The organism is Faecalibacterium sp. An192, assembly GCF_002160175.1.
Classification (GTDB): Bacteria; Bacillota; Clostridia; order Oscillospirales; family Ruminococcaceae; genus Faecalibacterium.
The window spans coordinates 1-56,920 of sequence record NZ_NFKB01000008.1; the positions used below are offsets into that span (position 1 = coordinate 1).

A 56,920-nucleotide genomic window follows, 5' to 3' on the forward strand; every position below is an offset into this window, starting at 1 on the left:
AGCGCGAGAGGATTCGACAGTTGGAAAACGTCCTGACAGAAAACGGTATTCCTGTTCCTGAAGAAAGTTGACCTGGGCTCTGCTGGCCGGTTTGGCTGGCAGAGCTTTTATATGTGCCACAGGGGTGTCGCTTTAGGGCGGTGAGGTGTCGCTGGCTCTCCGGCAGGGTGTCGCTAAAACTCCGTGCAGGTGTCGCTCAGCGTCCGATTTTTGCATTTAGGGGCAAAAACTGAAATGAGCAAGTTCCTGATGTGCTTGCAGGAATTCACTGTGCAGGCGGTAATAGTGAGTCATATCGTATCCCATGTGATAAAGTGCGAGGAGCTTGACAAGAATCGTATGAAGATGGCGTTTGGTCATCGCAGCAATTTGCTGCACATTGTATCCAAGTTTCGTGAGATGGTAAACTTCTTCGCTGTCAAGCATCAGATGAGAAGAAAACGCATTGGCCTCGTATTCAACCAAATGTGCCGGCGAAATGAAATTCATCGAATGGGAAACTCTATCAGGGAAAAGATAGGCTTCAGCAAAACGGCTCAGTGCATAACCGCATACCATCTGTTTGGTCTGCCGATCCAGCGCAACATTGATAACAACTTGGTACAAATCCCATTTGAACGTGAAGAAGCCCGAAATCGTGTTAAAGGGCATCTCCGTCACGTCCATTCCCACGGTCTTTGCAATGGTGCGCAGGTCTCTCGATCCAGCACGCTGAACCAGTTCATTTGCCTTTTGGTGGATAAAGGTAGAATCCATAAATAAACCTCATCGCTGTATGACAGCAGCTAAGAGAAACTAGCAGGTTTCCAGGGAAAGCCTTTCCTGTTCACGCTTTTGTTCACGGTATTGAAAATAAGCACGGTGCATCACATACATGATGTTATCCATATCTTCAGCAGACAGTTCTCCTGTGGCGAAAATTTCAGAGAGTTCCATGGCAAGCTGTTTTGCTTCTTTTCTGCCGCTTTCACCATAGGTGGAAGCAGCATCGTTCTCAAAAGACTCATCGTCATAAAAGTATTGGACGGGTACATGAAAAGTGTCGGCCAGCTTCTTGTAAGCGTTGTTATCCTTGGGATAACGTCCATCCCGCTCATATCCGATTACGGTACGGGGATGGACGCCAAGAATTTTGGCAAGCTCAGCCTGAGTTAACCCTGCTTGTTTCCGTAAGTTATGTAATTTTTCGCCAAATTTCATCCTCATTAACCTCGCAGTCGCCTGATCGCATCATTAAACAAACATGAAGCCTGATGTGCCTTGAAATTTAGATCAATAAAGTTGAAAAAACTCTTGACATATGCTAACGTGTTGCATATAATGTTGCTACAACTTTCACTTTCCTCCATTATACTGGATTGATACAAAGTATGCAAGGTTGAAATTCATTGATTGCATAGGGTCGAAATAAATTTTAAACCCAGTATACCATAGTGGCAAAGAACAATTTGTCGAAATATGGGGTGAGAAAAAATATTTTTTTACAGGAGGCGTAGTTGAAAGATGGATAAAAAAATTTGGACAGCATTTCCGTTCTATTGTCCGAACTGCGGCAGAGAGTCGCAAGCACATCTGTCGGAGAATGGAACCGTCAAAAACACATGTACAAGATGCCGCGCTGTGGTAGTCAGAAGAAAAATCGGCCGACGTCATACGCAGATTGATCTCTACACCTCCGAAAAGGAGGCGTAACAACAAAACTTGGTACGAAAATTGAATACGGTGTGCCGACGGAATGGTTGAGATGAAACAGGCTGCGTAAATCCATCTTCAGGTCACATACTTTGACAGAACCGGTGTGTTAAACCAGACATTACATGAGAGGCCACCGGCGAGGAAGGGTTTCTGTTGCAGAACAGAGGCTCTGCCTTGCCGGGGCCTTTTGTTTTTCGGCAAGGTAGCGCAGACAGAAAGGAGTCATTATGGGGTTCGATTATGAGCAGTTCGGAGACCGGGTTCGTGCCTTAAGAAAAGAAAGAGACATAACGCAGGCCGAGCTGGCTTCTGTCCTCAATGTAGAAAGCCATTACATAAGCCGAATTGAGCGAGGACTGTCTGGGTGCTCGATTGAGATTATCATTGTGCTGTCAAAAGTGCTGGGGGTCAGTATTGACTACCTGGTGGTTGGAAAAGAGTGCAGCTCGGTCAAAGAAGAACTGGAGCGGGTCATCAACCAGCTTGAAAAAATCAGGATGGATATTGTTTGAAGGATTGCGTTTGGAGAAGGTGTAAAGATGAATGTGAAACATTGGACCATAAAACTAGCACAATTTGTGCTAGAAACTAGCACAAACTGTGTCACGACAAAATGCAAAACATCCTGTACAATATGGGTAGATCAAGAAACCGAACCTTGAGAAGTAAATAGACACTCTTTCAGATACGAACCCTACAGCGGGGAGCCCATCCGCGGGAAATGCGAAGATCACCAGCAAAAGGTAGGAGCAGGAACCGGAGGTAAATGAGGAGACAGCTTCTCCCAAGGCGAAGATCCGGTGCAGGATGATGAGACTTCCGCCTTCGGGCGGCTCGGTGAGAACCACGGAGAGGCGACAACCTATGGCACTGGTAAGCTGCCAGTCATCTGGAAGAGTCCCAAACAGGACAGAGAGCCTGTGTTTCCGGGGGTGTCGTGGACAAGTACGGAAACACATAGAACGGTTTAAATGGAAGAATGTGCTTTTATTTATAACCGTAGGGCGGGTTACGCGAGTAGCTCGCTGTTACATAAAACGGGAAGGGAGTGGATGCTGTGGCAAAAGAGTATAAGGTAAAACCGCTAAGACCGAATTGGCACTACAAGCGTGGAGACATCTATCTTGTAAACCTGAATCCATGCAAAGGATCAGAGCAAGGCGGAATCCGACCTGCTGTAGTGGTACAGAACGACTGTGGAAATTACCATTCTCCCGTGTTGATTGTTGTTCCACTTACCACCAAAATCAAAAAGGAACTGCTGCCAACGCACTATTTGGTCCGAAGCCGGTGTTTGCGGGAAGCATCCATGGCCCTTTGTGAAGCAATGCGGCCAGTGGACAAGCAGAGAATCCTTGGTTATATCGGCAAGCTGTCACAGGCTGATATGAGGAGTATTACGTCGTGTTTGCAGACAGGATTGGGACTGAGAAGCGTCCGAAACGCTTTCAAAGCGGGTGGAGCGTATAGCCCGAGCTGGGCAGAAGAAAAGGAGGACAGCCAGAATGAATGAGAACCACGCCAAGACCGAAGTGATGAGGATCAACGGCTGCACAGTGCGAATTACTTACGCATCAGAAAGCGATCAGATGGAAGGGCTGCGGGATCTGATTCGGGAAACGCTGCGGCAGGAAGCCAAAAGGCAGAGGTAGGGGCGTATCTCGCATCCTTGTCCTTGTGATGGGTAAAAAGTAGAATAAAGGTAAGCCCGTACCTTGAAAATTCAAGATAAACCGTTTACTTCTTCGACTACAAGAGAAGGAGAAAGTTATGCAGAAACGAGTATACGCCCTGTACCGGGTATCAACGAAGGGACAGGTTGAGAAAGATGATATCCCCATGCAGAAGGAAGCCTGCCGTGCATTTGCAAAGGAGCAGGGCTGGGAGATCGTCAAGGAATTCTCCGAGAAAGGCGTCTCCGGCTTTAAGAAGTCCGCCAAAGAGCGGGATCAGCTGCAAAAGATACAGCAGGCGGCGATGGCCAAGGAGTTTGATGTTCTGCTTGTTTTTATGTTCGACAGGCTGGGCCGCCGGGATGACGAAACCCCCTTTGTGGTGGAGTGGTTCGTCAAGCAGGGGATTGAGGTGTGGAGTACCCAGGAAGGGGAGCAGCGGTTTGATACCCATGTGGACAAGCTGATGAACTACATCCGGTACTGGCAGGCATCGGGAGAGAGTATTAAAACCTCTATCCGAACCCGTACCCGGATGGAGCAGCTGACCGAAGAAGGATTGTACACTGGCGGCGTAGTAGCCTACGGCTATCGCCTGGTCAAGCGCGGACGGATCAACAAGCGGAACCATGAAGTATATGATTTGGAAATTGACGAGAAAGAAGCCGAAGTTGTCCGGCTGATTTTTCAGAAGTATGTTTATGAAGGGTATGGTGCAAAACGTCTCTGCAATTATCTGTGCGAACAGAACATCATGGGGAGGAACGGCCAGAATATTCCGAATGTCAGCATTGTTCGGATGATCAAGAACAAGAGCTACACCGGATACCTCATCAATGGAAACGTAGAAACCCATTGCCCGGAGCTGCAGATCATCGAACCGGACCTGTTTGAGCGGGCGCAGGAAGTACGCCAGGCCCGAAAGCGGGAAAAAGGCGCAAATCCCCTCAGCTACAGTTCCCAGGCACTTTTGTGTGGTATTGTCTTCTGCGCTCACTGCGGAAACCGGTTGAGTCTTGCCAGCGGTGTCCGGAAGCGCATCCGCGCCGATGGTACTGTGACGAGGGAAAAGCGCATCCGGTACAGCTGCAACTATAATGTCCGCCATCCTGGCCAGTGCGACGGTCAGTCTGGCTATGGTGTGATCACCGTGGACAACATCGTAGAGAGCGTTGTTCGGATGAAGTTCGCAGAGATTCGGGAGTGTTCCAAGCAAAAGCTCCTGGAAGAAATGCGAAGCAAAGAGCTGAATCGAATCCAAAAGCAGATCCAACAGCTCGAAAGGGAGCTTGAGACAAAGCGGCAGGAACAGGATGTTCTGAAAGAAGAAACCCTTCGCGTGATCCAGGGCAAGAGCGGTCTTGACCGTGATATGCTGGCTGATCTGGTCGCTGAAAACAAGGAAGCAGTCCTCCGGGCTGGAGATGCACTCCAGAAAGCAAAACAGGAACAGAAGGAGGTGGAGGAAGCTGCCAAGAAAATGCAGCGGGAATGCAGCGATCTTTTCACCTGGGCAAATGTTTATGACAATGCGGACTTCAATGAACGGCAGGCGATCCTGCATCAGTTCATCAAAGAAGTCCGGGTGGGGCGAAATTATGAAGTTGATATCGTCCTGAATGTGTCGCTGGAAGAATTCGAGGAATTTAAGGCTCATTCGATGGCCGGAAGCACGAAAAAAACGGGGCAGATGGACCTTAAACCAGCCCCTGAAAATTTGTCCGGTAGCTCGAATGCCAGCATCGTCGTAATGGACGAAAATGCAGACCAACCTTTGAACATTTTGCCGAGGAACCTCGTTCGCGCTTCAGTGACATACAGCAACTAATTTGTTCCTGAAAAACGCAAAAAAATAAGCCGCAGCGCCAAAAAACGCTGCGGCAATTTGGTGGACCTAATCGGGATCGAACCGACGACCTTACGGATGCGAACCGTACGCTCTCCCAGCTGAGCTATAGGCCCATAACAGAAGTCCGATCAATCGGAACTCTGTGACTTCACTACTATACCGCTTTTTGGGAGAGTTGTCAAGTGAATTCTGCCGGGAGGTCGAACTTGACGGTCTCCATGCCGGGGACGCAGTTGAGCTCAAAAACAAGGGCAAACCAGAGGCGGCGCTGGGCGTGCAGAGCGTCCTCCTCGCTGATGGAACGGAGGATGGGGGAGGAGTCGGTGCCGGATTTCGGCGGGATGGTCAGCAGGGCTTCGGTGCCGCTGCCGGAGGCGCGGGGACGCAGCTCCAGTGTCCAGCCGGTGAGTTTGCAGTATTCCTGACACAGCAAAAGGCCGCTCTTGGTGGTGCCAAGGAAGCGGCTGCGATTGTTTTGCTGGCTGCGGAAGCTGCCGTCGGGCAGACCGCAGCCGGTGTCGGAGATGGACAGCACCGCGCCGCCCGAACCGTCGTCACGAAGGGTCAAGGTGATGGTGCCGCCGTCGGGGGTACAGGCCCGCAGGGCATTGGAGAGAAGCTGCAGGCAGATGCAGGTCAGGTATCGGACGTCTGCGTGGACGTAGAGCTCGGTCAGGCCGCCGCAGTCCAGCACCAGACGGGTGCCCAGGGCTTGCTGGATCTGAGCCTGTTCCGAGCAGATGGCCGCGACAAAAGAACACAGTTCCACCGGCTCCCAATAGGGCTTTTCGGTGTGCTGCATGCAGTGGAGCAGGGCCAGCATGTTGCTCAGGTTCCGGTCCAGACGGCCGGTGGCAACAGCAAGGTCCGACAAGGTCTGGCGCATCTCGTGGGAGTCGGGGTCCTCTTTCTCCGAGACAAAATGTGTCATGTACCGCTGGCACAGTTCGATCATTTCCAGCGAGCGCTGGCACTCGCTCTCAAAGGCATGAACAGGCAAGCGCTCCAAAAGCTCTTCTTGGGCGCCGGGCGTTAGCTCATACGGGCTGGAACTCTCGTTCATGGGTCTGCAGATCTCCTTCCGACAGGGGCTGTTCCGCCGGGTCCTGCGGCGGCATAAGCAGCTCATCCCTGACTGCATAGATGAATTTACCGGTGGTGAGGTGCTGGTGCGGAGAACAGTGCCGCCGCTTGAACGACTGCCAGGCGGGTTTGTTCAGCGCATTCAGGGAGCGAATCAGACGGCGGATGCCGCTGTCCACCGCCGTGACCGAGACCTTGTGCCGTTCGCCGACCACCATCAGGACATCCTTCCGTATCGCAAAATGAGGGTCACACCGCAATGCCTGAGCAATGCATTCCCGCAGATACTGGGAGCCCAGCGCTCCCGGCGCTTCGCCCCAGCAGATCAGCAGACGCACCAGGACGGCGTCGCTGTCGGTGGGAGCGGCCTGCGACTGAAGCATGGACTGCAGATCAAACAGCAGGCTGTTCAGGCTGGACAGCTTCATTTTGTGGACGGTATCGGATTCCGGCTGCTGGCCGCCCTCCTCGCGGATGAACCTGCACAGTTCATCCACGTCGCAGGCGGGAACCAGCAACAGCCACGGCCGGCAGTTGGGCGACATCTGCTGCAGCTGGCTGCAGAAGGCTGGCGCATCCATGTCGGACAGAGCGTTGTCCAGCAGGACCGCGCGGTAGGGAAAACCGCGCTCCAGTGCGGCCAACAGCTCTTTTCCCGACTGATAGATGTCGCAGCGAAATGCGTCCCGGTCCAGGCAGGAAATATAGTTCTGGCAGATGCGGAAAAACCGTGCGTCATAGCTGGCAATGGCAATCCGCAAACAGCCTCTGGAAGATTCGTCGTTCACCAAAGTCCCCCGCCCTTTCTGCAAAACTGTACAGCCGCGGGATAGCACTCCGCCACCACATCCCGCCAGATTTCGGGCTGGACACAATTTTCGTACAGGTACTGCAAGATGGAATAGCAGCATTGGGGCGGCGCATCCAGGACCAGACTGTCACTGCAGGCTGTTTCTCCGGTGCGGGACACCGTCAGCCGGCAGGCGCCGTCCGACTCATCCAGCGCATAGGTCAGCAAATAAGGCTGCTGCAGCATCTCGATGGCAGAAAATTTCCTGGTCAATGGTGTATATGGTTTCATGGCTCATATTCTCCTCCTGCAAATACCCATTTTGGATTTACCGCACGATCAGGCGTGGCGAAGCTTTAATCCTATTTTAATGAGACACCCGCCCTGATGCAATGCTAAAAATGCGGCAAAATGTGTCGTCAGGGGACGGATTGCGACGGAGAAGAAAAGATCTTCACAACATCTTAAGAATACCGCGGAAACCATCCGCGCGCAAGAGGATTTTGCAAAAATAGGGAAAACAAGTCTGCATTTGTCCGAATGAAGAGGCCAAAACGGGCGGCGTTCACAGAATGTTTCCTTTTTCGCTATAGATAAACTGTTTTTTTCGTTTAAAATCAAGGTGGCTGATTGCATCCAAGGAGAAAATACGATATAATATTAGTGTATGTAAACAAACAATACTGTTAGCTGTCAAACAAAAAATGAAAGGCCCGTTTTCCCGGGCATTCCATTGCAGGAGGATCAAAACTTGAGAATTGGTCTTGATATAGGCAGCACGACCATCAAGTGTGCCGTGCTGGATGAACAGGAAAACTTGCTGTATTCGACGTATGAGCGTCATTACAGCCACATTCTGGAGAAAGCACAGGAGCTTCTGCGCCGGATTGATGCAGAGCAGCTTCATGGCGCCAAGGCGCTGCTGAGCATTTCGGGCTCGGCGGGCATGGGCCTGGCCGACAGCTGCGGCGTGCCCTTTGTGCAGGAGGTGTTTTCCACCCGGGTGGCGGTCAAGCGCTTTGTCCCTGAGACCGACTGCGTGATCGAGCTGGGCGGCGAGGACGCCAAGATTCTGTTCCTCACCGGCGGCACCGAAGTGCGTATGAACGGCAGCTGTGCCGGCGGCACCGGCGCCTTCATCGACCAGATGGCGACGCTGCTGAAGATGAGCGCCGACGAGATGAACCAGGCCGCCGAAAAGGCCCAGCGCACCTACACCATCGCTTCCCGGTGCGGCGTCTTTGCCAAGAGCGACGTCCAGCCCCTCATCAACCAGGGCGCCCGGGCGGAGGACATTGCCGCCAGCATTTATAAGGCCGTGGTCAGCCAGACCATTGCGGGCCTGGCCCAGGGCCGGCCCATCCAGGGAAATATCCTGTACCTGGGCGGCCCTCTGACCTTCAGCTCGGTGCTGCGCAGCAGCTTTGACGAGGCTCTGGGCGTCACCGGCACCTGCCCCCAAAACAGCCTGCTGTATGTGGCCCTGGGCGCAGCCCTGTACGCCGACAAGGAGTTCAACCTGTCGGAGGTGGCCAGCGAGCTGGACCGCTATGCGGCCACCGCCACCTATGCCAGCGAGCCGCCCCTCTTTGCCAACAAAGAGGAGTATGAGGCCTTCCACGCCCGGCATATGTCCCACAGCGTGCCCTGCGTGCCCTTTGGGGTCCAGTGCGGCCGGGTACATATCGGCATCGACTCGGGCTCCACCACCGTCAAGCTGGTGGTGGTGGACGAGCAGAGCCGGATTCTGTACACCAACTACCAGCCCAACCTGGGCAACCCGCTGCCCCTGATCCAGGAGCAGCTGCTCAAGATTTATCACGCCCACCCCGGCCTGCAGGTGGGCAGCGTCACCACCACCGGCTACGGCGAGGACCTGGTCAAGAACGCCTTCCGCTGCGACTACGGCCTGGTGGAGACGGTGGCCCACTTCACCGCCGCCAAGTACTTTATGCCCGACGTGGATTTCATCATCGACATCGGCGGCCAGGACATGAAGTGCTTCAAGATCGAGGACGGCGCCATCAGCAATATCTTCCTGAACGAGGCCTGTTCTTCGGGCTGCGGCAGCTTCCTGCAGACCTTCGCCCAGGCGCTGGGCTATGACGTCAAGCAGTTTGCCGCGCTGGGCCTCTTTGCAGACCGCCCGGTGGACCTGGGCAGCCGCTGCACCGTGTTCATGAACAGCTCGGTCAAGCAGGCCCAGAAGGACGGCGCCAGCATCGAGAACATCAGCGCCGGCCTGTCCATCAGCGTGGTCAAAAACGCCCTGTACAAGGTTATCCGCGCTTCCAGCCCCGAGGAGCTGGGCCGCAAGATCGTGGTTCAGGGCGGCACCTTCTACAATGAGGCGGTTCTGCGGGCCTTTGAGAAGGAGATGGGGGTGGAGGTCATCCGTCCCGACATTGCCGGCCTGATGGGCGCCTATGGCGCAGCCCTCTACGGCCTGCGCCGCACCGCCAAGTCGGGCCGGGCCCAGTCCTCGGTGATGAGCCAGGAAGAACTGGAAAACTTCACCCAGAAGGTGGCCAACGTCAAGTGCGGCGGCTGCGGCAACAACTGCCAGCTGACCATCAACACCTTCGCCGACGGCCGCAAGTACATTTCGGGCAACCGCTGCGACAAGCCTGTCACCGGCAAAGGGGAGGACAATACCCTCAACCTCTACGCCTACAAGCAGGAGCTGCTGGCCGGCTATAAGCCGGTGCCCGGCAAGCGGGGTTCCATCGGCATTCCTCTGTGCCTGAACTTCTACGAGCTGCTGCCCTTCTGGCATACCTTCTGGACCAAGCTGGGCTTCACCGTCCATGTCAGCCCGGTGTCCAGCCGGGGCCTGTATCTGGCCGGACAGGCCACCATCCCCAGCGACACCGCCTGCTTCCCGGCCAAGCTCAGCCACGGCCATATCAAGGCCCTGTCGGCCATGCAGCTGGACGCCATCTTCTATCCCTGCCTGACCTACAACATCGACGAGGGACTGGGCGACAACCACTACAACTGCCCGGTGGTGGCCTATTACCCCGAAGTTCTGCTGGGCAACTGCCCCGAGCTGGAGGGCAAGAAGTTCATCTGCGACTATGTGGGCATTCATCGTCCCAAGGACTTTGTGCATAAGATGGCCAGGGAGATCCTGCCCAAGTACTTCGGCGGCATCTCCCAGCGGGAGGTCCAGCAGGCCGCCGACGCGGCCTACGCCGAGTACGCCTCCCACATGGCCAAGATTCGCGCCAAGGGCGGCCAGATCATCGACGAGGCCCGCCGCCAGGGCAAGCGGATCATCGTGCTGGCAGGCCGTCCCTACCATGTGGACCCCGAGGTCAACCATGGCATCGACCGTCTGATCGTCCGCCACAATGCGGCGGTGGTCACCGAGGACAGCATTTCGGACCGGGTGGAGAAGTTCCCCACCAGCGTCCTGAACCAGTGGACCTACCACAGCCGCCTGTACGCCGCCGCCAAGTACTGCACCACCCAGCCCGATATGGACCTAGTGCAGCTGGTGTCCTTCGGCTGCGGCGTGGACGCCATCACCACCGACGAAACCCGTGAGATCCTGCAGGAGGGCGGCAAGCTGTACACCCAGCTCAAGATCGACGAGATCACCAACCTGGGCGCAGTGAATATCCGGCTGCGGAGCCTGTTTGCCGCTCTGGACGAGCGGGATGAACTGGCTCGGGAAAAGGCCGAGGCCAAGGCGGAACAGCCCGCCGCGGACCGCTGAACATAGGAGGCAACCGTGGAATACAATTATCCCAAATTCACCAAGGAGATGAAGGCCACCCACACCATCCTCATCCCCAATATGGCGGTGACCCAGTTCCGGCTGCTGAAATACGCGCTGGAGCACGAGGGCTATAAGTGTGAGATTCTGGGCAACTGCGGCAGCGCCGTGGCGCAGCTGGGCCTGAAGTACGTGCACAACGACACCTGTTATCCGGCGCTGCTGGTCATCGGCCAGTTCATCGACGCCCTGAACAGCGGCAAGTATGACCTGGACCACACCGCCCTGCTGATTACCCAGACCGGCGGCGGCTGCCGCGCCTCCAACTACATCCACCTGCTGCGCAAGGCCCTGGTCAAGGCAGGCTATCCCCAGATCCCGGTGGCCAGCCTGAACTTCTCCGGCCTGGAGAAGGACAGCGGCTTCCAGATGGACCTGCCCCTGCTGCGTCAGGCGGTGGCCTGCGTGTTCTATGGCGATATGCTGAGCGCCCTGCGCAACCAGGTGGCGCCCTATGAGAATGTGCCGGGCCAGGCTGACCGTCTGGTGGATACCTGGATCGGCCGTCTGGGCCGAGCCCTGCTGGCCGGCAAGAGCTATACCGCCCGGGAGATGAAGCACACCTTCCCCCTGATTGCCAAGGAGTTCGCCGCCATTCCGGTGACCCGGGTGCCCCGGGTCAAGGTGGGCGTCGTGGGCGAGATCTACGTCAAATACAGCCCCCTGGGCAACAATGATTTGCAGAAGTTCCTGGAATCGGAGGGCTGCGAGGTCAACTTCCCGGGCCTGATGGGCTTCTGTCAGTACTGCATCTTCAACATGGGCGAGGACCACGTCCTCTATGGCGGCAAGCTGGCCACCAAGTTCACCACCGACCGTCTGCTGGACTGGCTGGACGGCATCGAGCGGGCCATGCTGAAGGCCATGTCTTCCGCCGGCTTCTACGCCCCCGGCCCCTTCAAGGAGCTGATCGAGAAGCCCGAGGGCGTCATCTCGCTGGGCGCCAAGATGGGCGAGGGCTGGCTGCTGACTGCCGAGATGATCGAGCTGGTCCAGGGCGGCTATCCCAACATCGTCTGCGCCCAGCCCTTCGGCTGCCTGCCCAACCACATTGTGGGCAAGGGCATGGTGAACAAGATCCGGGCCCTGTACCCGGTGGCCAACATCACCCCCATCGACTACGACCCCAGCGCCACCAAGGTCAACCAGGAAAACCGCATCAAGCTGATGCTGGCGGTGGCCAAGGAGCGCCTGGAAAATCCTGCCCCCGCCCAGCCCCTCACCGCAGAGGAGATCGCCGGCGGCGCCCCCACCGTGGGCCGCCACCCTATGACTGTCTGATGAGGCAGGGAACACCCCTATAAACAATCAAAGCCCCGCACAGCTTTTCAGGCTGCGCGGGGCTTTTTGGTTCATGGGTAAAGGGTTACTTCATGTAGATGTGGTGGGGCAGGCCGGCAATGTACAGCGGGGTCAGCTCGGCCTGGATCAGGGGACGTGCGTACTCCAGGAATTCATGGGTCATCTGGGTGTGGTTTTCGTTCATCCAGCTGAGGGGGACCTTCTTCTCCAGGTTGGCCACTTCGCTGATGGGGTGCAGCTCGGTGGTGCACTGGTAGGGATTGTTGGAAATCCGCTTCAGAGCCACCATCTGGCCGGTGACGCCCTCAAAGGCGGCCTTGGCGGCAGCGCCGCCCACCTGGTAGGCCTCGGTGATGTCGGTGCGGCTGGTCAGATGGCCGGCGCAGCGCTGCAGGGTGGACAGCTCGATGCAGCGGGTCTTGGTGTCCAGGGAACGGGCCACCGTGTTGGCCAGGAACCGGGCGGTGCCGGTCAGGGCCTTGTGACCGAAGGCGTCCACCGCATGGACGTCGTCGGCCAGCTCACAGACGTAGCGGCCGTCCTCCAGCTTGACGCCTTCCGAGACGGCGATGACGATGCTGGGCTTCTTCTCCTGCATGGCCCGGACCTTCTCGATGAACCGGTCCACGTGGAAGGGCACTTCGGGCAGGCAGATCATGTCCACGCCCTCGCAGTCGTCGCCCTTGGCCAGGGCGGCGGCAGCGGTCAGCCAGCCGGCGTTGCGGCCCATGATTTCCACGATGGTCACGTACTTGGTGCCGTAGACGGTGGCGTCCCGGATGATTTCCTTCATCACCACGCCGATGTACTTGGCGGCGGAGCCGTAGCCGGGGGTGTGGTCGGTGACCATCAGGTCGTTGTCGATGGTCTTGGGCACGCCCATAAACCGGATGTCGCTGCCGGTCCGTGCGCCGTAGTCAGCCAGCTTGCCGATGGTGTCCATCGAGTCGTTGCCGCCGATGTAGAAGAAATAGCCGATGTCCAGCTTTTCCAGGATGTCGAACAGCTTTTTGTAGACGGCCTCGTCGGCGTGCCAGTCGGGCAGCTTGTAGCGGCAGCTGCCCAGGAAGCTGGACGGAGTCCGCTTGAGCAGCTCGATGTCCAGGTCATCCTTCAGGATGGTGCTCAGGTCCACCACCCGCTCCTCCAGCAGGCCGGCCACACCGTTGCACATTCCATAGACGATTTCCGCGCCGCGGTTTTTGCAGCTCTCAAAGACACCGGCCAAACTCGCGTTGATGACGGACGTGGGACCGCCGGACTGGCCGACGATTGCGTTTTTACCCATGATCTTTTTCTCCTTTACAGTACGTCTTGTGTTGGCTCTATCTTGACTGCACAGGGGAAACCCTGGCAGGGAAGAACGTGGGGGCCGGCCATCCGGGGCGGCGGAAAACAGCGGAAAAATTTACAGGTGGACGTGGCGGGGAGTGCCGTTCACATAGATGGGGGTCAGCTCGTCCAGAATCAGAGGACGGGCGTACTCCTCAAAGCTCTCGGTCACATGCATGCCGTCGGGGGCGATCCAGTCCAGGGGGACCTTCTTTTCCAGGTTGGCCACCTGCTGCACGTCCACCGACTCGGTGACGCACTGGTAGGGATAACCGCTCATCCGCTTGAGAGCGATCATCCGGCCGCTCTCGCCCGCAAAGGCAGCGGCGGCAGCGGCGCCGCCCACGGCATAGGCCTCGGTGACGTCGGTGCGGCTGGCCAGATGGCTGGCGCAGCGCTGCAGGGTCGAGAACTCAATGGCCCGGCTCTTGCAGCCCAGATGGGTGTGGATCAGCTCGGACAGGTAACGGCTGGTGCCGCTCAAAATGGCCTTGTGGCCGAAGGCGTCCAGCTGGCCCGCGGTGGAGACCAGATCGCACAGATAGGTGCCGTCGGCGGTGCGGACGCCCTCGCTGGCGGCGATGATGACGTTGGATTTCCGGCTCTGCAGCTCGTCCACCCGGGCCAGGAACTTCTCCTGGTCAAAGGGAACCTCGGGCAGCAGGATCAGGTCGGGACCTTCGCAGTCCTCGCCGGCGGCCAGGCAGGCCGCACCGGCCAGCCAGCCGGCATGGCGGCCCATGATCTCGGCCACCGTGACGCTGCGGATATCGTACACCGAGGAGTCCCGGATGACTTCCTTCAGAATGGTGGCGATGTACTTGGCGGCGGAGCCGTAGCCGGGGGTGTGATCGGTCAGGCACAGGTCGTTGTCAATGGTCTTGGGCACGCCGATGAACCGCACAGGGCTGCCCACCCGCTGGCCGTAGCGGCTGAGCTTGGCGATGGTGTCCATCGAGTCGTTGCCGCCGATGTAAAAAACGGCGCAGATGTCAAATTTCTCAAAGAGGGTGAACAGCTGCACAAAGGGCACACTGTCTACATCGGGGTCGGGCAGCTTGTAGCGGCAGCTGCCCAGAAAGCTGGACGGGGTCCGCTTGAGCAGCTCAATACTCATCCGGTCCCCCAGAACAATGTCCAGGTCCACGATTTCCTCTTTCAGCAGGCCCTCGATGCCGTACTTCATGCCGTAGACTTTGTCGGCGCCCAGGCTGCGGGCCGTCTTGTAGACACCGGCAAGGCTGGAATTGATGACGGCGGTGGGGCCGCCGGACTGGCCGACGATCACGTTTTTGCTCATAATTCGCTCCTTCTTATCATGGGTGGATGGTTTGACCGGGGCGGGCCCTGCACTGCGCCGCCCTGGGCGGGGACGTTGAAACCAATGAAACCCACACAAAAAACACTTTCACTGTGAAATCACTTGATGCAGGTTGCCGGAATTTCGTCCCAACCCTATTGTAACCGTTTTGCGTGTTGTATGCAAGACCTAAGTTGGTTGCAGAGAGAAAAATTTTATGATAGAATCAGTACATTCCTACTTTGACGCAGGAATTTTCTTTCCGGGCCGTCCTGCCAAGAGGGCAGGGGTGGTCCGAGAACGTTTTTCCGGGGGCGGCGCAGAGCCGCCGGGCCGGAATTTTTGCCGGAAAGGGGGCACAGGAGACAGCCGGTGCAGACGGCCCTCCTGAGAAAACAAATGGGCATTTCGCATGAGTACAACCACGCATACCGCCGGGCGCGGCAGCGGGGCAAATATACCAAGCTGAAGGTGGCGGCCAGCGCGGCGGCCATTCTGGTGCTGTCCCTGGGCATCACCGCCATCCTCGAGACCGCCGAACAGGAGAACAACGCCGCCTCGGAAATCCTGCCCAGCGGCACAGTGGAGGGCATCCTGGCGCCGCTGCCCATGCAGCCCGGCGAAGCCGGGGGCCAGGCAGGGGGACAGATCCTGAACTTTGGCCCGGTGCGCCAGACCGCCGGCGCCTATACCGTCAAGGCCTATGACAGTAGCGTCATCCGCCAGCCGGCGGTGGGCCAGGTGGACCTGAGCTACTTTGCCGATGCGGCTTTCCTGGGTGACAGCCTGACGGTGGGCTTCACCGACTACGACATCAACCTGTCGGGAGCGCTCATCTGCGGCTATATCGGCGCGGGCCCCGATACCATCGTCAACCGCATGACGGTGAATCACATGACCCGCGGGGATGAGGTGGCGCTGGATGTGCTGGCGGCCGCCCAGCCCAAAAAGCTGTATATCCTGCTGGGCACCAACACCCTGACCTCGGTGGGCGCTGAGGAGAAATTCCTGACCTACTACGGGGCCATGCTGGACACCCTGCGGGAGACGCTGGGGGAGGATTGTATCATTTATGTGCAGTCCATCCCGCCGGTGCGGCCCGAGGCGGTGACCGACCGGCCCGGCCTGGCCAGCGACAACCTGCGGGCGGTCAATGAACAGCTGGCGCTGCTGGCTGACAGCAAGGGCTGCGTCTATCTGGACCTGTGGGAGGCTCTGGCCGACGGCGAGGGCAACCTGAAAGAGGTCTGCGCCGCGCCGGACGGTGTGCACCTGTCGGCGGGCAATGGATACGGCGCCTGGGTCAACTACCTGCGCAGCCATACCCTCTATGCCGCGGACAATCCCTGGACCGCCGGCAGCACCTACGCACAGTAACCGGTTTTCTCCGGCTTCACCCACCCGTCCGTTTTGGACCGGGTGGGTTTTGTTGTTTGGGCGGCCGGGCATAAAAACACCGGGTTCCCTCGGTGGGGAACCCGGCGTTGGATAGCGGGATGAAAAAGCCGGAGCTTACTTGTTCTTGCTGCGGGCCTTCATGCGCTGCTCGTGGTTCAGGATCTGCTTGCGGATGCGCAGGCTCTTGGGGGTGACCTCCAGCAGCTCGTCGGGAGCCAGGAACTCCAGGCAGCCCTCCAGGCTCAGGCGGCTGATGGGCACCAGACGCAGGGCGTCGTCCGAGCCGGAAGCACGGGTGTTGGTCAGGTGCTTGGTCTTGCAGACGTTGACGTCCACATCCTCGCCGGTGGGGGTGTAGCCGATGACCATGCCCTCGTAGACCTTCTCGCCGGGTCCGATCAGCAGGGTGCCGCGCTGCTGCGCGTTGAACAGGCCGTAGGTGACCGAGTCGCCGGTCTCAAAGCTGACCAGAGAACCGGTGGAACGGTTGGGGATCATGCCGGCCCACAGATCATAGCCGTCAAAGATCTGGTTGATGACGCCCTCGCCGTGGGTATCGGTGAGGAACTGGTTGCGGTAGCCGAACAGGCCGCGGCTGGGCATACGGAACACCAGACGGACGCGGGTGTCGCCCAGGGGGTCCATCTGCTGCAGGATGGCCTTGCGCTGGCCCAGACCGGTCATGACAGCGCCCTGGTACTGGGTGGGCACGTCGATGACCACCTGCTCCATGGGCTCGTAGGTCTTGCCGTCAATGACCTTGGTCAGAACGTGCGGGGGAGAGACCTGCAGCTCATAGCCTTCGCGGCGCATGGTCTCGATCAGGATGGACAGGTGCATCTCGCCGCGGCCCATGACCCGGAAGGAATCGGTGGTGGCAGAGTCCTCCACCTTCAGAGCCACGTCCTTCAGCAGCTCGCGCTGCAGACGGTCGCGGATCTGGCGGCTGGTGACGTACTTGCCCTCACGGCCGGCCAGGGGGCTGTCGTTGACCGAGAAGGTCATCTCGACGGTGGGGTCGTTGATCTTGACGAAGGGCAGGGGCTCCACCTTGGAGGGAGCGCACAGGGTGTTGCCGATGGTGACATCGGGCAGGCCCGAGAAGGCCACGATGTCGCCGGCGGTGATGTTGTCGCAGGGGACGCGGCCGTTGGCCTGGAAGTCATACAGCTTGGTCAGACGGCCCTTCATGCTGACGGAGGGGTCGTGCCAGTCGCAGACCACCACTTCCTCGCCCACGCGGCAGGTGCCGTTCTGGATGCGGCCGATGCCGATGCGGCCCACGAAGTCGTTGTAGTCAATGGAGGACACCAGCATCTGGAAGGGAGCCTCGGGGTCGCCTTCGGGGGGCTGGATGGTGCTCAGCAGGGTGTCGAACAGGGGGATCAGGTCGGTGCCGGGGACGTTGGGGTCCAGGCTGGCGGTGCCGGCGCGGCCGCAGCAGTACAGGATGGGGCACTCCAGCTGCTCGTCGGAAGCGCCCAGGTCCATCAGCAGGTACAGCACCTCGTCCACAACCTCCTGGATGCGGGCGTCGGGGCGGTCGATCTTGTTGATGGCCACCACCAGGCTCAGGTTCTGCTGCAGAGCCTTCTGAAGAACAAAGCGGGTCTGGGGCATGCAGCCCTCGGCGGCGTCCACCAGCAGCAGAACGCCGTTGACCATCTTCAGAACGCGCTCCACCTCGCCGCCGAAGTCGGCGTGACCCGGGGTGTCGACGATGTTGATCTTGACGCCCTTGTAGCTGCAGGAGCAGTTCTTGGCCAGAATGGTGATGCCGCGCTCACGCTCGATGTCGCCGCTGTCCATGACGCGCTCGGCCACGACCTGGTTGTCGCGGAATGCGCCGCTCTGGCGAAGCATGGCGTCCACCAGGGTGGTCTTGCCATGGTCAACGTGAGCGATGATGGCTACGTTGCGCAAATCGTTACGAATCATAAAATCAAACCTCTCTATTTTGCATCGCGATATGCCGTCAGAATGGATCTGATAAGCCGGCAGCCCGGCGGCCTGTAAATCAGGGAAAAACCTGCTGCGGACTTGTCAGATCCATCCTCTAAAAGGTGATGAAAGGACTTCAACCATATAAGTTTAAAACATAGCGGGGACTTTGTCAAGATTATCTAAAATAAACTTCGTGGTTTCGGCGTTTTGACGGAATGCGGGTCATATTTTGGGCGGAAAAGAAAGACAACCTTGTGGTACAATAATACTAAAATACCACAAAGAAAGCTGTCCCGGTCCTCCGGGGCGGTATGGAGGTACATAACGATGAAGCTCACGTTTTTAGGTGCGAACCATGAGGTGACGGGCAGCTGCACCCTGCTGGAGACGGGTGGGCTGCATTTCCTGATTGACTGCGGCATGGAGCAGGGCAAAGATGTCTATGAGAACCAGCCCCTGCCGCTGGGACCGGGGGAGATCGACGGGGTATTGCTGACCCATGCCCACATTGACCACAGCGGCCACCTGCCGCTGCTGGCCAAACAGGGCTACCGGGGCAAGATTTATGCCACCCGGCCCACCTGCCAGCTCTGTGATATTATGCTGCGCGATTCGGCCCATATCCAGGAGTCGGAAGCGGAGTGGAAGAACCGCAAAAACGCCCGTGCCGGCATTCCGCCGGTGGAGCCGGACTACACCGTCCGGGATGCAGAGGAAGCCATCCGCCTGTTTGAAGGTGTGGACTACAACAAGCGGGTGGAGATTGCGCCGGGGGTGGAGGTGCGGTTCACCGATGTGGGCCATCTGCTGGGCTCGGCCAGCATCGAGATCTGGGTCACCGAAGGGGAACAGACCACCAAACTGGTCTTTTCGGGCGATATCGGCAACCTGCACCAGCCGATTCTGCGGGACCCCACCTACCTGACCGAGGCGGACTATGTCATCATGGAGTCCACCTACGGCAACCGGAACCATCCGCCCCGCCCCGACTACATCGGCCAGCTGGCCGCCATCCTGCAGCGGACTTTTGACCGGGGCGGCAACGTGGTGATTCCCAGCTTTGCTGTGGGCCGCACCCAGGAGCTGCTGTACTTCCTGCGGGAGATCAAGGAGAAAAAGCTGGTGACCGGCCACGGCAATTTCCCGGTGTATGTGGACAGCCCCCTGGCCATCGAGGCCACCCAGATTTTCCGGGACACCGACGCCAGCTGCTTTGACGACGAGACCCGGGCCCTGCTGGCGTCGGGTATCGACCCCATCACCTTTGCGGGACTGCGGGTCAGCGTCACCAGCGACGAGTCCCGGGAGATCAACGCCGACCTGACCCCCAAAGTCATCCTGTCGGCCAGCGGCATGTGCGACGCGGGCCGCATCCGTCATCACCTGAAACACAACCTCTGGCGCAAAGAGTGCACCATCCTGTTTGTGGGCTATCAGGCGGTGGGCACCCTGGGCCGGGCCCTGCTGGAGGGCATCGAAGGGGTCAAGCTGTTCGGCGAGGAGATCGAAGTCCGGGCCGAGATTGCCCAGATCGGAGGCATGTCCGGCCACGCCGACCGGGAAGGCCTGCTGAAATGGGTAAACTCCTTTGAACCCAAGCCCCGGCGGGTCTTTGTCAACCACGGCGACGACGCGGTGGAGGACGAATTCGTCAACACCCTGCAGAGCCTGGGTTATACCGCCTGCGCCCCTTACAACGGGGCCCAGTGGGCTCTGGGCGCCGACGGGGCCGTCTGCCTCAGCGAGGGCAGCCGGGAACGCACCGTCGCCCGGGCCTCGACGCCCACCCTCAGCCGGGCGGCTGCGGTCTATCAGCGACTGGTCAGCGCCGGCCGCCGCCTGATGCGGGTCATCGAACACAACGAGGGCGGCGCCAACAAGGACCTGGCCAAGTTTGCCGACCAGATCAACGCCCTGTGCGACAAGTGGGACCGCTGACCGTACAGCGAGCCCGGCGGGCCTGACCGCCTGCCATGGCAGCAGATAAACCAAAACCGTGCGCTTCCGGAGAACTGGGGGCGCACGGTTTTCTGTTGGGGAGGGACGGGCTCAGCGGATGTGGGTCAGCTCGTCCAGGTTCTGGGTGTAGCAGGGGAGACAGTGCTCCATGAACCAGTCGGCCTCGGGGCAGTGCATCTCTTTCAGGGACTTTTTCTGCTGGGCCAGGGCGGCGTCAAACTCGTGGTTGCCGCTTCGGGTCTCCTCCAGACACTTGATGAGGGCCGACAGCCGGTCGGCCGCCTTGAGCAGTTTCCGCTCGGGGGCGGTGAGCAGGTCCCCGGTGATGTAGGGGGTGATTTCCTCCTCCAGCTCGGGGGGCAGCATGGAGGCCATGGCGGCGGCGCTCTCCCGCTCGATGGCCTTGTAGGCGTCCCGCAGCACGTCGCTGCGGTACTTGACCGGGGTGGGCATGTCTCCGGTGATGATCTCGGAGGCGTCATGGTAGAGGGCCGCCACCGTCACCGTTTTGGGGCGGCAGGGGGTGCCGGTGTACCGCCGGGCAATCAGACAGAGGGTGTGGGCGATGAGGGCGGTGTCGCAGGTGTGCTCGCTGAGGGACTCGGCCCGCACCGAGTGCATCAGGCTCCAGCGGGTAATGTACTTCATGCGGGCCAGCAGCGCATTGAAGGGGTAGATCATAGACAGAAAACCTCCCGGCCGGCGGCGCGGCGCAGTGCCGCCGTTTTTTTGATACCAAAATACCTTTGCCGGGCCCTCTTGTCAAGACAAGGGCCAAACTTCGCCCTTTTCTTGCCCGGGCAAACATGCTATACTATCGTTTGATAACCGCTCCTCCGGGGGCGGGAACCTTCCGGCAGAGAAAAGAGGAAAGCTATGGACTTTGCAAATCTGTCCCGGCGCCCGGTTCTGGGGCGACAGCGGGACCGCTTCTGGCTGACGGTGGGGCTGTGCGCTCTGACGGCCGCGCTGATTTTCCTTCCGTTCCAGATCGTGGACGGCGGCTTTTTCCATTATGCAGGCGACTTCAACGGCCAGCAGATTGGCTTTTACCGCTATATGAACGGCTTTGTCAAGGGCAACGGCTACCCCGACGGCCTGACCTCCGTCAACGGCCAGCAGCTGCCCACCAACACCTTCTCCTGGGCCACCGACCTGGGCAGCGGCGTGATGAATGCCTATTCGTTCTACCTGTACGGTTCGCCCTTCTTCTGGCTGTCCACCCTGTTCCCCCAGAGCTGGCTGCCCTACCTGATGTGCCCGCTGCTGGTGCTCAAGTTTGCGGTGGCGGGCGGCGGCGCCTATCTCTACCTTCGCCGCTACGTGAAAAACCTGGATTACGCGGTGCTGGGCGCCTGCCTGTACACCTTCTCCGGGTTTGGCATCTACAACATCTTTTTCAACCACTTCATTGATGTGCTGGCCCTGTTCCCCTGGATGCTCTGGGCCCTGGATGAGTGCATCTACAACCGCAGACATGGGCTGTTCGCCTTCTTTGTGGCCATCAACCTGCTGAACAACTACTTTTTCTTTGTGGGGCAGGTGGTGTTCCTCATCATCTATTTTGTCTGCAAGGTGACCACCGGGGAAATCAAGCTGACCCCCCGGCTGTTCGCCACCCTGGCCTTTGAGAGCCTGCTGGGCGTGGCCATGGGATGCCTGCTGGTGTGGCCGGCCTTCCTGTCTCTGATGCAGAACCCCCGCACCACCGACGTGTCCTCGGGCTGGGGCTTTTTGACCTATTCCAAGGTGCAGCAGTATTTCGCCATCCTGTTCAGCTGGCTGCTGCCCCCCGACTCGCCCTATATCGTCTCCATCTGGTCGGAGGGAACCATCAAATGGACCAGCATGACCGCCTACCTGCCCCTGTGCAGCCTAGCGGGTGTGCTGGCCTACTGGCGGGCGCGGCAGGGAGACAGCCGGAAGCGGATTGTGGCGGTCTGCGCTATTTTTGCCCTGGTGCCGGTGCTGAACAGCGCTTTCTATGCCTTCAACGCCAGCTACTACGCCCGGTGGTACTATATGCCGGTGCTGATTCTGGCGGCCATGACCATCAACGCCTGGGAGGACCCCGACACCGACCTGGAACGCCCCATCGGGGTCATTGCCTGGCTGATGATGGCCACCCTGGCCTTCGCCCTGGTGCCGGTGAACAACGGGGAAGACGGATGGAGCATCGGCGTACTGGAAAACCCCGACCAGTACCTTGCAGTCCTGGGCTTTGGCCTGGTGGGTCTGGTGATTTACCGCTGGGTGGTGCAGGACCGGGCCCACGAGGGCCGGTTCCGCCAGCGGATGCTGGCCGCCGTGCTGGCCTTCAGCTGCGTGTTCGGGTGCGTCCATATCGGCATCGGCAAGTTTGGCCAGTGGACCTACGACAGCGACCTGGTGGACCAGTATCAGGCCTCTCTAGACCTGCAGGAGGCCTTCCCTGAGGGGGACTGGCGGGTGGACACCTACAACGCCCACGACAATCTGGGCCTTTGGATGGACAAGAGCTGCCTGCAGTTCTTTGACAGTACGGTGGCCCCCAGCATCCTCAGCTTTTACTCCTCCCTGGGCTTCACCCGGGATGTCCGCAGCAACCCCGACGTCTATTACTACGCCCTGCGGGGGCTGCTGAGCGTCCGGTTTACGGTGATGCCGGAGGACCAGCGGGCCAACTTTGAGGAGGCCGTGGGCCAGGGCTGGACCTACTGGGACACCGTCTCGGGCATGGCGGTCTATGAAAACGACAACTATCTGCCCATGGGCTTCACCTACGACTACTACGTCAATCAGGATATTCTGGACGAGATGACTACCCAGGACGCCTGCGGCCTGCTGCTGCGGGCCATCGCCCTGTCGGAGGAGGACATCGAAAAATACGGCCAGTACCTGACCCCGGCCACCGATTACGTTCTGACCGACTTCTCCTATGAGCGGTACGTCCAGGACGTGGCCGAACGGCGGGAGACAGCCTGCAGCGATTTCGTGATGACCAATTCCGGCTTCAGCGCCGAAATCCAGCTGGATCGGGAGAATCTGGTGTTCTTCTCGGTGCCCTACGACGACGGCTTTACTGCCTACGTCAACGGCCAGGAGGCTGAAATCCTTCGGGTGGACAACGGGATGATGGCGGTTCTCTGCCCCGCCGGGTGGAGCAATATCGACTTTGTCTATTCGCCGGCCGGGCTGTCCCTGAGCCGGACGGTGACGCTGATTGCCATTCCCGTCTGGCTGATTTATACCGGCTGGTTCTTCTGGGAGCGGAGAAAGAGCCGCAAGCACTGATTTCCTTTCACAAAACAAACGGGCGGCCCCCTGCGGCAAAATGCAGGAGGCCGCCTGTTTTTATAGGGAGGCAGCGGGTTACCCGGCGGCGCGCCTGGAGCCAACCCGAAGGAGGACGGTGGCCAGCAGGAAGCCGAAGGGTGCGCTGAAGAAAGATGCCATGTAGAAGCCGCTGTACCCCAGCGCCGGCACCAGCAGGACGCAGGCCACCAGGTCGGAGGCGGTGCCGCCGATGTTGGAGGCCAGATACAGACCCATCTGCTGGCGGCCCCGGAGGCTGGCCTCCTGCAGGTGTTTCATGGCGGTGAAGGTATAGACGATGGACTGGCGGCTGAGGAGCAGGGCGCCGTAGCCGATGGCGTCCAGATCGTTGGTGAAGAGCCGCAGCAGCGGCCGGGCCAGCAGGATGCAGCTGACCGAGACCGCCAGGGCATAGACCAGCATCATGCCCCGGGCCTGACGCACGCCGTCCTGAACCCGGTCGTCCTGGTGGGCGGCGGTGTTCTGGGCGATGAAAAAGACCAGGGCCTGGGTGAAGCCAAAGACCGGCATCAGCAGCAGGGTGGACATCTTGCTGGCGCAGGAGAAGCCGGCGATGGCGGCCACGCCGATGCCGCCCAGCAGGCTCTGTTTGACCATGCTGCTGACCGGCCCGCTGGCCTGCTGGATGGCGTTGGGGGCGGACAGGCGGAATACATCCCAGCAGTACTGGCGTTCCAGCATGGAAAAGCGGAAAGGCCCCGTCAGCAGGGTGCGCCGGAGATACCACAGGATGAACACGCAACCCACCACCTGGGAAAAGGCGGTGGCCCCGGCGGCGCCCACCACCCCGAAGGGCCCCACCAGAGCCAGGTCCAGCAGGACGTTCAATACCGAGGTGCCCAGCACCGCAAACAGCGGCGTTTTGGAGTTGCCGCAGCCCATGATGAGCTGTTTGGACAGGTCGTAAATCATCAGGAAGGGCATGCCCGCCATATAAAAGCGGATGTAGGCCGCCGCCTGAGGCAGAATCTCGGCGGGGGTGTGGATCAGCCTCAGAAGCCATTCGGCGCTGCCCAGGCCGGCGGCGGTCAGGAGCAGGCCGATGACCCCGTCAATGAACAGCAGATTGTAGATGATGGCCGACAGCTGGTCGGGGGATGAGGTGGGCCGCCGGGCGGCCAGCAGCAGGCCGCCGCCCAGTTCCATTCCGCCGGAAATAAACATAAAGACCATCAGGGCGGTGGAGGCATTGGAGACGGCGGCCAGGGCGTTGGCGTCCAGACACAGGCCGATGATCATGGTGTCGGCCACCGTGTAGAGCTGGGTGGCCAACATGGTTAGGATCACCGGCCCGGCAAAGCGAAGCAGGGCAGGACGTACCGGCCCGGCCAGAAGATCGCGGTTGGATGCAGCAGACATAATGGATTCCCTCCGGTTGCAAAATGTGGGGATTTCTGATATCCTGAGCCTATCATAAACTATCCAGCAGCTGGACAGTCAAGGGGGAAATATGAAAGAGAGCTATCTGCAGGCGGCGGCTTTTGCCGCCCTGGCCGGGGTCAACAAAAAGACTCTGCACTACTACGATGAAATCGGGCTGTTCTGCCCGGCCTATGTGAACGAAAAAGGCTATCGGTTTTATACGCCCTTCCAGCTGGACCGTCTGGCCCTCATCATCACCCTGCGGGATCTGGGGGTGCCGCTGCAGGTGATCCGGGAGTATCTGGGGGAGGGGGATTTGGAGCGGCTGGACCAGATTTTCACCGCCCAGCGGGAGGAGCTGGACCGGCGAATCGCCCAGCTGGAATCCCGCCGGGCGCTGCTGGAATCCCTCCAGACCACCAACCGGGATTTTCTCGCGTGGTGCGACAAGGGCCCCCAGCGCCTTTACCGGCCGGAGGAGCGGATGGCCGTCCTGATGACCCATGAGGAGATGGAGCGGGGAAGCAATATCATCGTCAATTACCTGACCGACGGCCCTGGCACCGGGATGTGTGCCGAGGAAGAGAGGCGCTTTCTCTATCAGAAACAGAAAGACGGCCCCATCCGAGTGGAGGCGGGCGACTATCTGTGCCTGTATGAGACCACCAGCGGGCCGGTGTGCTGGGAGTGGCTGGACAGCCGCCGGAAGCTGCTGCGGGAAGAAGCGGCGGCCCATGGCTGGCAGCTGGAAGACCGCGCCCTGGTGGAATTCGACGATTTGGCCGCCGCCCAGGAGGCGCCCCGGTCCATTCGGATGCGCATATGTGAAGAGAACTCAACTGAAATTGATCACAGGTAAAAATTTGTATCTTGACTTTACGCCGTTAAAGTGTATAATGCAATCAAACCGATGAGGCGAAAGAGACTCTGGTTGGTGCTCCTTCAGAGAGCCCGGAATGATGGGAACGGGTGGTGCACGACAGAAGTTATGGGTCGCCGAGGGCCGGGCGAACGGGCGATGAACCCCAGTAGCTTAGGACGGGTGTCTCCCGTTACAGGGCAGGGGAGTGTTGGCTCCCCGTGAGAGGCTCTGCATGGAAGCAGAGCAAGCAAGGTGGCACCGCAGAATCGTTTTAACCGATCCTGTCCTTGTGGTCGAACACAGGGACGGGTCGTTTTGTTTTAAGAGGCCCGTTCCGCAGACAAGGCGGAGCGGGCCTTTTGTATACCGCTCCCAGCCTTCACCCACGAAAGGAGCTTATACCATGAAACACAGCAAGATGATTTCCCGCCGCAGCTTCCTCCAGGCCGCCGTCTATTCCACCGCTGCCCTGTCCGCCCTGGCCCTGACCGGCTGCGGCGCATCCTCCAGCGGGTCCTCTGCAGCCGCAGGGACTTCTTCGGCCGCCGCTTCGGGCGACGTGTACAAGGTGGGCATTGTCAACTATGTGGATGACGCCTCCCTGAATCAGATTGTGGCCTCTCTGGAGGCCCGGCTGGATGCAGTGGGCGCGGAGCGCGGCGTGACCTTCAACTATGCGGACTACTACTCCAACGCCCAGGCGGACCAGTCCAACCTGAACCAGATCGGCGCCGACCTGGTGGCAGACGACGTGGACGTGATCGTGGCGGTGGCCACTCCCTCGGCCACCACCATGCTGGCCGCCGTGGAGGACACCGATATCCCCGTCATCTACTCGGCCGTCACCGACCCGGTGGGCGCCGGCTTTGACGGGCTGGACAACATCACCGGCACCTCCGACGCCCTGGACACCAACGCCATCATGAACCTGATCCTGGCGGTCAACCCCGATATCACCCAGATTGGCCTGCTGTATGACCTGGGCCAGGATTCCTCCACCCAGGCCATCGCCGACGCCAAGGCGTTCTGCGACGCCAACGGCATCTCCTACATCGAAAAGAACGGCACCAACACCGCCGAGGTCCAGATGGCTGTGGAAGCCCTGGCCGCCAGCGGGGTGAAGGTGGTGTTCACCCCCACCGACAACACCATCATGACCGCCGAGCTGGCCATCTATGAGACCATGATCGAGGCGGGCATCCAGCACTACACCGGTGCAGACAGCTTCGCGCTGAACGGCGCATTCATGGGCTACGGCGTGGATTACGTCCAGCTGGGCGAGGCCACCGCCGACATGGTGGTGGAGCTGCTGTGCGACGGCAAGAGCATCGCGGAGATGCCTTACCGCACCTTTGACAACGGCACCGCCACCCTCAACACCGAGACCTGCGAGGCCCTGGGCCTGGATGTGGAGGCCGTCAAGGCCGCCTTTGAGCCCTACTGCACCAGCGTGGAGGAGATCACCACCGCTGAGGAGTTTGCCTGATCCGGCCTCTGTGCCGGGAATCTGAGTGAGGGAGTTTTGAGCAAACATGCTGGCTAGTATTTTTTCCGTCAACGTCCTGCAGTCAGCGCTGGAACTGGGCTGTATTTACGCTCTGGTGGCTCTGGCGCTGTTTCTGAGCTATTCCATCCTGAACATCGCGGACCTGTCCACCGACGGCTGCTTCACACTGGGCTGCGCCGTCTGCTGCCAGGTGGCCGTCACCGGACACCCCTTCCTGGCCCTCTTTGCCGCCATGGCGGCCGGGGTGCTGTCCGGCTTCATCACAGCCTTTCTCCAAACCAAGCTGGGGGTGGAGAGCATCATGGCCGGCATCATCGTCAACACCGGCCTGTACACCATCAACCTGGCGGTGATGGGCTTCTCGTCCAACATGAGCCTGGTGAAGGTGGACACGGTCTTTTCCCTCGCCAAAGGGGCGCTGGCCTTTGCGGGCGGCTGGTATCAGCTGCTGCTGGCGGCGATCGTGATTGCCGTCGCCTGCGCCCTGATGATCTGGTTCCTGGGCACCCGGCTGGGCCTGTCCATCCGGGCCACCGGCGACAATTCCGCCATGGTTCGGGCTTCCAGCATCGACCCGTCCTACACCATCATGGTGGGCCTGTGCATTTCGGGCAGCCTGACCGCCTTGTCGGGCGCCCTGCTGGCCCAGTACCAGAAGAGCTGTGACATCAATGTGGGCACCGGCATGGTGACCATCGCCCTGGCTTCGCTGATCATCGGCGAGACCCTGCTGGGCAAGCGGACCATGGTCTGCCGGGTGCTGGGCGTGGTCTTTGGCAGCTGCCTGTACCGCTTTATCGTGGCGGTAGCCCTGCGGTTCAACGTCCCCGCCGCAGCCATGAAACTGGTGTCCGCCCTGATCGTGGCGGTGGCCATCTCGATGCCCGCCATCCGCCAGAAGATCGCCTTTGAAAAGCGCAAACAGGAGGCCCGGGTCCGTCACGCCCAGACCCACGGCAAAAAGGAGGCAGTCTGATGCGGATGCTGGAAATGAAGGGTGTCCGGAAAACCTTTAACCCGGGCACCGTCAACGAAAAAGTCGCCCTGGCCGGCGTGGATCTGGCCCTGGAAAAAGGCGATTTCGCCACCATCGTGGGCTCCAACGGCGCCGGCAAATCCACCCTGTTCAACGCCATCACCGGCGGGTTCATCGCCGACGAGGGCTGCATTCTCCTGGGCGGGGAGGACATCACCTTCACCCCCGAGTTCCGGCGCAGCAAAGTGATCGGCCACCTGTTCCAGGACCCCCTCAAGGGCACCGCCCCCAACATGACCATCGAGGAAAACCTGGCCCTGGCCTATCTGCGGGCGGGCACCGCCCAGCGGGCCTATTTTTCCCGCATCTCCCGCAAGGATAAGGAGTTCTTCCGGGAGCGGCTGTCCCTGCTGGGGATGGGCCTGGAAGACCGGATGAAACAGCCGGTGGGCCTTTTGTCGGGCGGCCAGCGCCAGGCCCTGACCCTGCTGATGGCCACCCTGGTGACCCCTAAGCTGCTGCTGCTGGACGAACACACGGCGGCCTTGGACCCGGCCACCGCCGACAAGGTCCTGGAAATGACCCGCAGCATTGTGGCCGAAAAGCAGATCACCTGCCTGATGGTGACCCACAATATGCACCAGGCCCTGGAGCTGGGCAACCGCACCCTGATGATGAACGGCGGACGGATTGTCTTTGACGTTCAGGGCGAGGAGCGCAGCAAGATGACGGTGGATGACCTGCTGGAACGCTTCCGCCAGAGCGCCGGCGAGGAGCTGGACAACGACCGCATCCTGCTGAGCAAGGTGGAAAAGCAGTAAATACAGAAACAAAATTCCCCGGCGAGTGCCCCCGCAGAAAAGCGGGCGGATCATTCGCCGGGGAATTTTTGTTTGGACAGCTTACTTCACGTACTCGATGGTGTACTCGAAGCCGTACTCCTCCTGGAGCTTCTTGACCTCGGGCTCACAGTCCTCGATGAAGGTGGGAGCGTAGACCGAAGCGCCGTTGTGGGCCTTCTTGTAGTCCTCGACGATCTGGGTCAGCTTGGCCCAGCCTTCGCTGGCCTTGGCCTGATCGACGCTGTCGGGGAAGTTGATGATGAATTCGCGATGCTGCGGAATACGAGCTTTCATAAGACAATCTCCTTTGTTTCTGACAATGAAATACATCAGCAGCCGGCGGGCCGGCCGCGGGTCAGTGGGTTTCAGTCCAGGCCAAAGACCTGGCGGGCGTTGGCGGCGGTCCGGGCAAAGACCTCCTCGGGGGCAACCCCCTTGCGCTGGGCGATATAGTCGCCCACATAGGCGATGAGGGAGCTGTCGCACCGGGTGCCCCGGACCGGCTCGGGAGCCATGTAGGGGCAGTCGGTTTCCAGCAGGAGGGCGTCCAGCGGCAGGGCGCCGATGACCTTGGCGGCCCGCTTGGCCCCCCGGAAGGTAGCCGCTCCGCCCAGACCGATCCGGATGCCCTGCTTCACCAGCCAGAGGGCGTCCTCGGCGCTGCCGGAATAGCAGTGGAGGATTCCCTTGGGCTGGTACTTTTTCAGCAGGGCGTAGACGTCGGCGTGAGCCTCCCGGTCGTGGACCACAATGGGCTTGTTCAGCTCCAGAGCCAGACGGATTTCCGCCTCAAAGAGGGCCAGCTGGGCGTCTTTGGGCACCGGCCAGTGGTAGTCCAGGCCGCATTCGCCCACGGCTACCACCTTGGGGTCGTCGTAGTAGGGGGCCAGGGCCCGCATTTCCGCAGCCCAGTCCCCGCCGTAGACCGAAATGGTGGGGGCGGGGGGCTGATCGCCGCAGCGGTCGGCGGGCAGAAGGCTTTCAGGGTGGATGCCGATGGCAGCGTAAACCCAGGGGTAGCGGTGGGCCAGTTCCAGGCACCGGGGGGCGTCCCCCGAGTGGGTGGCCTGTTCACAGATCCCCACCACGCCTTTGGCGGGCAGGCTGTCCATCAGGTCGTACCGGTCGGCGTTGAAGGCGCCGGAGGAATAGTGTGCGTGGGTGTCAAAGATGGGCCCGGCAGAGGGATAAACGCTCATGCCCTGGCCTCCTTTCCCTTGCGGTTGACCAGCCAGATGCCCACGCAGACCAGCACCAGAGCGGCCAGATACTGCCACTCAAACAGGGGCTCGCCGTTCAGCAGGGCGGACAGCAGGACGTTCACCACCGGGTTCACCAGACCAAAGACGCTGATCCGGCTGACGGGGTTGTTCTTCATCAGCAGGGCCCACAGCACGTACCCGGCCCCCGACACGAAGGCAAGATACAGCAGCACCGGGACGCCCATGGGGCTCTGGGGATGGAGGGAGCCGCCCATGGCCAGGCCCAGCACCAGCAGGGCCAGACCGCCCACGCCCAGGTTGAGGAAGCAGACCATAAAGCTGTCGGCCTTCTTGGTGACCGACTTGTTCCAGGGGCCCGAGACGGTGAAAATCACGGTGGCGGCCATCATGCGGAAGATGCCCCAGCCGCTGCCGCTGCCGTGGTTGCCGATGGTGGCCACCAGCACGCCGGCAAAGCCCACGGCACAGCCCGCCGCCTTGGCGGGGGTCATCCGGTCGGACTGGTAGAGGAAATGGGCCAGAATCACGCCCAGAAAGCTCTGGGTGCTGTTGAGGATGCCGCCGAAGGCGCCGGTCAGCAGGGCCACGGCTGCATAGTAGAAAGCGTACTGGGTGGTGGTTTGCCACAGGCCCAGAGCACAGCACTCAGCCAGAACCTTGCCCTTGGGCAGGGAGGGCAGACGCCCTTCCAACAGGGCGCCGGCCAGCAGAACCAGCAGGCTGCCCAGCATGAACCGCACCCCTGCAAAGCAGAGGATGGAGGCAGTGTCGGCGGAGTCGATGGCGAAGAGCCGGTACCCCATCTTGATGAAGGGGAAGGCCGAGCCCCAGAAACAGTTGCAGAGGAAGGCAAAGATCACAGCAAAGACCGGTGTGGCGAACAGTGCGTCCAGCTTGGCAGTGCGTGAGGTTTTGTCAGTCAGCAAGATGGGCCCTCCTCTTAGTGGATGCGGCTGCCGGCGGGAGCTTCATCGGGGTAGAAGGCGATGGTGCAGCCGCCGTCGGCGGTATCGGCTGCCACGATCATGCCCTCGCTGACATACTTGCCCTTCATCATGGGACGGGGAGCCAGGTTGGCCACAATGCCCACCTTCTTGCCGATCAGGTCCTCGGGGCTGTACCACTTGGCGATGCCCGAGAGGATGCAGCGCTCCCGCTCGCCGTCAAAGACGGTCAGGTGCAGCAGCTTCTTGCTCTCCTTGATGGTCTCGCAGGCCCGGATCTCAGCCACACGCATCTCCACCTTGCAGAAGTCGTCGAAGTCGATCTCGGCCTCGTGCTCGATGGCGGCGGCAGGCTGGTCGGCCTTGGCGGCGGCTGCCTCCTTGGCTTCCTTGGCCTTCTGGGCGGCTTCGGCCTCAGCCTTGCGCTTCTCGTCCTCTGCCTTCAGGTGGGCGATTTCCTTGGCTACGTCGATGCGGGGGAACAGGGGATCGCCCTTGTGGACGGTGTAGCTCTCCTGGAGACCGTAGGCGGCCTGATCCAGCTGGAGCTGGTCAGCCGACAGGCCCAGCTGCTCCATCATTTTGGGTGCAGTGGAGGGCAGATAAGCATTCAGCAGGATGGCGCAGACCCGCAGGGCCTCGCACAGGTGATACAGGACGCAGCTCAGACGGCCCTCGTTGGCGGGGTCCTTGGCCAGGGCCCAGGGGGCGGTCTCGTCGATATACTTGTTGGCGCGCTGGACCACGGCGAAGATCTCGGTCAGAGCCTGGGGAATGGTCAGGTTGTCCATGTCCTCGGCCACCTTGGCGGGCAGAGCGTTGATCATCTGCTCCAGCTCGGCGTCCAGAGGATCGGAGGAGACCGACTTGGCCACCGTGCCGCCGAAGTACTTCTCGCACATGGCCACGGTGCGGCTGAGCAGGTTGCCTAGGTCGTTGGCCAGATCGCTGTTGATGCGGTTGATCAGGGCCTCGTTGGTGAACATGCCGTCGTTGCCGAAGGGGATCTCACGCAGCAGGAAGTAGCGGATGGCGTCCACGCCGTAACGGTCGCAGAGGATGACGGGATCCACCACGTTGCCCACCGACTTGGACATCTTACCGCCGTTCATCAGCAGCCAGCCGTGGCCAAAGACGCGCTTGGGCAGGGGCAGATCCAGAGCCATCAGCATGGCCGGCCACAGGATGGTGTGGAAACGCAGGATTTCCTTGCCCACCATGTGGAGGTCTGCGGGCCAGAATTTGTCGTAGTCATGGTAGGTGTCGTTGCCGTAGCCCAGAGCCGAAATATAGTTGCTCAGGGCGTCCACCCAGACGTACATGGTGTGCTTGGGGTCAAAGGGAACGGGGATGCCCCACTTGACCGAAGTACGGGAGACGCAGGTGTCCTGCAGGCCCTGCTTGATGAAGGCGATCATCTCGTTCTTGCGGCTCTCGGGCTGGATGAACTGGGGGTTCTCCTCGTACAGCTTGAGCAGACGGTCGGCATACTTGCCGGTGCGGAAGAAGTAGGCTTCCTCGTGGGCGTCGTAGACCTCACGGCCGCAGTCGGGGCACTTGCCGTCCACCAGCTGGCTGTCGGTCCAGAAGCTCTCGCAGGGCTTGCAGTAGTGGCCCACATACTCGCCCTTGTAGATGTCACCCTGCTCGTACAGCTTGGTGAAAATCTTCTGGCAGGACTCCATGTGGTAGTCGTCGGTGGTGCGGATGAAGCGGTCGTAGCTGACGTCCAGCAGCTTCCACAGATCCTTGACGGTGGCCACGATCTGGTCCACGTACTCCTTGGGCTGCATGCCGGCCGAAGCGGCCTTGTCCTCGATCTTCTGGCCGTGCTCATCGGTGCCGGTCAGGAACATCACATCGTACCCCTGCATCCGCTTGAAGCGGGCCAGTGCGTCACAGGCCACGGTGGTGTAGCTGTGGCCGATGTGCAGCTTGTCGCTGGGGTAGTAGATGGGGGTGGTGATGTAGAACTTTTTCTGTTCAGACATGGTTTTGATTCTCCCTTTCCCGTTGGAACCTGCCCGCCGGCGGCGTGCAGGCCCTGCGTGTACATTAGAGGAAGTAAAAACTCCCGTCCTCGCGGGGGCCTTTGCCCAGCAAGGACGGGAGCAGAATACTTCCGTGGTACCACCTTGGTTCGCCGGCTCCTCGCGGGGCACGGCCTCGATGCTGCATCCCGGCCCAAAGGGCGGGTACAGCCGGACGCTGTAACGGGCGCACCCGGCACAGGCTCAGGGAATCCGTTTGCCTGTGCGGCTCCGAGACCATCTTCGGCGCCCCGATGCCTGCCCGGTTCCACCGCCGCGGGCTCTCTGAAAGGATCACTGGACGCGTACTCTTCTCTTCACAGCCGATTGTGTATCATGGCTATTATAGGAGAAGCGGGGCCGTTTGTCAACAGGGGATTTCCCCGGCGGGGTCATCTGCCTTTCCGGCAGGGCGGGGAGAGCCCCTGCCCCGGACCGGCGGAAACCATTTCTATACTGGCGGCGCCGGTCAGAGGTTGGCTTCAACGAATTGCAGCAGGTTTTCGGCGAGGGTTTGGATTTGGTCCAGCAGGGCACCTCCGTCCGAGAGATTGGCCGGCTCCTTCAGCGGGGCGCGCAGGATATAATCGGTTTGGGCGGGGCTGCTGGTCAGCTCAAAGGGGAGGGGCTGATCCTTCCACACATCGTAATAGTGGGCCTGATACCGCCGGTTGAACCCGGAAACCCACACCTGAAACTGAAAATCCCGGTGGACAAACACCACCGCCGCTTTCAGGCCTTTTTCCTTGAGCTCTGGGCTGGTGAACTGGAAATAGGAGATATCCATGCCGTTTTCGGTGATGCTGCCCTGAAACTTGTATTCCGGCATCCTCTTTTCGAGCTCCACGCGAACCCAGCGGAACAGGCGGATGAATTCCCGGTAGCAGGCGATCAGCCGGGTGGTTTGGAGCAGTTCCTGGTATTCGAGCAGCAAGCCTGCATCAAAGTGCATGGTCTCGTCCATGGTTGTTCTCAGTCCTTTTCTCTCTTGTGGGACCGGCCGGGGGCCGGCGTCAGCTTCGGATGCGGCCTCTCTGCCAAAGGCAGAGGGCGGGGAAGCCCGGACAAAACAAAAAAACCTGGCGGATGAGAGCGGTTGCAAGCCTCTCATCCGCCAGGATACTTACTTCTTCGGAGTCATAGCCTCTTTGCCTCACATTTACCTATTTTTCGGAGTTGACCTTGCCTTTCATAAGATTGTTGGCCTTTCCTTATGCTTAGGAAATGATAGGGTAGGGGATCGCCGATTTAACTAGTACATTGGTTTCAAGCCTCATCCGAATCGTTGGATTGCGTCTTACGAAGCATCTTCATAGAAACACATTCTTTCGATTGAATCACTCCAGGGGACAAGTTACCTAAATCATTGGAGTACTCCCTCCGTGTTACTCAAATATCTGCATCCATACAGGGATTTTCATGGGGGATCATCCTCTCGGGGGTGCTGATTTATTTGAATGACCGTTGTTCGGATAGGGGAATTATTCAGCTTTGAAAGATTACCTCAAGGGCTTCTGTTGGTTTTCAGATCTTTCAGGGAAGGGTGTTTTGCAATCGTTACGGCATCCAGTGCATTTTGCTTCGATCCGGGGATGCTTTGTTGGGGCACATCGCCGCCAATCAAGCCAATGGATCTTTTTCCTGACTGCAATTTCCAGATGGATTCAGACTCTGAACAGCGGCTCTTACTGGAACCACCTTTTTCAGTTTCCGTCTCCTCCAAATTGACACCTTACAGGGAAGAGGTCTGCCTTCCGACTATGCTTCCGGCACTTTTGATCGATCGAATGCAGGTCCAGCCTTGATTTGCTGTGCATCCTTGCCAATCTGATGGGTTGCGCCTGCCTTGAGGCCACGACTACTTAAATCATTGGAGTAGCTCCTTCCGTGCTATTCAAATACAGGTATCCGTAAAAAGGCTTTCATCATATGAATCACTTCCTGCGGATCTATTTGAATCGCCAGGGGACTTTCTCGACAGACTGTTCGTAAATCGCTTAATATATGCTAAAGACTTCGCTTTAAATCTCTTAGATTTTTACTAAATGCGGGGGAAACATCCCGTACTGGTAAGCGGCTTTTCGCTTTTTCAGCAATTCCCGACAGTCTGTCCGAACTGTGCGGGTGTCGTATCAACCATCGGTCTTCGCTCCTTTCTCCTTTTAAGTCAGCGGGATTGGATCACCTTTGATCCTCTGCTGTACTTTCTTGGTTTCTGGCTATATTATATCCGAAAGGGTGGCTGCTGTCCATTCGCAGAATCCACAAGGAATATCTTGTGATTTTGTATAGTTTTTATTTTGCTTATGGATAAATCGTTGTATAAAGTGTGAACAGACCGAAAACAAAAATCCCCGCACCCGAAGTGCGGGGAAAGGGCTTACATCTTGTCGGGGACGTTGATCTTGAACATGGTCAGCACGTTGCGGATCACGTTGCGCACGCCGATGCACAGGGCGATGCGGGCCTGCTGCAGGGCGGGATCAGCGCCCTGGATGCGGCAGCTGCCGTAGAACCGGTGGAAGGCGCTGGCCAGGTCGATGACAAAGCGGTTGATCCGGCTGGGATCGTACTTTTCAGCGGCCATAACGATTTCCTGGGGGAAGGCGGCCAGCATCCGGATCAGATCCAGCTCGGCGGGATCGATCAGCAGGGTGGCGTCGGTGTTCTCTGCGCCCAGGAACTCCACGCCCTCGCTCTCCAGCTTGCGCAGGATGGAGCAGATGCGGGCGTGAGCGTACTGGACGTAGTAGACCGGGTTGTCGTTGTCGGTCTTGACGGCCTGGTCCAGATCGAAGTCGATGCTGCTGCCGGCCTCGTGCATATTAAAGAGGAAGCGGGCGCTGTCGATGGGCACCTCCTCCAGCAGGTCGGTCAGGGTGATGGCGTTGCCGGTGCGCTTGGACATACGGACGGGCTGGCCGTTCTGCATCAGGTTGACCATCTGCATCAGCACCACGTCCAGACGGCTGCCGTCCAGGCCGATGGCGTCCATGGCGCCCTTCATGCGGGCCACATGGCCGTGGTGGTCGGCGCCCCAGACGTCGATGGCCTTGTCAAAGTTGCGGTCGGCCAGCTTGTTGTAGTGGTAGGCGATGTCGGCGGCAAAGTAGGTGGGGATGCCGTTGGCGCGGACCAGGACTTCGTCCTTGTCCTCCTCGGCGCCGTCGTCGGTTTTTTTCTTGTTGGCGGCGCCGTACTTGGCAGCGTACTGGGCGCTGCGGTACATGATGGCGCCGTCCTCGGCCTTGTAGCAGGCACCCTTCTCCAGCAGCTGGTTCACCACATTCATGACAGCGCCCGAGTTGTGCAGGGTGCTCTCAGGGAACCAGACGTCGTACTGGATGCGGTACTTGCCCAGGTCGGTCTTGAGGGCGGCGATGTTCTTGGGCAGGGCGTAGCCCACCAGAGCGTCCTTCAGGGCGGCAAAAGCCTCGCTCTCATAGAGAGCCTCGTCCTTCAGGCCGCGGCAGGGAACGGCGTACTTGTCGCCCTCCTTGGCGGCGAACTCCAGAGCCAGCAGGGTGATGTCGCCGCCCTGGTAGCACTCCTTGGGCAGGGGATACTCGTTCTCCTCGTAGTAGTGCTGCAGGTAGCGGATGGCCAGGCTCTTGCCGAACTTCTGGATCTGGTTGCCGGCGTCGTTGATATAGAACTCGCGGGTGACGTCATAGCCGGCCCACTCCAGAACAGCGGACAGGCAGTCGCCCAGAGCGCCGCCGCGGGCGTTGCCCATGTGCATGGGGCCGGTGGGGTTGGCGGAAACGAATTCCACGTTGTAGCGCTTGCCCTGGCCGTAATCGGTCCGGCCATAGCGGGGGTTGGAGCAGGCAGCCAAGGCCACTCCAGCCCAGAAGGCGGGAGCCAGGAACAGGTTGATGAAGCCGGGGCCGGCGGTCTCGGCCTTGGTGAAGCAGCTGTTCGACAGAGAGGGCAGGTGGCTCAGAATGGCCTCGGCGATCATCTTGGGGGCCTTGTGCCAGGTGCGGGCGCCGGCCATGGCGATGTTGGAGGCAATGTCGCCGTTCTTGGTGTCGGCGGGAACCTCCACGATGAAGGCGGGCAGCTCGGCGGCGGGCAGGTCGCCGGCCTCCATGGCGGCCTGCGCAGCCTGGGTCAGCAGGTCGCGGGCCTGGGCCAGAGCGGCCTGGCGGGGGTTGTAATTCTCAAAAGCGGGGTAAGTTGCATTGCTCATAGGGTAATGATTCCTTTCTCTTGGTCCAATCAAAACAGGCGGCGGGGTGCGGCAGAAACCGCGCCGGGCTCCTCAGTTGACATGGGTGACGGTGACTTCCAGGGAGTTTTTGCTGATGAGGGTGGAGACGTCCCCGTCCAGCAGATAGCTGAACCGGGCCACGCCGCCCTTGGCGTTCAGGCCGCACTCGATGCTGTCGGCCGTCACCCCCAGGGTGACCGAGCCGTAGCCGGTCTCGTAGTGGCAGAGGTTGCGCCGGCCCTTTTCGATGATGAGCTGGCTGCTCTGGGGCCCGAAGCGCAGCATGGCCACCCGGCTGGAATCGGCCGCCAGCTTGAGGGTGGTGACACAGCCCTCATAGCCGGTGGTCTCGGTCTCCCGGTAGGTGATATAGTAGCTGCCCTCCCGCATGGTGAAGCTGCCGCGGGTCATCAGCTCCACCTGCTCGGTTTCGCCGTCCTGCTCGATTTGACTTTTAATCCGAATAATATAGTTTTCCTTTAAGGCTTTGCTCACGGTGTTGATGTCCTCAGTATTTGTCGATGCAGATTTGTTCCGCGGTGCCGCCCCGGTATTCGCCCAGGAACAGGTCGGCGGTCTGGACGAAGCTGTCGGGCACATCGCTCACAAAGAAATGGGTGGTGCCCTGGGGGCGGTTGGCCCGCAGACCCTTGCTGCTGAGCAGCTGGCTCAGATCGTCGGCGGCGGCGCTGCCCGGGTCGATGAGGGTGACCGAGGGCCCCATGTACTCGCCGATCATCCCGGCCAGCAGGGGGTAATGGGTGCAGCCCAGCACCAGGGTGTCCACCCCGGCGGCCCGGATCTCCTCCAGATACTGGGCGATGACCAGGCGGGTCACCTGCTGGCGGTCGGGGGCGGAGCCGTCCACATAGCCGTTCTCCACCAGGGGAACAAAGAGGGGACAGGGCCGTGCGGTGATCTCCGCTCCCGGCACCAGACGCCGCAGCAGCTGTTCGTAGCTGTGGGAGCGGATGGTGGCCGCAGTGCCGATGACGCCGATCTTCCGGCTGCGGGTGGCGCGGGCCGCCCGGCGGGCCGCCGCCGTCACCACCCCCAGATAGGGGACGGGGAGCTGATCGGCTTCCTCGGCGGGGTAGGTGCTGGAAACGGTGCCGCAGGCCGCCATGATGCACTTGACGTTCTGGGACAGCAGAAACGCGATGTCCTGGCGTGCATATTGCAGGATGGTTTCATGGCTGCGGCTGCCGTAGGGCACCCGGCCGGTGTCGCCGAAATAGACGATGTCCTCGCCGGGGAGCTGCTTGCGCAGTTCCCGCACACCGGTCAGACCGCCCAAACCGCTGTCAAAGACGCCGATGGGGCGGTTATCCATGGTGGGCCACCGCCCTTTCCATGGCAAGGGCAACAAGGCGGTCGATGAGCTGGGGCAGGGGAGTGCCCTCGTGCTCCATCAGTTTCGGATACATACTAATAGAGGTAAAGCCGGGGAAGGTGTTGATCTCGTTGATCAGCACTCGGCCGGTGCTGCGCTCCACAAAGAAGTCGCAGCGGGCCAGGCCCTCGCAGCCCACAGCAGTGTAAGCCCGGGCGGCATAGTCCTTGACTTCGTCCAGCTTCTCCTCCGACAGGCGGGCCGGGATCAGGGTCTCGCTGACGCCGTTCTTGTACTTGTCGTCGTAGGTGTAGAACTCGGCGCCGGCCAGAATCTCGCCGGGACGGGTGGAGAAGGCGGGCTCGGAGCCGATGACGGCGCACTCCACCTCCTGGCCGTCCACAAAGGACTCGAACACCACCTTGCGGTCGTTTTCCAGGGCCAGCTTGATGGCGTCGGTCAGCTCAGCCGCATTGGATGCCTTGCTGATGCCCACGCTGGAGCCGGCGTTGGCCGGCTTGACAAAGATGGGCCAGCCCAGCTTTTCCTCCAGAGCGGCGCGGATGCCGTCGGGGTCGGCCTCCAGCTGGGCCCTGGTGTAGGCGGCCCAGGCACAGTGGGGGATGCCGCTGGCGGCAAAGAGGGTGTTGGCCACAGCCTTATCCATGCAGACGGCGCTGGCCAGAACGCCGCAGCCCACATAGGGGATGCCAGCCAGCTCCAGCAGGCCCTGGACGGTGCCGTCCTCGCCCCACAGGCCGTGAAGCGCCGGGATCACCACGTCGATGTGGAGCTTCTCCACATGGCCGGCGGGGGTGAACAGGATGGCGCCGTGGTCGGCGCGGTCGGGGCTGATGGCACAGGGCATGTTGCCGGGCAGTTCCTCCCAGCTGCCGTCGGCCATCTGGGCCGAGGAAGCCTCGGTGTACAGCCATCGGCCGTCCTTGGTGATGCCGATCTTGATCAGCTCATACTTTTCAGGGTCCATATTGTCTGCGAACGTGCCGGCCGATACACGGCTGACCTCGTGCTCGCTGGACAGGCCGCCGAACAGCAGTGCCACGCACAGCGGATGGGCGGCGGAATTCTCCTCGGAATACATGATTCGCATTCCCTCCTCTATCTTAATAGAAGCCCCCGGGCGGGGGCGTTCAATCATAATTACACCCATCATACCATAAAAATGCGCCGGTTTCCATACACAACGGCAAAATGCCGCCCCAAAAAGATGAAAAACCCCACTTGATAAAACAGGCCGGCCCGGCATAACGGGGCAAAAAAGCGGTCATTTTGCCGCCGGCGTGAAAAAAATCCGAAAGATGGGCAAAATACCGCTTGACGCGGCGGGCAAAGAGTGCTAAAATGATATCACCTCTTTTGCGGGATTATTTAGTGCGCCCCTTTTTGGGACGCCGCCCGGCGAACGAGGGAGGTTCAATAACCGTTATATATGGAGGTGTCAACAAATGACAGTGAAAATCACTCTGGCCTGCACCGAGTGCAAGCAGCGCAACTACAACACCACGAAGAACAAGAAGAACAATCCTGACCGCCTGGAGATGAAGAAGTACTGCCGCTTCTGCAAGAAGCACACGGTCCATCGCGAGACCAAGTAAGAAAGGCGGAGCACAATGGCAGACAAAACCGATAAGAAGCCGGGCTTTGTGGCCAGAGCTAAGAACGCCGTGAAGAACTTTTTCACCGGAGTGGCCAAGTTCTTCCGCGATACCAAAAGCGAGCTGAAGAAGGTCGTATGGCCCAGCAGGGAAGAGACCAAGAAGAACACGATCGTGGTGCTGGTGGTGGTCATCATCGCCGCCGTGGTCCTGTTTGCATTGGACGCCGTGTTCGGCGGCATCCTGGGCCTTGTCATCGGAGGCTGACCAAATCTTGTATGGAAACGGAGGCTGACCCATAATGGAAGACCAGTCGAATGAAGCTTTGTGGTATGTCGTGCATACCTATTCCGGCTACGAAAACAAAGTCGCGACCGATCTTGCAAAGATGGTGGAAAACCGCCGCCTGCAGGATCTGATCTGCGAGATCCGGGTTCCCACCGAGATGGTGCCCGAGATCAAAGACGGCAAGGAGCGGATGGTCGAGCACAAGCTGTTCCCCGGCTATGTGCTGGTCAAGATGGTTATGAACGACGATACTTGGTACGTGGTCCGCAACACCCGCGGCTGCACCGGTTTCGTCGGTCCTGCTTCCAAGCCGGTCCCCCTGACCGCTGAGGAAGTGGAAAAGATGGGCGTGGAGGCCAAGGCCCCGCTGACGGTGGATTTCGCCGCAGGGGACAGTGTCCAGATCACGTCCGGTCCTCTGGAAGGCTTTATGGGCGTTGTAGAGGAAATCAACACCGAGACCTTCAAGGTGAAGCTCAAGGTGAACATGTTCGGCCGGGAGACCCCCGCAGAGGTGGACATCGCCCAGGTCGAGCGGCTGTAACAAGCCGCGAACGCGTACAAATCATCAAGGTAAGACCGCGTGCGGTTCTTATAGAGCGTGCCTGCTGAGGCATGCTCGTGGGAGGTTCGCAGACAGCGGGCCGCAACTCACCACAGATTTTTGGAGGTGCATTTATCATGGCACAGAAAGTAACTGGCTACATTAAGCTGCAGATCGAGGCCGGCAAGGCAACCCCGGCTCCTCCTGTTGGTCCCGCCCTGGGCCAGAAGGGCGTCAACATCATGGCCTTCACCAAGGAGTTCAACGAGCGTACCAAGAACCAGATGGGTTATGTCATCCCCGTCGTCATCACCGTGTATGCTGACCGCTCCTTCAGCTTCATCACCAAGACTCCCCCGGCTGCCGTTCTGATCAAGAAGGCCGCCGGCCTGTCCACCGCTTCCGGCAAGCCCAACAAGGAAAAGGTCGCTTCCCTGACCGCCGCTCAGGTGGAAGAGATTGCAAAGACCAAGATGCCCGACCTGAATGCTGCTTCTCTGGAAGCTGCATGCAGCATGATCCGCGGCACCTGCCGCAGCATGGGCGTCACAGTCGAAGGCTGAGACATAAACAGTGGGAGGGCGCTGCGCCCGCAAGACCACATAGGAGGATAAACAATGAAACACGGCAAGCACTATGTCGACGCTGCCAAGCAGGTCGATTCTACCAAACTGTACGATGTGAACGAGGCGCTGGAGCTGGCCTGCAAGATCGCTTCCGCCAAGTTTGATGAGACCGTTGAGCTGCACGTCCGCCTGGGCGTTGATGGCCGTCACGCTGACCAGCAGGTCCGCGGCGCCGTCGTTCTGCCCAACGGCACCGGCAAGACCGTCCGCGTCTGCGCTATCGCCAAGGGCCCCGCAGCTTCTGCTGCTGAGGCTGCCGGCGCTGATATCGTCGGTGATGACGATCTGATCGCAAAGATCCAGGGCGGCTTCATGGATTTCGACGTCGTGGTCACCACCCCCGACATGATGGGCAAGGTTGGCCGCCTCGGTAAGATCCTTGGACCTCGCGGCCTGATGCCCAACCCCAAGGCTGGCACCGTGACCCCCGACCTGGGCAAGGCTGTTAAGGAAGCCAAGGCCGGTAAGATCGAGTACCGCCTGGACAAGCAGAACATCATCCATGTCCCCGTGGGCAAGGCATCTTTCGGCGCCGAGAAGCTGTACACCAACCTCGACACCGTTATGGACGCTATTGCCAAGGCTAAGCCCGCCGCTGCCAAGGGCACTTACTTCAAGAGCGCTACCATCGCCACCACCATGGGCCCTGGCATCCGTCTCAACACCCTGAAGTACGGTGTCTGATTTTTCTGAAAAAATTCAGAAAAACACTTGACAAAACCACGTTCGCGTGGTAAAATATTCATGCTGTTTTTAAGACAGCAGGCGCTGGAGTCCGGTGTAAAGTGTATCCGCCTGCCGAGAAACGCGTAACGTTGTTTTATGCCTCTCTCTCGGCCTGTGTGCGCGGGAGAGAGGCTTTTTTCTATGACTCCGGCTTCCGATGTAGTTTTGAAACGAGGTGAAACCGAAATGCCCAGTGCAAAGATTCTTTCTGAAAAGCAGGCTTATGTCGCTGATCTGAAGGCAAAGTTTGAGAATGCGGTTTCCGGCTGTGTGGTTGCTTACGGCGGTATCAACGTCGAGAATGACACCAAGCTGCGTAAGGAGCTGCGTGAGGCTGGCGTTGAGTATATGGTTGTCAAGAACACCATGCTCCGTCTGGCTGTCAAGGGTACCTCCATCGAGGGCCTGTCCGAGAACTTTACCGGTGACACTGCCGTCGCATTTGCCAACGCTGAGGACCCCATGGCTGCTGCCCGCATCCTGTGCAAGTACCAGGACGGCGACCGTTCCAAGAAGTTCGTCGTCAAGGGCGGCTTCATGGAGGGCAAGGTGCTGAGCGCTGCTGAGACCAATGCCATCGCCAAGCTGCCCGGCCGCGAAGGCATGCTGTCCATGTTCGCCGGCGCACTCACCAGCACCCTGTCCGGTCTGGCTGTTGCTATGCAGGCTTACGTCGACAAGCAGGAGGAGCCCGCTGCCTAAGATGGCGCCGGCTGCTGCCTGACCCAAACTGTTTTTCGATACCACAACTACCGAAACAAAAATTAACTGAAATTGGAGGGTTATTACCATGGCTTCTGAGAAGATTACTGCCATTATCGAGTCCGTTAAGGGCCTGTCCGTCCTGGAGCTGAAGGAGCTCATCGACGCTTACTGCGAGGAGTTCGGTGTTTCTGCTGTTGCTGCTGCTGCTCCCGCTGCTGCCGCTGCTGCTGCTCCCGCTGAGGAGGAGAAGACCGAGTTCGACGTCATCCTGGCTGAGGCTGGCGCTACCAAGATGCAGGTCATCAAGATCGTCAAGGAGATCACCGGTCTGGGCCTGAAGGAGGCCAAGGCTATCGTTGACGGCGCTCCCAAGGCTGTCAAGGAGAAGGCTTCCAAGGCTGACGCTGAGGACATCAAGAAGAAGCTGGAAGAGGCTGGCGCTAAGGTCGAGATTAAGTAATTTCACCTCAAACCAAACACTTCGGACAGGGGGTTCCCGCACAGGGAGCCCCCTGTTTTTTGTGCGCTTTTCCAAGCCGCCCCAAAACCCTCTTGACAAAGCAAAGATAAAATGATATGATTTTGATATCAACAAGATACACATCACTCGGGATACGTCAGGAGGTTGATGGATATGAGTGAGAAGATTCTGCAAACCAAAAAGAACGGCATGCTGGTTCTGCTGCTGATCCTGCTGGGGTATGTGGTGGCCATTGCGGCGGTCGTGGCCGATGCCCTGGCCGGTGTGCCGGGCATTCTGGGCGGCGTAGTGATGGCTCTGGCCATTCTGTACATGATCGTGGGCCTGTTCCTGCTGCCGGGCCTGAAGGTTCTCAAGCCCCAGGAAGCCCTGGTGCTGACCCTGTTCGGCAACTACATCGGCACCCTGAAAGGGGAGGGCTTCTACTGGGTCAACCCCTTCTGCACCGCCGTCAACCCCGCTGCCGGCACCCATCTGAGCCAGAGCGGCGACGTGCAGCGCAGCCTGGTGAAGACAGAGGGCGGCAATCAGCAGGTCCAGATCAATGTGGGCGAGCTGAATTCCAAGAAGATTTCCCTCAAGCGGATGACCCTGAACAATGCCCGCCAGAAGATCAATGACTGCCTGGGCAACCCGGTGGAAATCGGCATCGCCGTCATCTGGCAGGTGAAGGACACCGCCAAGGCTGTCTTTAACGTGGACAACTACAAGGAATACCTCTCCCTGCAGTGCGACAGCGCCCTGCGGAACGTGGTGCGGATTTATCCCTACGACGTGGCCCCCAATGTGGATACCACCGGCGACGGCAAGCCCGATGACGGCAGCCTGCGGGGCTCCAGCGAAGTGGTGGCCCGCCGCATCAAGGAGGAAATCCAGGAAAAGGTGGAGGACGCCGGCCTGGAGATCGTGGACGCCCGGATCACCTACCTGGCCTATGCCCCCGAGATTGCAGCCGTGATGCTGCAGCGCCAGCAGGCCTCGGCCATCATCGACGCCCGCAAGATGATTGTGGACGGCGCCGTGGGCATGGTGGAAATGGCTCTGGAACGCCTGAACGAGAACAAAGTGGTGGAGCTGGATGATGAGCGCAAGGCGGCTATGGTCTCGAATCTGCTGGTTGTCCTGTGCGGCAACCACGATGCACAGCCCATCGTCAACTCGGGCAGCCTGTACTGATGGCCGAGCCGAAAAAACAGATTCCGCTGCGTCTGTCCGCGAAGTTGTACGACGCCATCGCCGCCTGGGCAGAGGATGACTTCCGGTCGGTCAACGGGCAGATTGAATACCTCTTGACCGAGTGTGTCCGCCAGCGGAAAAAGAACGGCAAATATGTGTCGGAGGAGCTGGACGTTCCCCCCGAACTGGATATCAAATAAGCGCAGCAAAAAGGCCCGTCGTGCGGATGCACGGCGGGCTTTTGGTTTGGCGTTTGGCTGGAAAGAGGGGCGGCTCAGTGGCGGCGGATGTGGCTGCCGCCCCAGCTGCGCTGTTCCCGGATGGTGTTCTGTACCCACCAGATGCCGTAGATGGCCAGCGCAATGGCGCTCAGGGCCAGGACGACTTTCAGGTACAGACTGCCCAGGAAGGCCTGGAACTGGGCGATGGCGAACAGAACCGGGTTGCGGTTCACGTCCTGCCCGGCAATGAGGTCCACCACGCCGATGGTCTCACCGGCCAGCTTGATCTCCACCGTGCCGATCAGGTCGCCCTGCTTCACCGGCGCGGCCACCGACTCAGGCAGATGGAAGAACTTCTGGGTCACCGAACTGTCGGAGGAGGAGGGGAGAATGGTCATCATCTGGTCGGCCGGATAGAGCAGCAGGGTGTCGGTCTCGGAGGAATACTTCACCGGAATCTCGGCCAGGGCCTGGTCGGGGTCCAGCGCCGCCTGCACCGAGAAGCTGCTGTATACCCAGTCGATGAGCTGGGTGGTCTCGTAGAGGGCGGGACGCCGGTTGGAATAGCCGTAGGTGTCCACCGTGTCGGGACTGCCCATCACGCAGAAAATATAGGTCTCTCCCTCGCTGGAAGCCCAGGAGACATAGCTCTGGGTGCCCGAGTCGTTCTTGTAGGCCATGACGTCGCACATGCCGCCCTTCATGGCCGAGCGGTAGAATTTTCCGCCGCTGGATTTGTTCAGGGCCACGTTCTGGTTGGTCAGGATGAAGGATTTGGAGTGCTTTTCCTTGGCGGGCATCTCAAAGGTGGCCGACCCGGCAATCTCCACAAAGGCGTCAAATCCCATCAGGTACCGGAGAATCAGGTACATGTCCACCGCGGTGGTCACGTTGCCCGAATCCAGCCCGCAGGCGTCGGTCCAGGTGCTGTTGGTAGCGCCGATCTGCTGAGACAGGCTGTTCATCTGGCTCACCCAGCCGGACAGGTCGTTCCCCGACAGCTGATAGGCCATGCCCATGGCGGCGTCGTTGGCGTTGCGCAGCAGCATGGCGTAGAGCGCTTCCCGCAGGGTGAAGGTCTCGCCCGAGCGCATGTCGGCGTTGTCGGTGCCGTAGACGTAGTCCGAGATGGCAAAAGGCATCTGGAACGTGCGTGTGTCCAGCTCGTCGCCGTAGTTGGTCAGTACCAGAGCCGCACACATCAGCTTGGTGAGGCCCCCGGCCTGGACCTGGGCGGTGCTGTCTTTTTCGTAGACGATGATGTTGGTGTCGGTGTTGACGATGTAAGCGCTTTGGGCCTGCACTTCGTATACCGGACTGGGATCAAAGAGTGCGCTGGCCGGCATCACAAAGCAGCTGACCGTCAGAATCAGGGCAGAAAAAAGTGTAAAAAGTCGTTTCATGTGGACAATTCCCTCAGAACGCGATACAATAAAAGGGTTGATAAAAGATGTGGGGCGGTGCATCGTGGGTCCGGGCCGCGTGTGCCGGAGGGATGCAGGGCGCATTGTGCGCAGAAACCGGCGGATTTTGTCGGAAAAAGCCCCTGAAGGGAACCCGCGCCGTCCGCCCGGGGCGGAGGACGGGATTTCCCGCTTTGTGTGCACAAGCACGCTTCTATAATAACAGGTTTGCGGGTGGGTGACAAGGGCTAGCTGCCCCACTTTCACAAACCAGAGGGAGACATGGATGATCTATATTACAGGCGATACCCATGGCGAGCTGGACCGCTTCAAGGGCAAGGAGCTGCGCCATCTGGGGAAAAACGATTTCCTCTTTATTCTGGGTGACTTTGGCTTTTTGTGGGACGACAGCAAGGAGGAGCGCGCCCGGCTGGACTGGCTGCGCAAGCGGCCCTATACCATCCTGTTTCTGGACGGCACCCACGAAAATTATGACCTGCTGGACGCCTACCCGGTGGAGGAGAAGTTCGGCGGCCGGGTCCAGCCCATCGGCGGGAACGTCTACCATGTCTGCCGCGGCAGCATTCTGGAGCTGGAAGGCCTGAGTTACCTGTGCTTTGGCGGCGGCGAAAGCCCCGACAAGGAGGAGCGGGAACCTGGTGTCAACTGGTGGGCCCGGGAGATGCCCTCGGAGGAGGAATATGCCCGGTGTGAGGCCAATGTGGCGGCCCACAATCATCATGTACAGTATGTGCTGACCCATGATGCCCCAAGCAGATTTTTGGATTTCACCATCCTGGCCCCGGGGGAGAACAACCAGCTTCACGGCTTTTTTGACAAGCTGGTCCGGGAGATGACCTATGATAACTGGCTGTTTGGCTGCTATCACCGGGATACCCAGCTTTCCCCCAAGGTCCGGTGCGTCTTTCACGATGTCATTTCCATCGGAGAAAAGCGCAGCTGGTGGAAGCGGAAGTGACCCCTTTCCCGGCCCAAAATCCACACAACCCAAAATAAGACCGCCGCACCGAGCCCCCGGGGGCTTGTGCGGCGGTCTTTTTGCGTGACGTCAGGGGGCGGAGTCCTCCGGTTCGCCGGGCTTGTAGATGTGGGTGCGGGTGAGGGCGCGGAGGGTGTCCTCGTAATGGAGGCGGGCGTAGGCGGTATAAAGGATGTCGATGACGTTCAGCTGGGCGATGCGGGAGGACATGGCGCCGTTGCGGAACAGGGACTCGTTGGCGGCAATGTACAGATTGTAGTCGGCCAGCTCCGCCACCCGGGAGGGGAAATAGCGGGTGATGGCAATGATGGGGGTACCGTTTTTCTTGAGGGCTTCCATGCAGGTGATCACCTCGACGGTCTGGCCGGAGTAGGAAAAGGCGATGGCCACATCCTGCGGGGTGGCGTTTTGGGCCGAGATAAGCTGGGCGTGCCAGTCGTCAACGATGAGACAGGGTTTGTTCAGCCGGAGGAACTTCAAATAGGTGTCGTGGGCCACGCAGAGGGAGGACCCCAGCCCGAACAAAAGGACGCTGCGGCACTGGTCCAGCAGGTGGGCGCACTGTTCCACCGTCTCGGGGGAGAGAAGCTTCTGGGAATCGGTGAGGGACTGGATGTTCTTCTGGGTCACCTTATAGACAATGTCCCGGATGTCGTCCTCGGCGGTGATCTCCTGCTCCGAGTGGCGGCCCTTGTCGCCCAGGGCCGCCAGTTCCCCCACCAGGGCGCGGCGCAGTTCCTTGTAGCCGTCAAAGCCCACCGACCGGCAGACCCGCACCACGCTGGAAGGGGAGGTGAAGGTGCGCTGGGCCAGTTCACGGACGGTGAGGAGGGTGGCTTCCTCGGGATTCTCGGTGATGTAGCGGGCGATCTGCTGTTCGGCTGCGCTGAGGGAGGGGCTGGCCTCCCGCAGGCGGAGCAATGCGTTTTTCATAACAGGCCTCCGGATGGGTGCGGTTTTCCGCATTCTTGGTGTGTTTGTACAAAAGTTTTCATGAGTTCCGCATGGATTTTCAAAAAACATTCCTTTTCTGAAACATTATACCACAACTTGGCGAAAATGTGGACATTTTGTTTTAAAAAATCTATAATGCACTTGTAAGTGCTTTTCACGCCAGTGAAGCCAAACACAGAGAAAGGCCGGGTAGTGAGTTATGGAATTGAATCTGAACGGAATGACGACCGAGCGGCGCAATCCCCGCACCATGCAGCTGGACATGATGTCCGAGCTGGAGATCGTCACAGCAATGAACGATGAAGACGCCCGGGTGCCCCTGGCGATTGCCAAGAAGCTGCCCGAGATCGCGCAGGCCGCCCGGTGGGCGGTGGAGGCCTTTGAACAGGGCGGCCGGCTGTTCTATATGGGCGCCGGCACCAGCGGCCGGCTGGGCGTTCTGGATGCAGCCGAGTGCCCTCCCACCTTTGGTGTGGACCCGGGCATGGTGGTGGGCCTGATCGCCGGCGGCGAAGAGGCCTTCATCAAGGCGGTGGAAGGCGCAGAGGACAGCGTCCAGCTGGCCGAGGATGACCTGCGCAGCCACAACCTGACCAGCAAGGACTTTGTGGTGGGCATTGCGGCATCGGGCCGCACCCCCTATGTGCTGGGCGGCCTGGCATATGCCAAGAGCGTGGGCTGCCGGACGGCGGCCATCGCCTGCAACCCCGGCAGCGCCGTGGGCAAGGCGGCGGACCTGGCCATCGAGGTGGAGGTCGGCCCCGAAGTGCTGACCGGCTCCACCCGTCTGAAGTCGGGCACCGCCCAGAAACTGATTCTGAATATGATCTCCACCACCTCTATGGTGCGGACGGGCAAGGCCTACCAGAACCTGATGGTGGACGTGATGCAGACCAATGAGAAGCTGCACACCCGCGCAGAAAATATTGTGATGGACGCCACCGGCGTGGAACGGGCCGAGGCGCGGGCCGCCATTGATGCGGCGGGCGGAAGCGTCAAGTGCGCCATCACCATGCTGCTGGCAAACTGCACCGCAGCCGAGGCCCAGAGCCGCCTGGATGCGGCAAACGGCCATGTGCGCACGGCCATCGGCCTGTAAGGTTGGACCTGGCGGCGCAAGCCGCAAAGTCATATACGCAAGATTTGGACAAGGAGGAACAAGCAATGACCAATGAGGAACTGGTACGCCAATCGCTGGAAAAGCTGGGCGGCAGAAGCAACGTCATTTCGGCAACCAACTGCATGACGCGGCTTCGCATCGAGGTCAAGGACGACAGCAAGATCAATGAGGACGCCATCAAGAAGATCGAGGGTGTTCTGGGTCTGGTCCATGACCGTCCCGGCTACGTGGAGATCGTGGTTGGTCCCGGTAAGTGCCGCAAGTGCGCCGACATCTGCCGCCAGATGGGGATTCCCGCGGCCGGCAGCACCGATACCCAGAATGACTGGCAGGCCAACAAGGCCGCCGTCAAGGCAGGGCAGAAGCAGAGCAAGGTCAAGTCCATGCTCAAGACCTTCGGCGACATCTTTGTGCCCCTGCTGCCCGGTGTCATCGCCGCCGGCCTGTGCTCGGGTCTGGCCACCCTGCTGACCCAGGTGATGCCCAACTATGCCGAGAGCTCGTTCTGGAGCATCGTCTACAACATGTTGGCCCTCATCAATGCGTCTTTCCTGAGCTACCTGACCGCCTGGGCAGGCTACCGCGCCGCCGAGAAGTTCGGCGCTACCCCCATCCTGGGCGGCATGCTGGGCATGATCACCGGCCTGGGCAACATCGACGCCATCTCCAAGATCCTCGGCCTGTACGATGAGGTTCAGCCTCTGGACTCCATCCTCCGCGCCGGCCGCGGCGGCGTTCTGGCCGCAGTCATCGGTGTGTGGTGCCTGAGCTATGTGGAGCGCTTCATCCGCAAGCATATGCCCGAGTCCCTGGACATCATGTTCACCCCGCTGCTCACCCTGATTATCTGCCTGATCCCCTACATCTTCGTCATCATGCCCATCACCGGCTACATTTCCACCGCTCTGTGCTGGATTGTGCAGCAGGTCTGCATGAGCAGCAATCTGTTCGTCCGCATCATCGCCGGCTACATCTCCACCGCTCTGTTCCTGCCCATGGTGGCCATGGGTATGCACCACGGTCTGGTGGCTCTGTACTCGGTCCAGCTTGAGACCCTCGGTTACGTCACCCTGTATCCGGCTCTGGCCATGGCCGGCGCCGGTCAGGTGGGTGCAGCCGTTGCCATCTACCTCAAGGCCAAGAAGGTGGGCAACACCCGCATGAAGGAAGTCATCACCGGCGCTCTGCCCGCAGGCGTCCTGGGCGTTGGCGAGCCCCTGATCTACGGTGTCACCCTTCCCATGGGCCGTCCCTTCATCACGGCAGGCCTGGGCGCCGGCTTCGGCGGTGCCTTCGTCATGGCCATGCAGGTTGCTGCAACCACTTGGGGACCCTCCGGTCTGCTGGCCATCTTCGTGATGACCGCCGGCCCCGCAGGCGCCACCACCAGCGTCCTGTGCTATGTTGTTGGCCTGCTCATCAGCTACGTCATGGGCTTCCTGGTCACCAATGCTCTGGTGAAGCCTGAGGAGGTTGCCGATGCCTGATTTTCTCGGACGGTCGGTTTACCTGACAGAGTTTGAGAAACAGAAAGCACCGCTTGCCGCTGGTTCGGCAGGCGGTGCGCCTGTTTTCATCTCTTTGCACATCGGCGAGGAATTCGCACCCGATTACCCCGACCGGGTCCGGGCGATGTGCAGCTGGCTGCGGGAACATGGCTGGCGGATTCTGGCCGATGTGTCGGAACAGACCGCCATCCAGTTTGGCTGCAGCGATATCCTCCAGCTGGCCCGGGATCTGGGCCTGTGGGGCCTGCGTCTGGACGACGGCTTTACCCTGGAAGAAGCCTGCAGCCTGGCGGCCCGGATGCCCATTGCGGTGAACGCCTCCACCGTCACCCCGGAGGAGGCCGCCGCCCTGGCTGCCGCCGGCTCCGAGGTGATTGCCATTCATAATTTCTACCCCCGCCCCGAGACCGGTCTGGACCCGGAGTTCCTGCAGGAGAGCACCCGGATGCTTCAGGCTGCCGGGCTGAAGGTCTATGCGTTCATCCCCGGGGATGAACAGCTGCGGGGGCCCCTCCATGAGGGCCTGCCCACCCTGGAAGCCCACCGGGGCGCGGCTCCGCTGGCGGCCTTTGCCGACCTGGCGGTCCACTACGGCCTGGAAGGCATTTTTGCCGGGGACCCGGGCGTCAGCAGCTATGAGCTGGAACAGATTGCCAGCTTCTGCGCCGATGGAGTCCTGCCGGTGCCGGTTCACCTGAAAGCAGGGCAGGAAGGCCTGTACGGCCAGATCTTTACCTGCCGGCCCGATTCCCCCAGCTGGCTGGTGCGGTATCAGGAGTCCCGCAAATACGCCCGTCAGGGCGGTCTGGTGGAGCCGGCGGACTGCGCCGCCCGGCCCCGCGGCACCATCACCATGGACAATCTCCGGTATGGCCGCTATTCGGGGGAGATCCAGCTCATGCGTCAGGATCTGCCCGCCGACGAGCGGGTCAATGTGATCGGCCGGGTGGACCCGCGGTATCTCCTGCTGGTGGACTGCATCCGGCGGGGCAGCCGCTTTAAGATGGTCTGTCCGCCCCGTGAGGAGGAATAACCATGGTACATTACAAATTGCTGGCCTTTGACCTGGACGGCACCGCTCTGGGCAGCGACCCCAACGTGTTCTCGGAGGGGCTGCCCGAAGCCGCCGCCCAGGCCGCAGCGGCGGGGTGCATTGTGGCGGCGGCCACCGGCCGTCCCGCCGGATGCCTGCCGGCAGACGTGGAGAAAAAGCCCGACTGGCTCAGCTGGCTGGTGCTCTACGATGGGGCCCAGATTCGGAACGCCCGGACCGGCGAGTGCATTTGGAGCAAGCCTTTTTCCGCTGAGGCGCTGGCGCAGGTGCAGCAGGCCGCTGCCCGGCTGGGGCTGCCGGTGGAGTACATCGACCGGGACAGCCGCTACCACATGACCGCCGGGGACTGGCAGGCGCTGAATGAATCCAGCGTCTCCCAGTTCCACAAGGGGGTTCTGGCCCGGCTGGGCTGCCCGCTGGAAGGTTCTGCCGCAGATCTGGCCGGGCTGGAAATTTTGAAGATCAATATGCCCGTCGCCCCCCTGGATCTCCGGGAAGCTTTCCGGACGGCCGTGGGGGAGGGGGTCCTGGTGCTGGACTGCGGCCCCGGCGGTCTGGAACTGACCGCCCCCGGCGCAGGCAAACAGACCGCAGTGGCCTTCCTGGCCGGGAAGCTGGGTCTGGGGATGGAGGACGTGATGGCGCTGGGGGACAGCGGCAATGACGCGGCCCTCCTGTCCAGCGCAGGGCTGGGTGTGGCCATGGACAACGCCCCCGACGACGTCAAGGCTGCGGCCAAGGTCGTAACCGGCCGCAACACCGAGGGCGGCGCCGCAGAGGCGATTCGCCGCTGGCTTCTGGCGGAATAACACAATCAATCAAAAGGGCCTGCCGCTTTGGATTGCGGCGGGCCTTTTTCGGTCTTTCTGCTTGATTTATGGAACAAAATAGCGGAAATGCTTGTAATTTATGTGAAAATCTGATAGGATGGGGCCATGCGCTACAGAAGGCGCATACAATGGAAAGCATGAAAAAAGGAGGCTTTCATGGAGTTTTTATGGTATGATCTGGCGCTTTTGTACATGCTTTATTCCTTTCTGGGCTGGATCGGCGAGACGCTGGTATCGATTGCCCGGGGCAGAGGCTTCGTCAAGCGCGGCTTTGCCGCAGGACCTTTTTGCTATGTCTACGGCTTTGCTGCCGTCATCATGACCATTGGCTTTGCCGATCTGCGGTCCTCGCTGCTGTTCCTGTTTGTGGGCTGTGCGCTGACCTCCACCATGGTGGAGTGGACCGCCGCCAAAATCCTGGAGCGGCTCCATCACCGCACCTGGTGGGATTACTCCCATCACCGCTTCAACATTGACGGCTATGTCTGCCTGCCCTATTCGCTGCTGTGGGGCGTGCTGGGCTGCATCGCCCTGCTGTGGGGCAATCAGCTGCTGCTGTCTCTGTTCCATCTGCTGCCGGTCTGGCTTATGAAAACCCTGGCCTGGGTGCTGGGCGTGCTGGCCGTGCTGGATCAGCTGGGCAGTGTGGCCATTCTGGCCCACCATCCCACTCGTCTGGAAGGGCTGAACCGTGAGCTGGAAAGCCGGTCCCGGAACCTGTACGACCGGATCAGCCAGTGGATGGAGCACCGCATCGAGGGCGCTTACCCCCATGTGGCCGAGAAGGCCGCCCGCGCCGAGACGGGCATGAGCCTGTCGGATGTGGTTTGGTTGTTCACGGTGGGCTCTCTGGCGGGCGACATCGTGGAGACCATCTTCTGCCGCCTGAGCGCTGGCATCTGGATGAGCCGTTCCAGCCTGGTCTGGGGCCCCTTCAGCGTGGTGTGGGGCGCCGCCCTGGTGATGGCTTCCGCCCTGCTGCCCCGGAAAAAGGACGGCACCGAGCGGACCTCCAGCGAGCTGTTTGTTCTGGGCACCGTCATGGGCGGCGCATATGAGTACATCTGCAGCGCCCTGGGCGAACTGGTGTTCGGCGTGGTGTTCTGGGATTACAGCAAGATCCCCTTTAACCTGGGAGGCCGCATCAACCTGCTGTACTGCTTCTTCTGGGGCTTTGCGGCGGTGGCCTGGGTCAAGCTGTGCTACCCCTATGTGTCCCGCGGAATCGACTGGATTCGCCGCCACGCTGGCCGCTGGCTGACGGTGGTTGTGGGCGTCTTTATGGTGGTGAATATGTGCATTTCGGCTCTGGCCCTGATCCGCAGCGATGCCCGCGGCAACGGTGTTCCGCCGGCCAACAGCCTGGATCTGTTCCTGGATGAACATTTCCCCGACGAGCGGATGGCGCAGGTCTATCCCAACATGATCGACCGATAAACAATACAACAAAAAAGCAACCCGGACCTTCTGGCTTTCCAGTTGGGTCCGGGTTGTTTTGTTGGATGGGTTATGTTGCGGGGTGGTCGGAGGAATCGGGGGCGGGACTCTCAGGGGCGGCCGGGTCGTCCGGGTTGCCGAAGGCGTCGTGATAGACTTTCAGCTTGTCGTTCTGACCGTTCCGGTTGAGGCCCCAGAGGGCGAATTTCCGCACCAGATCGTACAGCACCGCAAAGAGGGGGACACCCACGATCATGCCCACAAAGCCCCACAGGCCGCCGAACAGCAGGATGGAGAACAGCACCCAGAAGCTGGACAGGCCGGTGGTGTTGCCCAGAATCTTGGGGCCGATGACGTTGCCGTCCAGCTGCTGCAGGATAAAGATGAATCCCACAAACCAGAGGGCCTTGATGGGGTCGGTGATGAGGATCAGCAGGGTGGCGGGCACCGCGCCGATGAAGGGACCGAAGAAGGGGATGACGTTGGTGACGCCGATGATGACCGACACCAGCAGGGCGCTGGGGAAGCCCACAATGACGCAGACAATATAGCACAGCACGCCGATGATGGCCGAGTCCACAATCTTGCCGATGATGAATCCACCGAAGGTGCGGTCAATATAGGCGATCTCCTCCAGAATCAGGTCGGCCCAGTGGGGGCGGAAGATGCTGTAGAGCAGCAGTTTGCTCTGGGCCGCAAACCGTTTGCGGGTGGAGAGGAAGTACACCGCCGCGATGACGCCGATCAGGACGTTTTTCAGAACCACCAGGACGTTCAGCACGCTGACGCCCACGCCGCTGACAATCTGGCGGATGGAGGGCATCACCGAGGTGCGCAGCCAGGAGGTGAAGGTGTCCCGCAGGGTGTCGTAGGAGTCGTTCAGGAAGCGGTACACCGCCTCGTTGTCTGCAAAGAACCGGGTCAGCCAGGCCATGAACAGGTCCAGCTGGGACTGGAAGTTGGTGGACAAGGTGATGATGCTGTTGATGAGCTGCGGAATAATCAGCATGAACAGGGCATACACCACCAGCAGTCCGAACAGGACGCTGGCCGCCACGGCGATGCCGTCCACCGTCTTGCGGTAGCGGGCGGGCAGGTACCGGTTGAGGAGATCCTCGATCCGGTTGCAGAAAGGCCGCAGCAGATAGGCGATCACGCCGCCGTAGATGAAGGGCATCAGGATGCCGGTCAGCAGCGAAATGCCTTTTTGCAGGCCGTTGAAGCGGTAGAACAGGAAGAAAAGTGCGATGCTCAGGCCAATGGCGCCAAAGCCGGCCAGCATGCCATAGATATAGGGTTTCAGATGGGGTTTTTTATCCACGAATCAACCTCTTTCCCCTGCCGCGGCAGGGATGTTGGGGTACATCATCAGCGCTTGTTGCTGCGGCGCCAGATGTGCATGTTGGCGGCGTCGGCGATCAGCTGCTCCCGGAAATCGGGGTGAGCCAGGCTAATGATGGCCTCTGCCTTCTGCCAGGTGGTCAGACCCTTGAGGTTGACGCAGCCGTACTCGGTGCACAGATAGTGGATGTTGGCGCGGGTATCGGTGACGATGCTGCCGTTGGCCAGGGTGGGGCAGATGCGGCTCTCCATCTGGCCGGTCTTGCGATTCTTGAAGGTGGAGGACAGGCAGATGAAGCTCTTGCCGCCGTTGGACAGGTAAGCGCCCAGGACGAAGTCCAGCTGGCCGCCTGCGCCCGAAATGTTGCGGATGCCGGCGCTCTCGGCGTTGACCTGGCCGAACAGGTCCACATCCACGGCGTTGTTGATGGAGATGAAGTTATCCAGCGCAGCGATGGTCCGCACGTCGTTGGTGTAGTCCACCGGGGCAGACATGCACTCGGGGTTGTCGTTGAGGTAGTCGTACATCTTCTGGGTGCCGGCGCCGAAGGCGTACACCTGACGGCCCTTGTCGATCTGCTTGCGGCTGCCGTTGATCTTGCCGGCCTTGGCGATGTCCACAAAGCCGTCCACATACATCTCGGTGTGGACGCCCAGGTCCTTCAGGTCGCTCTGGGCGATCAGGCTGCCGATGGCGTTGGGCATGCCGCCGATGCCCAGCTGCAGGCAGGCGCCGTTGGGAATCTGGGGAACGATCAGGTTGGCCACGGCCAGATCCACCTCGGAGGCGGGGCCTGCGGCGGCCATCTGGCCCAGGGGCGGGTTGTCGCCCTCCACAATGCCGGTCACCTGGTCGATGTGGATGCCGTTCTGGAAGCCGCCCAGGCAGCGGGGCATATTCTTGTTGACCTCAACAATGATGACCTCGGCCTTTTCGCAGACGGCGGCCAGATGGCTGGCCGAGGGGCCGAAGTTGAAATAGCCGTGCTCATCCATGGGCGCAACCTGGAAGACGGCCACGTTGACGGGGTCCTTGCTCTCGCGGTAGTAGCGGGGCAGCTCGGAATAGCGGATGGGAGAGTAGAAGGAGAAGCCCTGGGCCACCGCCTTCCGCTCGATGCCGCCCATGTGCCAGCTGTTCCAGGTCATGTGGGCAGCGGGGTCCTCAATCTGG

52 protein-coding genes, 1 tRNA gene and 1 other annotated feature (1 of these 54 cut by a window edge) are annotated in these 56,920 nt (G+C 60.1%); of the genes, 28 read left to right on the top strand and 25 right to left on the bottom strand.

The window, feature by feature from the left end; all coding sequences use genetic code 11:
* Nucleotides 1-216: 216 nt before the first annotated feature.
* Nucleotides 217-756: a hypothetical protein gene (locus B5F27_RS04035; protein ID WP_087364899.1), complete on the bottom strand. Its 540-nt coding sequence runs from the start codon at nt 754-756 to the stop codon at nt 217-219.
* Nucleotides 757-795: 39 nt separating this feature from the next.
* A complete protein-coding gene (locus B5F27_RS04040; RefSeq protein ID WP_158098190.1) occupies nt 796-1,200 on the bottom strand; it encodes a helix-turn-helix transcriptional regulator in 405 nt (134 codons plus the stop codon).
* A 722-nt stretch (nt 1,201-1,922) separates the two neighbouring features.
* Here B5F27_RS04040 and B5F27_RS04045 point away from each other — a divergent pair.
* From B5F27_RS04045 to B5F27_RS04055, 4 genes are all read left to right on the top strand, one after another.
* Nucleotides 1,923-2,207, top strand: a complete 285-nt coding sequence (locus B5F27_RS04045) for a helix-turn-helix transcriptional regulator (protein ID WP_087364905.1) — start codon at nt 1,923-1,925, stop codon at nt 2,205-2,207.
* Nucleotides 2,208-2,752: 545 nt separating this feature from the next.
* A complete protein-coding gene (locus B5F27_RS04050) occupies nt 2,753-3,208 on the top strand; it encodes a type II toxin-antitoxin system PemK/MazF family toxin (RefSeq protein ID WP_087364907.1) in 456 nt (151 codons plus the stop codon).
* Complete coding sequence (locus tag B5F27_RS16925; protein WP_164488773.1) at nt 3,201-3,347, top strand: hypothetical protein; 147 nt, start codon at nt 3,201-3,203, stop codon at nt 3,345-3,347. The genes B5F27_RS04050 and B5F27_RS16925 overlap by 8 nt, the downstream gene beginning before the upstream one ends.
* Before the next feature lie 118 nt (nt 3,348-3,465).
* On the top strand, nt 3,466-5,196 hold the full coding sequence (locus B5F27_RS04055; protein ID WP_087364910.1) for a recombinase family protein: 1,731 nt from the start codon (nt 3,466-3,468) through the stop codon (nt 5,194-5,196).
* A 58-nt stretch (nt 5,197-5,254) separates the two neighbouring features.
* Here the strand turns inward: B5F27_RS04055 and B5F27_RS04060 are convergent.
* From B5F27_RS04060 to B5F27_RS04075, 4 genes are all read right to left on the bottom strand, one after another.
* Nucleotides 5,255-5,330: transfer RNA gene (locus B5F27_RS04060), tRNA-Ala, on the bottom strand.
* Between the two features lie 65 nt (nt 5,331-5,395).
* Nucleotides 5,396-6,280, bottom strand: a complete 885-nt coding sequence (locus tag B5F27_RS04065; protein ID WP_158098191.1) for a HAMP domain-containing sensor histidine kinase — start codon at nt 6,278-6,280, stop codon at nt 5,396-5,398.
* Nucleotides 6,255-7,088, bottom strand: a complete 834-nt coding sequence (locus tag B5F27_RS04070; RefSeq protein ID WP_158098192.1) for a sporulation initiation factor Spo0A C-terminal domain-containing protein — start codon at nt 7,086-7,088, stop codon at nt 6,255-6,257. The genes B5F27_RS04065 and B5F27_RS04070 overlap by 26 nt, the downstream gene beginning before the upstream one ends.
* Nucleotides 7,085-7,381, bottom strand: coding sequence for a hypothetical protein (locus B5F27_RS04075; protein WP_242956684.1), 297 nt, complete (start codon nt 7,379-7,381; stop codon nt 7,085-7,087). Before B5F27_RS04075 ends, B5F27_RS04070 begins: the two co-directional genes overlap by 4 nt.
* 460 nt (nt 7,382-7,841) lie before the next feature.
* Here B5F27_RS04075 and B5F27_RS04080 point away from each other — a divergent pair, with 460 nt between their 5' ends.
* Both B5F27_RS04080 and B5F27_RS17470 read left to right on the top strand, forming a co-directional pair.
* Nucleotides 7,842-10,811, top strand: a complete 2,970-nt coding sequence (locus B5F27_RS04080; protein ID WP_087364917.1) for an acyl-CoA dehydratase activase — start codon at nt 7,842-7,844, stop codon at nt 10,809-10,811.
* A 15-nt stretch (nt 10,812-10,826) separates the two neighbouring features.
* Nucleotides 10,827-12,152 (top strand): 2-hydroxyacyl-CoA dehydratase, encoded by a 1,326-nt coding sequence (locus tag B5F27_RS17470; protein ID WP_087246610.1) that lies wholly within the window; start codon nt 10,827-10,829, stop codon nt 12,150-12,152.
* Between the two features lie 85 nt (nt 12,153-12,237).
* Here B5F27_RS17470 and B5F27_RS04090 read toward each other — a convergent pair whose 3' ends face one another.
* A complete protein-coding gene (locus B5F27_RS04090) occupies nt 12,238-13,461 on the bottom strand; it encodes a 6-phosphofructokinase (RefSeq protein WP_087246611.1) in 1,224 nt (407 codons plus the stop codon).
* 120 nt (nt 13,462-13,581) lie between these two features.
* Entirely contained in the window at nt 13,582-14,805 is a 1,224-nt protein-coding gene (locus B5F27_RS04095) for a 6-phosphofructokinase (RefSeq protein ID WP_087364919.1), read from the bottom strand.
* 399 nt (nt 14,806-15,204) lie between these two features.
* On the opposite strand from B5F27_RS04095, the gene B5F27_RS04100 reads away from it, so the two are divergent.
* A complete protein-coding gene (locus B5F27_RS04100) occupies nt 15,205-16,182 on the top strand; it encodes a GDSL-type esterase/lipase family protein (RefSeq protein WP_087364921.1) in 978 nt (325 codons plus the stop codon).
* A 135-nt stretch (nt 16,183-16,317) separates the two neighbouring features.
* Here B5F27_RS04100 and typA read toward each other — a convergent pair whose 3' ends face one another.
* Entirely contained in the window at nt 16,318-18,141 is a 1,824-nt protein-coding gene (typA, locus tag B5F27_RS04105; protein ID WP_087364924.1) for a translational GTPase TypA, read from the bottom strand.
* A 333-nt stretch (nt 18,142-18,474) separates the two neighbouring features.
* On the opposite strand from typA, the gene B5F27_RS04110 reads away from it, so the two are divergent.
* Nucleotides 18,475-20,085: an MBL fold metallo-hydrolase gene (locus B5F27_RS04110; protein ID WP_087364926.1), complete on the top strand. Its 1,611-nt coding sequence runs from the start codon at nt 18,475-18,477 to the stop codon at nt 20,083-20,085.
* A 111-nt stretch (nt 20,086-20,196) separates the two neighbouring features.
* Here the strand turns inward: B5F27_RS04110 and yfbR are convergent, their stop codons facing one another.
* Nucleotides 20,197-20,787: a 5'-deoxynucleotidase gene (gene yfbR / locus B5F27_RS04115; protein ID WP_087246616.1), complete on the bottom strand. Its 591-nt coding sequence runs from the start codon at nt 20,785-20,787 to the stop codon at nt 20,197-20,199.
* Between the two features lie 195 nt (nt 20,788-20,982).
* Between yfbR and B5F27_RS04120 the strand changes: the two genes are divergently transcribed.
* Complete coding sequence (locus B5F27_RS04120) at nt 20,983-23,379, top strand: YfhO family protein (RefSeq protein ID WP_087364929.1); 2,397 nt, start codon at nt 20,983-20,985, stop codon at nt 23,377-23,379.
* A gap of 78 nt (nt 23,380-23,457) precedes the next feature.
* Here B5F27_RS04120 and B5F27_RS04125 read toward each other — a convergent pair whose 3' ends face one another.
* A complete protein-coding gene (locus B5F27_RS04125) occupies nt 23,458-24,780 on the bottom strand; it encodes an MATE family efflux transporter (protein WP_087364932.1) in 1,323 nt (440 codons plus the stop codon).
* A gap of 91 nt (nt 24,781-24,871) precedes the next feature.
* Here B5F27_RS04125 and B5F27_RS04130 point away from each other — a divergent pair, with 91 nt between their 5' ends.
* From B5F27_RS04130 to B5F27_RS04145, 4 genes are all read left to right on the top strand, one after another.
* Nucleotides 24,872-25,642 (top strand): MerR family transcriptional regulator, encoded by a 771-nt coding sequence (locus B5F27_RS04130; protein ID WP_087364934.1) that lies wholly within the window; start codon nt 24,872-24,874, stop codon nt 25,640-25,642.
* Between the two features lie 406 nt (nt 25,643-26,048).
* Nucleotides 26,049-27,131, top strand: a complete 1,083-nt coding sequence (locus tag B5F27_RS04135; protein ID WP_087364936.1) for an ABC transporter substrate-binding protein — start codon at nt 26,049-26,051, stop codon at nt 27,129-27,131.
* Nucleotides 27,132-27,177: 46 nt separating this feature from the next.
* The gene (locus B5F27_RS04140) at nt 27,178-28,128 is read left to right on the top strand and encodes an ABC transporter permease (RefSeq protein WP_087364938.1); all 951 of its coding nucleotides are present in this window, start codon (nt 27,178-27,180) and stop codon (nt 28,126-28,128) included.
* Nucleotides 28,129-28,133: 5 nt separating this feature from the next.
* Nucleotides 28,134-28,949 carry an ATP-binding cassette domain-containing protein gene (locus tag B5F27_RS04145; RefSeq protein WP_164488774.1) on the top strand — a complete coding sequence of 272 codons (816 nt, stop codon included), beginning with the start codon at nt 28,134-28,136 and terminating at the stop codon, nt 28,947-28,949.
* A gap of 81 nt (nt 28,950-29,030) precedes the next feature.
* On the opposite strand, the gene B5F27_RS04150 is transcribed toward B5F27_RS04145, so the two are convergent.
* The 10 genes from B5F27_RS04150 to B5F27_RS04190 all read right to left on the bottom strand — a co-directional run bounded on the left by B5F27_RS04150 (nt 29,031) and on the right by B5F27_RS04190 (nt 39,818).
* Complete coding sequence (locus B5F27_RS04150) at nt 29,031-29,264, bottom strand: methylenetetrahydrofolate dehydrogenase (RefSeq protein WP_087246623.1); 234 nt, start codon at nt 29,262-29,264, stop codon at nt 29,031-29,033.
* A gap of 71 nt (nt 29,265-29,335) precedes the next feature.
* Nucleotides 29,336-30,169 (bottom strand): TatD family hydrolase, encoded by an 834-nt coding sequence (locus B5F27_RS04155; RefSeq protein WP_087364940.1) that lies wholly within the window; start codon nt 30,167-30,169, stop codon nt 29,336-29,338.
* Nucleotides 30,166-31,116 carry a DMT family transporter gene (locus B5F27_RS04160; RefSeq protein WP_087364979.1) on the bottom strand — a complete coding sequence of 317 codons (951 nt, stop codon included), beginning with the start codon at nt 31,114-31,116 and terminating at the stop codon, nt 30,166-30,168. Before B5F27_RS04160 ends, B5F27_RS04155 begins: the two co-directional genes overlap by 4 nt.
* 17 nt (nt 31,117-31,133) lie before the next feature.
* Nucleotides 31,134-33,128, bottom strand: a complete 1,995-nt coding sequence (gene metG, locus B5F27_RS04165; RefSeq protein ID WP_087364942.1) for a methionine--tRNA ligase — start codon at nt 33,126-33,128, stop codon at nt 31,134-31,136.
* A 107-nt stretch (nt 33,129-33,235) separates the two neighbouring features.
* Nucleotides 33,236-33,497, bottom strand: a binding site (T-box leader).
* Between the two features lie 139 nt (nt 33,498-33,636).
* Nucleotides 33,637-34,131, bottom strand: coding sequence for a hypothetical protein (locus B5F27_RS04170; protein ID WP_206422988.1), 495 nt, complete (start codon nt 34,129-34,131; stop codon nt 33,637-33,639).
* A 540-nt stretch (nt 34,132-34,671) separates the two neighbouring features.
* On the bottom strand, nt 34,672-34,890 hold the full coding sequence (locus B5F27_RS16455) for a hypothetical protein (protein WP_144066478.1): 219 nt from the start codon (nt 34,888-34,890) through the stop codon (nt 34,672-34,674).
* Between the two features lie 657 nt (nt 34,891-35,547).
* A complete protein-coding gene (argS, locus tag B5F27_RS04175) occupies nt 35,548-37,362 on the bottom strand; it encodes an arginine--tRNA ligase (protein WP_087364944.1) in 1,815 nt (604 codons plus the stop codon).
* Nucleotides 37,363-37,434: 72 nt separating this feature from the next.
* On the bottom strand, nt 37,435-37,878 hold the full coding sequence (locus B5F27_RS04180; protein ID WP_242956685.1) for a DUF1934 domain-containing protein: 444 nt from the start codon (nt 37,876-37,878) through the stop codon (nt 37,435-37,437).
* Between the two features lie 13 nt (nt 37,879-37,891).
* Nucleotides 37,892-38,716 (bottom strand): glutamate racemase, encoded by an 825-nt coding sequence (murI, locus tag B5F27_RS04185; RefSeq protein WP_087364946.1) that lies wholly within the window; start codon nt 38,714-38,716, stop codon nt 37,892-37,894.
* A complete protein-coding gene (locus tag B5F27_RS04190) occupies nt 38,709-39,818 on the bottom strand; it encodes a D-alanine--D-alanine ligase family protein (protein ID WP_087364949.1) in 1,110 nt (369 codons plus the stop codon). The genes murI and B5F27_RS04190 overlap by 8 nt, the downstream gene beginning before the upstream one ends.
* A 364-nt stretch (nt 39,819-40,182) precedes the next feature.
* On the opposite strand from B5F27_RS04190, the gene rpmG reads away from it, so the two are divergent.
* The 9 genes from rpmG to B5F27_RS04235 all read left to right on the top strand — a co-directional run bounded on the left by rpmG (nt 40,183) and on the right by B5F27_RS04235 (nt 45,078).
* Entirely contained in the window at nt 40,183-40,332 is a 150-nt protein-coding gene (rpmG, locus tag B5F27_RS04195; protein WP_005920501.1) for a 50S ribosomal protein L33, read from the top strand.
* A 15-nt stretch (nt 40,333-40,347) separates the two neighbouring features.
* Nucleotides 40,348-40,599, top strand: coding sequence for a preprotein translocase subunit SecE (gene secE / locus B5F27_RS04200; protein WP_087246630.1), 252 nt, complete (start codon nt 40,348-40,350; stop codon nt 40,597-40,599).
* 34 nt (nt 40,600-40,633) lie between these two features.
* Complete coding sequence (gene nusG, locus B5F27_RS04205; protein WP_087246631.1) at nt 40,634-41,164, top strand: transcription termination/antitermination protein NusG; 531 nt, start codon at nt 40,634-40,636, stop codon at nt 41,162-41,164.
* A gap of 137 nt (nt 41,165-41,301) precedes the next feature.
* Entirely contained in the window at nt 41,302-41,727 is a 426-nt protein-coding gene (rplK, locus tag B5F27_RS04210; RefSeq protein WP_087246632.1) for a 50S ribosomal protein L11, read from the top strand.
* Nucleotides 41,728-41,781: 54 nt separating this feature from the next.
* Entirely contained in the window at nt 41,782-42,474 is a 693-nt protein-coding gene (gene rplA / locus B5F27_RS04215; protein WP_087364953.1) for a 50S ribosomal protein L1, read from the top strand.
* 228 nt (nt 42,475-42,702) lie between these two features.
* Entirely contained in the window at nt 42,703-43,218 is a 516-nt protein-coding gene (rplJ, locus tag B5F27_RS04220) for a 50S ribosomal protein L10 (protein ID WP_087246634.1), read from the top strand.
* A gap of 88 nt (nt 43,219-43,306) precedes the next feature.
* A complete protein-coding gene (rplL, locus tag B5F27_RS04225) occupies nt 43,307-43,681 on the top strand; it encodes a 50S ribosomal protein L7/L12 (protein WP_087246635.1) in 375 nt (124 codons plus the stop codon).
* Nucleotides 43,682-43,855: 174 nt separating this feature from the next.
* Nucleotides 43,856-44,878, top strand: a complete 1,023-nt coding sequence (locus tag B5F27_RS04230) for an SPFH domain-containing protein (protein ID WP_087246636.1) — start codon at nt 43,856-43,858, stop codon at nt 44,876-44,878.
* Nucleotides 44,878-45,078, top strand: coding sequence for a PTS ascorbate transporter subunit IIC (locus tag B5F27_RS04235; protein ID WP_087246637.1), 201 nt, complete (start codon nt 44,878-44,880; stop codon nt 45,076-45,078). The genes B5F27_RS04230 and B5F27_RS04235 overlap by 1 nt, the downstream gene beginning before the upstream one ends.
* 74 nt (nt 45,079-45,152) lie before the next feature.
* On the opposite strand, the gene B5F27_RS04240 is transcribed toward B5F27_RS04235, so the two are convergent.
* Entirely contained in the window at nt 45,153-46,502 is a 1,350-nt protein-coding gene (locus tag B5F27_RS04240) for a D-alanyl-D-alanine carboxypeptidase (RefSeq protein ID WP_087246638.1), read from the bottom strand.
* A 286-nt stretch (nt 46,503-46,788) separates the two neighbouring features.
* On the opposite strand from B5F27_RS04240, the gene B5F27_RS04245 reads away from it, so the two are divergent.
* Nucleotides 46,789-47,481 (top strand): metallophosphoesterase, encoded by a 693-nt coding sequence (locus tag B5F27_RS04245; RefSeq protein WP_087364955.1) that lies wholly within the window; start codon nt 46,789-46,791, stop codon nt 47,479-47,481.
* A 90-nt stretch (nt 47,482-47,571) separates the two neighbouring features.
* Here B5F27_RS04245 and B5F27_RS04250 read toward each other — a convergent pair whose 3' ends face one another.
* Nucleotides 47,572-48,435, bottom strand: a complete 864-nt coding sequence (locus tag B5F27_RS04250) for a MurR/RpiR family transcriptional regulator (protein ID WP_087364957.1) — start codon at nt 48,433-48,435, stop codon at nt 47,572-47,574.
* Nucleotides 48,436-48,655: 220 nt separating this feature from the next.
* On the opposite strand from B5F27_RS04250, the gene murQ reads away from it, so the two are divergent.
* The 5 genes from murQ (at nt 48,656) to B5F27_RS04275 (ending at nt 54,405) form a co-directional block, all read left to right on the top strand.
* Nucleotides 48,656-49,555, top strand: a complete 900-nt coding sequence (gene murQ, locus B5F27_RS04255) for an N-acetylmuramic acid 6-phosphate etherase (protein ID WP_144066479.1) — start codon at nt 48,656-48,658, stop codon at nt 49,553-49,555.
* A gap of 65 nt (nt 49,556-49,620) precedes the next feature.
* Complete coding sequence (locus tag B5F27_RS04260; RefSeq protein WP_087246641.1) at nt 49,621-51,063, top strand: PTS transporter subunit EIIC; 1,443 nt, start codon at nt 49,621-49,623, stop codon at nt 51,061-51,063.
* Nucleotides 51,056-52,117 (top strand): MupG family TIM beta-alpha barrel fold protein, encoded by a 1,062-nt coding sequence (locus tag B5F27_RS04265; RefSeq protein ID WP_087364959.1) that lies wholly within the window; start codon nt 51,056-51,058, stop codon nt 52,115-52,117. The genes B5F27_RS04260 and B5F27_RS04265 overlap by 8 nt, the downstream gene beginning before the upstream one ends.
* A gap of 2 nt (nt 52,118-52,119) precedes the next feature.
* Nucleotides 52,120-52,947: an HAD family hydrolase gene (locus B5F27_RS04270; RefSeq protein WP_087364961.1), complete on the top strand. Its 828-nt coding sequence runs from the start codon at nt 52,120-52,122 to the stop codon at nt 52,945-52,947.
* A gap of 177 nt (nt 52,948-53,124) precedes the next feature.
* Nucleotides 53,125-54,405: a putative ABC transporter permease gene (locus B5F27_RS04275; protein WP_087364963.1), complete on the top strand. Its 1,281-nt coding sequence runs from the start codon at nt 53,125-53,127 to the stop codon at nt 54,403-54,405.
* Between the two features lie 70 nt (nt 54,406-54,475).
* On the opposite strand, the gene B5F27_RS04280 is transcribed toward B5F27_RS04275, so the two are convergent.
* A complete protein-coding gene (locus B5F27_RS04280; RefSeq protein WP_242962071.1) occupies nt 54,476-55,726 on the bottom strand; it encodes an AI-2E family transporter in 1,251 nt (416 codons plus the stop codon).
* A gap of 47 nt (nt 55,727-55,773) precedes the next feature.
* Nucleotides 55,774-56,920 carry the 3' portion of a butyryl-CoA:acetate CoA-transferase gene (locus B5F27_RS04285; RefSeq protein WP_087246645.1) on the bottom strand. It continues 200 nt past the right edge of the window, so only the last 1,147 of its 1,347 coding nucleotides appear in the window; its start codon lies off the right edge, out of view — the gene reads right to left on this strand; its stop codon occupies nt 55,774-55,776.

What these genes read in the sequence shown, in the direction of transcription:
- B5F27_RS04035 (WP_087364899.1), bottom strand. Translation starts at nt 756, where the DNA reads ATGGATTCTACCTTTATCCACCAAAAGGCAAATGAACTGGTTCAGCGT.
- B5F27_RS04040 (WP_158098190.1), bottom strand. Translation starts at nt 1,200, where the DNA reads ATGAAATTTGGCGAAAAATTACATAACTTACGGAAACAAGCAGGGTTA.
- B5F27_RS04045 (WP_087364905.1), top strand. Translation starts at nt 1,923, where the DNA reads ATGGGGTTCGATTATGAGCAGTTCGGAGACCGGGTTCGTGCCTTAAGA.
- B5F27_RS16925 (WP_164488773.1), top strand. Translation starts at nt 3,201, where the DNA reads ATGAATGAGAACCACGCCAAGACCGAAGTGATGAGGATCAACGGCTGC.
- B5F27_RS04055 (WP_087364910.1), top strand. Translation starts at nt 3,466, where the DNA reads ATGCAGAAACGAGTATACGCCCTGTACCGGGTATCAACGAAGGGACAG.
- B5F27_RS04065 (WP_158098191.1), bottom strand. Translation starts at nt 6,280, where the DNA reads ATGAACGAGAGTTCCAGCCCGTATGAGCTAACGCCCGGCGCCCAAGAA.
- B5F27_RS04075 (WP_242956684.1), bottom strand. Translation starts at nt 7,381, where the DNA reads ATGAAACCATATACACCATTGACCAGGAAATTTTCTGCCATCGAGATG.
- B5F27_RS04090 (WP_087246611.1), bottom strand. Translation starts at nt 13,461, where the DNA reads ATGGGTAAAAACGCAATCGTCGGCCAGTCCGGCGGTCCCACGTCCGTC.
- B5F27_RS04095 (WP_087364919.1), bottom strand. Translation starts at nt 14,805, where the DNA reads ATGAGCAAAAACGTGATCGTCGGCCAGTCCGGCGGCCCCACCGCCGTC.
- B5F27_RS04100 (WP_087364921.1), top strand. Translation starts at nt 15,205, where the DNA reads ATGGGCATTTCGCATGAGTACAACCACGCATACCGCCGGGCGCGGCAG.
- typA (WP_087364924.1), bottom strand. Translation starts at nt 18,141, where the DNA reads ATGATTCGTAACGATTTGCGCAACGTAGCCATCATCGCTCACGTTGAC.
- B5F27_RS04110 (WP_087364926.1), top strand. Translation starts at nt 18,475, where the DNA reads ATGAAGCTCACGTTTTTAGGTGCGAACCATGAGGTGACGGGCAGCTGC.
- yfbR (WP_087246616.1), bottom strand. Translation starts at nt 20,787, where the DNA reads ATGATCTACCCCTTCAATGCGCTGCTGGCCCGCATGAAGTACATTACC.
- B5F27_RS04120 (WP_087364929.1), top strand. Translation starts at nt 20,983, where the DNA reads ATGGACTTTGCAAATCTGTCCCGGCGCCCGGTTCTGGGGCGACAGCGG.
- B5F27_RS04125 (WP_087364932.1), bottom strand. Translation starts at nt 24,780, where the DNA reads ATGTCTGCTGCATCCAACCGCGATCTTCTGGCCGGGCCGGTACGTCCT.
- B5F27_RS04130 (WP_087364934.1), top strand. Translation starts at nt 24,872, where the DNA reads ATGAAAGAGAGCTATCTGCAGGCGGCGGCTTTTGCCGCCCTGGCCGGG.
- B5F27_RS04135 (WP_087364936.1), top strand. Translation starts at nt 26,049, where the DNA reads ATGAAACACAGCAAGATGATTTCCCGCCGCAGCTTCCTCCAGGCCGCC.
- B5F27_RS04140 (WP_087364938.1), top strand. Translation starts at nt 27,178, where the DNA reads ATGCTGGCTAGTATTTTTTCCGTCAACGTCCTGCAGTCAGCGCTGGAA.
- B5F27_RS04145 (WP_164488774.1), top strand. Translation starts at nt 28,134, where the DNA reads ATGCTGGAAATGAAGGGTGTCCGGAAAACCTTTAACCCGGGCACCGTC.
- B5F27_RS04150 (WP_087246623.1), bottom strand. Translation starts at nt 29,264, where the DNA reads ATGAAAGCTCGTATTCCGCAGCATCGCGAATTCATCATCAACTTCCCC.
- B5F27_RS04155 (WP_087364940.1), bottom strand. Translation starts at nt 30,169, where the DNA reads ATGAGCGTTTATCCCTCTGCCGGGCCCATCTTTGACACCCACGCACAC.
- metG (WP_087364942.1), bottom strand. Translation starts at nt 33,128, where the DNA reads ATGTCTGAACAGAAAAAGTTCTACATCACCACCCCCATCTACTACCCC.
- B5F27_RS04170 (WP_206422988.1), bottom strand. Translation starts at nt 34,131, where the DNA reads ATGGACGAGACCATGCACTTTGATGCAGGCTTGCTGCTCGAATACCAG.
- argS (WP_087364944.1), bottom strand. Translation starts at nt 37,362, where the DNA reads ATGAGCAATGCAACTTACCCCGCTTTTGAGAATTACAACCCCCGCCAG.
- murI (WP_087364946.1), bottom strand. Translation starts at nt 38,716, where the DNA reads ATGGATAACCGCCCCATCGGCGTCTTTGACAGCGGTTTGGGCGGTCTG.
- B5F27_RS04190 (WP_087364949.1), bottom strand. Translation starts at nt 39,818, where the DNA reads ATGTATTCCGAGGAGAATTCCGCCGCCCATCCGCTGTGCGTGGCACTG.
- rpmG (WP_005920501.1), top strand. Translation starts at nt 40,183, where the DNA reads ATGACAGTGAAAATCACTCTGGCCTGCACCGAGTGCAAGCAGCGCAAC.
- secE (WP_087246630.1), top strand. Translation starts at nt 40,348, where the DNA reads ATGGCAGACAAAACCGATAAGAAGCCGGGCTTTGTGGCCAGAGCTAAG.
- nusG (WP_087246631.1), top strand. Translation starts at nt 40,634, where the DNA reads ATGGAAGACCAGTCGAATGAAGCTTTGTGGTATGTCGTGCATACCTAT.
- rplK (WP_087246632.1), top strand. Translation starts at nt 41,302, where the DNA reads ATGGCACAGAAAGTAACTGGCTACATTAAGCTGCAGATCGAGGCCGGC.
- rplA (WP_087364953.1), top strand. Translation starts at nt 41,782, where the DNA reads ATGAAACACGGCAAGCACTATGTCGACGCTGCCAAGCAGGTCGATTCT.
- rplJ (WP_087246634.1), top strand. Translation starts at nt 42,703, where the DNA reads ATGCCCAGTGCAAAGATTCTTTCTGAAAAGCAGGCTTATGTCGCTGAT.
- rplL (WP_087246635.1), top strand. Translation starts at nt 43,307, where the DNA reads ATGGCTTCTGAGAAGATTACTGCCATTATCGAGTCCGTTAAGGGCCTG.
- B5F27_RS04230 (WP_087246636.1), top strand. Translation starts at nt 43,856, where the DNA reads ATGAGTGAGAAGATTCTGCAAACCAAAAAGAACGGCATGCTGGTTCTG.
- B5F27_RS04235 (WP_087246637.1), top strand. Translation starts at nt 44,878, where the DNA reads ATGGCCGAGCCGAAAAAACAGATTCCGCTGCGTCTGTCCGCGAAGTTG.
- B5F27_RS04240 (WP_087246638.1), bottom strand. Translation starts at nt 46,502, where the DNA reads ATGAAACGACTTTTTACACTTTTTTCTGCCCTGATTCTGACGGTCAGC.
- B5F27_RS04245 (WP_087364955.1), top strand. Translation starts at nt 46,789, where the DNA reads ATGATCTATATTACAGGCGATACCCATGGCGAGCTGGACCGCTTCAAG.
- B5F27_RS04250 (WP_087364957.1), bottom strand. Translation starts at nt 48,435, where the DNA reads ATGAAAAACGCATTGCTCCGCCTGCGGGAGGCCAGCCCCTCCCTCAGC.
- murQ (WP_144066479.1), top strand. Translation starts at nt 48,656, where the DNA reads ATGGAATTGAATCTGAACGGAATGACGACCGAGCGGCGCAATCCCCGC.
- B5F27_RS04260 (WP_087246641.1), top strand. Translation starts at nt 49,621, where the DNA reads ATGACCAATGAGGAACTGGTACGCCAATCGCTGGAAAAGCTGGGCGGC.
- B5F27_RS04265 (WP_087364959.1), top strand. Translation starts at nt 51,056, where the DNA reads ATGCCTGATTTTCTCGGACGGTCGGTTTACCTGACAGAGTTTGAGAAA.
- B5F27_RS04270 (WP_087364961.1), top strand. Translation starts at nt 52,120, where the DNA reads ATGGTACATTACAAATTGCTGGCCTTTGACCTGGACGGCACCGCTCTG.
- B5F27_RS04275 (WP_087364963.1), top strand. Translation starts at nt 53,125, where the DNA reads ATGGAGTTTTTATGGTATGATCTGGCGCTTTTGTACATGCTTTATTCC.